54 protein-coding genes (1 of these 54 cut by a window edge) are annotated in these 57671 nt (G+C 64.3%); 26 read left to right on the top strand and 28 right to left on the bottom strand.

Annotation, left to right across the window (positions count from 1 at the left end):
- Positions 1-858: the 3' portion of a mannitol dehydrogenase family protein gene (locus K414_RS0107145; RefSeq protein ID WP_027495333.1), read on the top strand. 618 nt of this gene lie to the left of the window's left edge; 858 of the gene's 1476 nt are visible here — the last part of the coding sequence; the start codon falls outside the window, past its left edge; the stop codon is at positions 856-858.
- Here the strand turns inward: K414_RS0107145 and K414_RS0107140 are convergent.
- The 3 genes from K414_RS0107140 to ugpC all read right to left on the bottom strand — a co-directional run bounded on the left by K414_RS0107140 (position 842) and on the right by ugpC (position 4099).
- Positions 842-1507: a TrkA family potassium uptake protein gene (locus tag K414_RS0107140; RefSeq protein ID WP_027495332.1), complete on the bottom strand. Its 666-nt coding sequence runs from the start codon at positions 1505-1507 to the stop codon at positions 842-844. The genes K414_RS0107145 and K414_RS0107140 overlap by 17 nt on opposite strands.
- Entirely contained in the window at positions 1500-2813 is a 1314-nt protein-coding gene (locus tag K414_RS0107135; protein WP_027495331.1) for a potassium transporter TrkG, read from the bottom strand. Before K414_RS0107135 ends, K414_RS0107140 begins: the two co-directional genes overlap by 8 nt.
- Before the next feature lie 206 nt (positions 2814-3019).
- The gene (gene ugpC, locus K414_RS0107130; RefSeq protein ID WP_027495330.1) at positions 3020-4099 is read right to left on the bottom strand and encodes a sn-glycerol-3-phosphate ABC transporter ATP-binding protein UgpC; all 1080 of its coding nucleotides are present in this window, start codon (positions 4097-4099) and stop codon (positions 3020-3022) included.
- Between the two features lie 148 nt (positions 4100-4247).
- Here ugpC and K414_RS0107125 point away from each other — a divergent pair, with 148 nt between their 5' ends.
- On the top strand, positions 4248-5072 hold the full coding sequence (locus K414_RS0107125) for an NAD(P)-dependent oxidoreductase (protein WP_027495329.1): 825 nt from the start codon (positions 4248-4250) through the stop codon (positions 5070-5072).
- Positions 5073-5153: 81 nt separating this feature from the next.
- On the opposite strand, the gene K414_RS0107120 is transcribed toward K414_RS0107125, so the two are convergent.
- A complete protein-coding gene (locus K414_RS0107120) occupies positions 5154-6323 on the bottom strand; it encodes a hypothetical protein (protein ID WP_230597480.1) in 1170 nt (389 codons plus the stop codon).
- A gap of 53 nt (positions 6324-6376) precedes the next feature.
- Here K414_RS0107120 and K414_RS0107115 point away from each other — a divergent pair, with 53 nt between their 5' ends.
- The 6 genes from K414_RS0107115 (at position 6377) to K414_RS0107090 (ending at position 12800) form a co-directional block, all read left to right on the top strand.
- A complete protein-coding gene (locus tag K414_RS0107115; RefSeq protein WP_027495327.1) occupies positions 6377-7393 on the top strand; it encodes a hypothetical protein in 1017 nt (338 codons plus the stop codon).
- Positions 7394-7578: 185 nt separating this feature from the next.
- Complete coding sequence (locus K414_RS0107110) at positions 7579-8529, top strand: sugar ABC transporter permease (protein ID WP_048317892.1); 951 nt, start codon at positions 7579-7581, stop codon at positions 8527-8529.
- 5 nt (positions 8530-8534) lie between these two features.
- Positions 8535-9416, top strand: a complete 882-nt coding sequence (locus K414_RS0107105) for a carbohydrate ABC transporter permease (RefSeq protein ID WP_027495325.1) — start codon at positions 8535-8537, stop codon at positions 9414-9416.
- 26 nt (positions 9417-9442) lie between these two features.
- The gene (locus K414_RS0107100) at positions 9443-10765 is read left to right on the top strand and encodes a sugar ABC transporter substrate-binding protein (protein ID WP_027495324.1); all 1323 of its coding nucleotides are present in this window, start codon (positions 9443-9445) and stop codon (positions 10763-10765) included.
- Positions 10766-10778: 13 nt separating this feature from the next.
- The gene (locus K414_RS0107095; RefSeq protein ID WP_027495323.1) at positions 10779-11939 is read left to right on the top strand and encodes an enolase C-terminal domain-like protein; all 1161 of its coding nucleotides are present in this window, start codon (positions 10779-10781) and stop codon (positions 11937-11939) included.
- Positions 11940-12002: 63 nt separating this feature from the next.
- Entirely contained in the window at positions 12003-12800 is a 798-nt protein-coding gene (locus K414_RS0107090; protein WP_027495322.1) for an IclR family transcriptional regulator, read from the top strand.
- Between the two features lie 83 nt (positions 12801-12883).
- Here the strand turns inward: K414_RS0107090 and K414_RS0107085 are convergent, their stop codons facing one another.
- From K414_RS0107085 to K414_RS0107075, 3 genes are all read right to left on the bottom strand, one after another.
- Entirely contained in the window at positions 12884-14083 is a 1200-nt protein-coding gene (locus K414_RS0107085) for a mandelate racemase/muconate lactonizing enzyme family protein (RefSeq protein ID WP_032369519.1), read from the bottom strand.
- A gap of 72 nt (positions 14084-14155) precedes the next feature.
- Positions 14156-15109, bottom strand: coding sequence for a 2-hydroxyacid dehydrogenase (locus K414_RS0107080; RefSeq protein ID WP_027495320.1), 954 nt, complete (start codon positions 15107-15109; stop codon positions 14156-14158).
- Positions 15110-15138: 29 nt separating this feature from the next.
- Positions 15139-16485, bottom strand: a complete 1347-nt coding sequence (locus tag K414_RS0107075; RefSeq protein WP_027495319.1) for an enolase C-terminal domain-like protein — start codon at positions 16483-16485, stop codon at positions 15139-15141.
- Between the two features lie 288 nt (positions 16486-16773).
- Between K414_RS0107075 and K414_RS0107070 the strand changes: the two genes are divergently transcribed.
- Genes K414_RS0107070 through K414_RS0107060 form a run of 3 tightly spaced genes read left to right on the top strand, consistent with a single transcriptional unit; the run spans position 16774 to position 20598 of the window.
- Positions 16774-18372: an aldehyde dehydrogenase (NADP(+)) gene (locus K414_RS0107070; protein ID WP_027495318.1), complete on the top strand. Its 1599-nt coding sequence runs from the start codon at positions 16774-16776 to the stop codon at positions 18370-18372.
- Between the two features lie 31 nt (positions 18373-18403).
- Positions 18404-19330 (top strand): 5-dehydro-4-deoxyglucarate dehydratase, encoded by a 927-nt coding sequence (locus K414_RS0107065; protein ID WP_027495317.1) that lies wholly within the window; start codon positions 18404-18406, stop codon positions 19328-19330.
- Positions 19327-20598, top strand: coding sequence for a glucarate dehydratase family protein (locus K414_RS0107060; protein ID WP_027495316.1), 1272 nt, complete (start codon positions 19327-19329; stop codon positions 20596-20598). Before K414_RS0107065 ends, K414_RS0107060 begins: the two co-directional genes overlap by 4 nt.
- Positions 20599-20605: 7 nt before the next feature.
- Here K414_RS0107060 and K414_RS0107055 read toward each other — a convergent pair whose 3' ends face one another.
- Genes K414_RS0107055 through K414_RS26225 form a run of 3 tightly spaced genes read right to left on the bottom strand, consistent with a single transcriptional unit; the run spans position 20606 to position 23630 of the window.
- Positions 20606-21253 (bottom strand): TetR/AcrR family transcriptional regulator, encoded by a 648-nt coding sequence (locus K414_RS0107055; RefSeq protein ID WP_037218974.1) that lies wholly within the window; start codon positions 21251-21253, stop codon positions 20606-20608.
- The gene (locus K414_RS0107050) at positions 21250-22095 is read right to left on the bottom strand and encodes an SDR family NAD(P)-dependent oxidoreductase (protein ID WP_027495314.1); all 846 of its coding nucleotides are present in this window, start codon (positions 22093-22095) and stop codon (positions 21250-21252) included. The genes K414_RS0107055 and K414_RS0107050 overlap by 4 nt, the downstream gene beginning before the upstream one ends.
- The gene (locus K414_RS26225) at positions 22092-23630 is read right to left on the bottom strand and encodes an NAD(P)/FAD-dependent oxidoreductase (protein ID WP_237606148.1); all 1539 of its coding nucleotides are present in this window, start codon (positions 23628-23630) and stop codon (positions 22092-22094) included. Before K414_RS26225 ends, K414_RS0107050 begins: the two co-directional genes overlap by 4 nt.
- 12 nt (positions 23631-23642) lie before the next feature.
- Between K414_RS26225 and aroQ the strand changes: the two genes are divergently transcribed.
- Together aroQ and K414_RS0107035 are read left to right on the top strand one after the other, a co-directional pair.
- Positions 23643-24344 carry a gamma subclass chorismate mutase AroQ gene (aroQ, locus tag K414_RS0107040; RefSeq protein WP_051364978.1) on the top strand — a complete coding sequence of 234 codons (702 nt, stop codon included), beginning with the start codon at positions 23643-23645 and terminating at the stop codon, positions 24342-24344.
- A 161-nt stretch (positions 24345-24505) separates the two neighbouring features.
- Positions 24506-26215, top strand: a complete 1710-nt coding sequence (locus K414_RS0107035) for a ribonuclease J (protein WP_045841016.1) — start codon at positions 24506-24508, stop codon at positions 26213-26215.
- Positions 26216-26240: 25 nt separating this feature from the next.
- On the opposite strand, the gene K414_RS0107030 is transcribed toward K414_RS0107035, so the two are convergent.
- Both K414_RS0107030 and K414_RS0107025 read right to left on the bottom strand, forming a co-directional pair.
- On the bottom strand, positions 26241-26645 hold the full coding sequence (locus K414_RS0107030; RefSeq protein WP_027495311.1) for a MerR family transcriptional regulator: 405 nt from the start codon (positions 26643-26645) through the stop codon (positions 26241-26243).
- Positions 26646-26679: 34 nt separating this feature from the next.
- The gene (locus tag K414_RS0107025; protein WP_027495310.1) at positions 26680-28188 is read right to left on the bottom strand and encodes a SulP family inorganic anion transporter; all 1509 of its coding nucleotides are present in this window, start codon (positions 28186-28188) and stop codon (positions 26680-26682) included.
- 173 nt (positions 28189-28361) lie between these two features.
- Here K414_RS0107025 and K414_RS0107020 point away from each other — a divergent pair, with 173 nt between their 5' ends.
- The gene (locus K414_RS0107020; protein WP_027495309.1) at positions 28362-29255 is read left to right on the top strand and encodes a LysR substrate-binding domain-containing protein; all 894 of its coding nucleotides are present in this window, start codon (positions 28362-28364) and stop codon (positions 29253-29255) included.
- Positions 29256-29258: 3 nt separating this feature from the next.
- Here the strand turns inward: K414_RS0107020 and K414_RS0107015 are convergent, their stop codons facing one another.
- Positions 29259-29654 (bottom strand): universal stress protein, encoded by a 396-nt coding sequence (locus K414_RS0107015; RefSeq protein WP_027495308.1) that lies wholly within the window; start codon positions 29652-29654, stop codon positions 29259-29261.
- Positions 29651-30643 carry a 2-hydroxyacid dehydrogenase gene (locus K414_RS0107010; RefSeq protein ID WP_236253906.1) on the bottom strand — a complete coding sequence of 331 codons (993 nt, stop codon included), beginning with the start codon at positions 30641-30643 and terminating at the stop codon, positions 29651-29653. Before K414_RS0107010 ends, K414_RS0107015 begins: the two co-directional genes overlap by 4 nt.
- Before the next feature lie 343 nt (positions 30644-30986).
- On the opposite strand from K414_RS0107010, the gene K414_RS0107005 reads away from it, so the two are divergent.
- From K414_RS0107005 to K414_RS0106975, 7 genes are read left to right on the top strand one after another with little or no spacing between them, the layout of a single operon-like run.
- On the top strand, positions 30987-32564 hold the full coding sequence (locus tag K414_RS0107005; protein ID WP_037218968.1) for an ABC transporter substrate-binding protein: 1578 nt from the start codon (positions 30987-30989) through the stop codon (positions 32562-32564).
- A 1-nt stretch (position 32565) separates the two neighbouring features.
- Positions 32566-33495, top strand: a complete 930-nt coding sequence (locus K414_RS0107000; protein ID WP_027495305.1) for an ABC transporter permease — start codon at positions 32566-32568, stop codon at positions 33493-33495.
- Positions 33496-33499: 4 nt separating this feature from the next.
- Complete coding sequence (locus tag K414_RS0106995; RefSeq protein WP_027495304.1) at positions 33500-34486, top strand: ABC transporter permease; 987 nt, start codon at positions 33500-33502, stop codon at positions 34484-34486.
- A complete protein-coding gene (locus tag K414_RS0106990; protein ID WP_027495303.1) occupies positions 34483-35508 on the top strand; it encodes an ABC transporter ATP-binding protein in 1026 nt (341 codons plus the stop codon). Before K414_RS0106995 ends, K414_RS0106990 begins: the two co-directional genes overlap by 4 nt.
- Positions 35501-36496 carry an oligopeptide/dipeptide ABC transporter ATP-binding protein gene (locus K414_RS0106985; protein WP_027495302.1) on the top strand — a complete coding sequence of 332 codons (996 nt, stop codon included), beginning with the start codon at positions 35501-35503 and terminating at the stop codon, positions 36494-36496. Before K414_RS0106990 ends, K414_RS0106985 begins: the two co-directional genes overlap by 8 nt.
- Positions 36493-37233: a sulfite exporter TauE/SafE family protein gene (locus K414_RS0106980; protein ID WP_081701549.1), complete on the top strand. Its 741-nt coding sequence runs from the start codon at positions 36493-36495 to the stop codon at positions 37231-37233. Before K414_RS0106985 ends, K414_RS0106980 begins: the two co-directional genes overlap by 4 nt.
- A 46-nt stretch (positions 37234-37279) precedes the next feature.
- Positions 37280-38353 carry an SDR family oxidoreductase gene (locus K414_RS0106975; RefSeq protein WP_027495300.1) on the top strand — a complete coding sequence of 358 codons (1074 nt, stop codon included), beginning with the start codon at positions 37280-37282 and terminating at the stop codon, positions 38351-38353.
- A gap of 37 nt (positions 38354-38390) precedes the next feature.
- Here K414_RS0106975 and K414_RS0106970 read toward each other — a convergent pair whose 3' ends face one another.
- The 3 genes from K414_RS0106970 to K414_RS0106960 form a co-directional block, all read right to left on the bottom strand.
- Positions 38391-39791, bottom strand: coding sequence for an FGGY family carbohydrate kinase (locus tag K414_RS0106970; RefSeq protein ID WP_027495299.1), 1401 nt, complete (start codon positions 39789-39791; stop codon positions 38391-38393).
- A 40-nt stretch (positions 39792-39831) separates the two neighbouring features.
- On the bottom strand, positions 39832-41529 hold the full coding sequence (locus K414_RS0106965; protein ID WP_027495298.1) for a SulP family inorganic anion transporter: 1698 nt from the start codon (positions 41527-41529) through the stop codon (positions 39832-39834).
- Between the two features lie 106 nt (positions 41530-41635).
- Positions 41636-41980 (bottom strand): metalloregulator ArsR/SmtB family transcription factor, encoded by a 345-nt coding sequence (locus tag K414_RS0106960; RefSeq protein ID WP_027495297.1) that lies wholly within the window; start codon positions 41978-41980, stop codon positions 41636-41638.
- 115 nt (positions 41981-42095) lie between these two features.
- Here K414_RS0106960 and K414_RS0106955 point away from each other — a divergent pair, with 115 nt between their 5' ends.
- The 4 genes from K414_RS0106955 to K414_RS0106940 all read left to right on the top strand — a co-directional run bounded on the left by K414_RS0106955 (position 42096) and on the right by K414_RS0106940 (position 46038).
- Positions 42096-42743 carry a TetR family transcriptional regulator gene (locus K414_RS0106955; protein ID WP_027495296.1) on the top strand — a complete coding sequence of 216 codons (648 nt, stop codon included), beginning with the start codon at positions 42096-42098 and terminating at the stop codon, positions 42741-42743.
- 148 nt (positions 42744-42891) lie between these two features.
- Positions 42892-44049, top strand: a complete 1158-nt coding sequence (locus K414_RS0106950; RefSeq protein ID WP_027495295.1) for an acyl-CoA dehydrogenase — start codon at positions 42892-42894, stop codon at positions 44047-44049.
- Positions 44050-44054: 5 nt separating this feature from the next.
- Positions 44055-44903: a 3-hydroxybutyryl-CoA dehydrogenase gene (locus K414_RS0106945; protein WP_027495294.1), complete on the top strand. Its 849-nt coding sequence runs from the start codon at positions 44055-44057 to the stop codon at positions 44901-44903.
- A gap of 211 nt (positions 44904-45114) precedes the next feature.
- The gene (locus tag K414_RS0106940) at positions 45115-46038 is read left to right on the top strand and encodes a glucose 1-dehydrogenase (RefSeq protein WP_080730209.1); all 924 of its coding nucleotides are present in this window, start codon (positions 45115-45117) and stop codon (positions 46036-46038) included.
- 78 nt (positions 46039-46116) lie between these two features.
- Here K414_RS0106940 and K414_RS0106935 read toward each other — a convergent pair whose 3' ends face one another.
- The 5 genes from K414_RS0106935 to K414_RS0106915 all read right to left on the bottom strand — a co-directional run bounded on the left by K414_RS0106935 (position 46117) and on the right by K414_RS0106915 (position 50494).
- Positions 46117-46875, bottom strand: coding sequence for an SDR family oxidoreductase (locus K414_RS0106935; RefSeq protein ID WP_027495292.1), 759 nt, complete (start codon positions 46873-46875; stop codon positions 46117-46119).
- Between the two features lie 68 nt (positions 46876-46943).
- Positions 46944-47681, bottom strand: coding sequence for a 1-acyl-sn-glycerol-3-phosphate acyltransferase (locus K414_RS0106930; protein ID WP_027495291.1), 738 nt, complete (start codon positions 47679-47681; stop codon positions 46944-46946).
- Positions 47682-47696: 15 nt separating this feature from the next.
- On the bottom strand, positions 47697-48452 hold the full coding sequence (locus tag K414_RS0106925) for an ABC transporter permease (protein ID WP_037218963.1): 756 nt from the start codon (positions 48450-48452) through the stop codon (positions 47697-47699).
- Complete coding sequence (locus K414_RS0106920; RefSeq protein WP_027495289.1) at positions 48449-49432, bottom strand: ATP-binding cassette domain-containing protein; 984 nt, start codon at positions 49430-49432, stop codon at positions 48449-48451. Before K414_RS0106920 ends, K414_RS0106925 begins: the two co-directional genes overlap by 4 nt.
- Before the next feature lie 96 nt (positions 49433-49528).
- Entirely contained in the window at positions 49529-50494 is a 966-nt protein-coding gene (locus K414_RS0106915; protein ID WP_052053635.1) for a lysophospholipid acyltransferase family protein, read from the bottom strand.
- A gap of 116 nt (positions 50495-50610) precedes the next feature.
- Here K414_RS0106915 and K414_RS0106910 point away from each other — a divergent pair, with 116 nt between their 5' ends.
- Positions 50611-52014: a GntP family permease gene (locus tag K414_RS0106910; RefSeq protein WP_027495287.1), complete on the top strand. Its 1404-nt coding sequence runs from the start codon at positions 50611-50613 to the stop codon at positions 52012-52014.
- Here K414_RS0106910 and K414_RS0106905 read toward each other — a convergent pair.
- The 6 genes from K414_RS0106905 to K414_RS0106875 form a co-directional block, all read right to left on the bottom strand.
- Positions 52011-52982, bottom strand: a complete 972-nt coding sequence (locus tag K414_RS0106905) for an SMI1/KNR4 family protein (RefSeq protein WP_027495286.1) — start codon at positions 52980-52982, stop codon at positions 52011-52013. The genes K414_RS0106910 and K414_RS0106905 overlap by 4 nt on opposite strands.
- Before the next feature lie 582 nt (positions 52983-53564).
- Positions 53565-54269, bottom strand: coding sequence for a M50 family metallopeptidase (locus tag K414_RS0106895; protein ID WP_027495284.1), 705 nt, complete (start codon positions 54267-54269; stop codon positions 53565-53567).
- 62 nt (positions 54270-54331) lie between these two features.
- Entirely contained in the window at positions 54332-55288 is a 957-nt protein-coding gene (locus K414_RS0106890) for an acyl-ACP desaturase (RefSeq protein ID WP_027495283.1), read from the bottom strand.
- Between the two features lie 130 nt (positions 55289-55418).
- The gene (locus K414_RS0106885) at positions 55419-55895 is read right to left on the bottom strand and encodes a GtrA family protein (protein ID WP_027495282.1); all 477 of its coding nucleotides are present in this window, start codon (positions 55893-55895) and stop codon (positions 55419-55421) included.
- Between the two features lie 95 nt (positions 55896-55990).
- Positions 55991-56158 (bottom strand): hypothetical protein, encoded by a 168-nt coding sequence (locus K414_RS29310; protein ID WP_167326956.1) that lies wholly within the window; start codon positions 56156-56158, stop codon positions 55991-55993.
- Between the two features lie 83 nt (positions 56159-56241).
- The gene (locus K414_RS0106875) at positions 56242-57627 is read right to left on the bottom strand and encodes a hypothetical protein (RefSeq protein ID WP_027495281.1); all 1386 of its coding nucleotides are present in this window, start codon (positions 57625-57627) and stop codon (positions 56242-56244) included.
- Positions 57628-57671 lie beyond the last annotated feature (44 nt).

The raw sequence follows: 57671 nt of genomic DNA, 5'->3' as shown, positions 1-57671 counted from the left end.
GCCCGCCTGAAGGATCCAGCTCTCGCAGAGTGGATCGCCGCAGAAGGGGCGTTCCCCAACTCCATGGTCGACCGCATCACTCCGGTCACGACACCGGAAGTGATCGAGGAACTCTCGGCTCGCTACGCCATCGACGATCAGTGGCCCGTAGCCGGTGAGCCGTTCACACAGTGGGTGCTCGAGGACAACTTCACGCTGGGACGACCCCCTCTCGAGGACGTCGGAGTTCAGGTTGTCGACGACGTCACGCCGTACGAGCTGATGAAGCTACGGCTGCTCAACGCCAGCCATCAGGCGCTCGCGTATTTCGGCTACCTCAGCGGATTTCGACTGGTGCACGAAGTCTGTCAGGACCCGCAGTTCGCCGCGTTCCTGCTCGCCTACATGGACGAGGAAGCAACGCCCACGTTGCAACCCGTTCCCGGCATCGACCTCGCCGAATACAAGCACACGCTCATCGAACGGTTCTCCAACCCGGAAATCCGCGACACCGTCGCACGCCTGTGCGCCGAGTCCTCGGATCGAATTCCCAAGTGGCTCTTGCCCGTCATCCGCAAGAATCTCGAGGGCGGCGGTGAGATCACTCGCTCCACCGCAGTCGTTGCCAGTTGGGCACGCTACGCCGAGGCAGTCGACGAGGCCGGTGAGCCCATCGACATCGTCGATCAACTGAGGGATTCACTCGTTCCGATCGCGCGGAGTCAGCGAGAGAATCCGACGGCCTTCATCGCCAATCGCGCAGTGTTCGGCGATCTGATCGACAACGACCGTTTCGTCGCCGAGTACACGAAACAGCTGACATCACTTCAGAAGAACGGTGCGCGCGCGACCCTGGAGGCGCTCATGTCGACTCGCTGAATTTTTCGGTGTCTCGAACCTGGCCGGAGACGATGACGGTATCGCCTGCGCCGATCACCGTGTCTGCCGTGGCGTAGGTGAACCCTTCACCCGGACGCTTGACTGCAACGACGGTTACTCCGTGCTTGGTGCGAATTCCACTCTCGCCCAGAGTTTTTCCTAGCAGCGAGGCCGGGGGCGACGTCTTCGCCATGGCAAAGCCGTCGTCGAACTCGATGTAGTCCATCATCCGACCACGTACCAGGTGAGCTACTCGCTTACCCATGTCGTGCTCGGGCCTGACAACGTGGTGGACGCCGATCTGGCTGAGAATCTTGGCGTGCGCGTTGCTCAGAGCCTTGGCCCAGATGGTCGACATCGACAGATTCACCAGAGCCGATGCGGTGAGCAGGCTCGCTTCGAGATTGGAACCGATGCCCACGACGGCGCGGTCGTACTCGTGTACCGAAAGTTGTCGCAACGACTCCTCGTCGGTGGTATCGGCCACCACAGCATGCGTCAAACGGTCTGCCACGCGTTGCACTACGGCCTCGTCGCTGTCGACGCCGAGCACCTCGACTCCCTGGCTCATCAGTTCCAGCGCCAGCGACTTACCGAAGCGGCCGAGACCGAGAACGACGACGACGTCGGAGGACGGTTTCCTAGCCAATGAACGGCCTTTCCGTGGGAAGCATGTAGCGCCGACCGCGGTCGCGGGCGGCGAGAGCACTGACCAGAGTGATGGAACCGATGCGGCCCAGATACATCAGGACGATCAGAATCATCTGGCCCCAGCCGGGCAACTGTGCGGTGATTCCGGTGGACAGGCCCACCGTCGCGAATGCCGAGACGACCTCGAAGAGAAGCACGTCGAGGTCGAAGTTCGTACCGGCCAACAGCGCCACCACCGGCAGCATGATGAGGGCCACCCCGATCAACGCGACGGTCAATGCCTGACGTTGCACCCGAGGATCTATTCGACGGTCGAACACCGTCACCTCGCGGTCACCGCGGATTTCGGCCACGATGACGAACAGCAGCAAGGCAAATGTGGTGACCTTGATGCCGCCTGCCGTACCGCCGCTGCCACCACCGATGAACATCAGGACATCGGTGATCAAGAGGGTCGCGTTGTCCACATCCGCGTAATCGACACTGTTGAAGCCTGCGGTGCGGGGCATGACGCCCTGGAACGTCGCGACGAGCATCTTGTCCCAGAACCCGAATCCGCCCAGGGTTCTCGACCACTCGAAAAGCAACACCACCGTCGGGCCGAGAACCAACAGAACAGCGGTGACGGACAACGTCATCCGGGTGTGCAAGGTCCAGCGCTTGCGAGAACGAACGCCGCGGGCACGCGATCGGGCACGACGGGCGATCTCGAACAGAACCGGAAACCCGATGCCGCCCAACACGACCGCGATCAACAACGGCACACAGATCCACGGGTCGGTGGCGAACCCGATCATGTTGTCGCTGAAGAGCGCGAATCCTGCGTTGTTGAACGCCGACACGGAATGGAAGATCCCCAGCCAGAGCGCACGCCCGAGGGGCTCGTCGTATCCGAAGAAGAAGCACGCCGCCAGACAGAGCGCGACAACACCCTCGATGATCAGACTGGTGCGAAACACACCCACGACGACGCTACGAACGTCGCCCAGCCCGGATGTGCGTACCTCGGCTGCCGCATTCAACCTGCCCCGAAGACCGATCCGATCCGCCAGGAGCAACCCGACCAAGGACGCGATCGTCATGATCCCGAACCCGCCGATCTGAATCAGGCCGAGAATGACGCCCTGGCCGAGACCCGACCAGTACACCGGGGTGTCCACCACGATCAGACCCGTCAGGCTCACCGCCGAGGTCGACGTGAACAGCGCCTGCAGAATGCCGGTGTCGTTTCCAGGCACGGTGGCCGCCGGAACCATCAGGATGCCCGCACCGAGGAGTATGGCCACCGCGAAACCCGTTGCCATCACTCTGACCGGCGTCGGCCTGAAGAGCGCGAACCGTCGTGATGCCTGGTGAGCGTCTGTCACCCGGCAGACAGTACCGGTGGGACGAGCCGCTTCGCGGCACGTGCGCGGAACTTCGTAGCAGGGGTCGAGTTTCCGCGCACCTGGGTCATTCCGCAGGCTCCACTCCCGCGCACATGCGCGTCAGCGCTCCACCGCCTACGGCATCAGTCGACCAAGCGCTCCCCGGTCACAGTGGAGAACAGGTGGGTGCGCTCGGCGGCGTAGGAGAGCGTGATCGTCGATCCGCGTTCCGGTGGGATGCGGCCGTCGGCGCGGACGACGATGGGCTGACGCGTGCCGTTGATATCGGCCTGGCCGTAGACGTAGGCGTCGGCTCCGAGTTCTTCGACGACGTCGATGGTCACTTCGAGGCCTGCCCCGGTGGTGATCTGCAGGTCCTCGGGCCGCACACCGAGCGTCACTGTGTTCTCGCCGATTCCGGCGATGGCGGAGCGGGGAACCGGAACCACTTCACCGCCGAAGCGGACGCCGCCGTCGACGAGCGGTAGCTCGAGCAGATTCATTGCAGGCGATCCGATGAAGCCGGCGACGAACACGTTGTTCGGGTGTTCGTACATGCGCCTCGGCGAGTCACACTGCTGCAGCACACCGTCTTTGAGGACGGCCACGCGATCGCCCATCGTCATGGCCTCGACCTGATCGTGGGTGACGTACACGGTCGTCGTGGCGAGCCTGCGTTGCAGTGCAGAGATCTGCGCGCGGGTCTGCACTCGAAGTTTGGCGTCGAGGTTGGACAGCGGCTCATCCATGAGGAACACCTGGGGTTTGCGAACGATGGCGCGGCCCATGGCGACTCGCTGACGCTGGCCGCCGGAGAGCGCTTTGGGTTTGCGGTCGAGGAATTTGGTGAGATCGAGGATCTTGGCAGCGTCCTCGACGCGGCGCTTGATCTCGGCCTTGTCCTCGCCGGCGATGCGAAGTCCGAATCCCATGTTCTCGCCGACCGTCATGTGCGGATACAGGGCGTAGTTCTGGAAGACCATCGCAATGTCTCGATCCTTGGGCTGATGGTCGGTGACGTCCTTGCCGCCGATGGTGATGGCTCCCCTGTCGACTTCTTCGAGACCGGCGAGCATGCGCAGCGACGTCGACTTTCCGCAGCCGGACGGGCCCACGAGGACGAGGAATTCACCGTCCTGGATGTCGAGATCGAGCTGGTCGACTGCAGCTTTGTCGCCGCCGGGAAACAATTTGGTGACGCCCTGAAATGCAACGGTGGCCATGATGGTGGTCCCTTCACCGGCAGGAACGTGCCGGACGATCCGAGTGAGATTCATGTATGTGAATGGATGCCAGAATGCTGACTTCGTTTAGAAGTATGTATTACTGTGATGCCCATTACAAGGTTTCCATCGAAGGAGTTCGAGAAGAATGACCGACACCGTTTCACGAGTGCTCATCACCGGGGCCGCAGGCAACATGGGGGCGATGCTCAGGCCTCTACTGGCGACTCCCGGCCGCACGCTGCGCCTGTTCGATATCACCGAGATCACCGACATCGATTCGGCCACAGAGGAATTCGTACAGGGTTCGGTCACCGATCGCGCTGCCGTGGCCGCCGCGGTGGACGGTGTCGATGCAATCCTGCACCTTGGGGGATTGAGCACCGAGGACTCGTGGGCCAACATTCTGTCGGTGAACGTCGACGGCACTCAGGCAGTCTTCGAAGCCGCTGTGGCGCAGGGGGTTTCTCGGATAGTGGTGGCGTCGAGCAATCACGCAGTCGGATTCTGGACGCACGACGAGGCAGGCGACTCGCCACTTCCGGGCGACGCCGTTCCGCGACCCGACGGATTCTACGGGTGGAGCAAGGCAGCGGTCGAAGCCCTCGGCCGGATGTACCACGACCGCTTCGGTATCGACGTCGTCAATCTGCGTATCGGTTCGAGCTTCGCCGCGCCGCCCAACTACCGCGGCCTGGCCACCTGGATGTCGCCCGCCGACACTGCGCGACTGATCGAGGCCTCACTGTCGGACAGCGCCAAAGGTTTTCACACCGTGTGGGGAATCTCGAAGAACTCGCGCGCATGGTGGTCGGGCAACGAGGGTGCGGAGATCGGATACCTGCCTCGCGACGACGCGGAACAGTTCGCCGAGCAATTCCTGGCCGAACACGAGTGGACGTTCAGCGATCCGATCCTACAGCGAGTCGGCGGCGCGTTCTGTGATCACCCGCTCGGCCAACGGATGCGGTGATGCACCCTCTGCTCCACTCGACCACCCGGACTGCGGGATTCCGCGCCGAGGCCGGTCGAGTGGAGCACCCGTTGTCGACCCCTACGAATACGTTGTGACGATCGACCCCAGCGCATCGAGCTGGGGTCGATTGACGAGACCGAGGTGATAGAGGTGCAGCTCGTTCGCCCCCGCGTCGAGGGTCGCGGCCACATGCGCAGCGACCTCGTCCAGCTTCTTCGGCGGCAGTACCGATACGTAGGCACCGACGTCCACCCCGTCGCCGACGGCCGCGCGGGTTGCCTGCACCACCGACACCGTCTCGGCCGTTCCCGGCCAGGCCGACACGAGCACCGCATCGACATCGGCGGGCGCGGAGGCGGTCAACGCAGGCGAAGGCCCGGTCTTCCATGGATCCGGGTGACCGTGCAGCGTCACGCGTGCCGACGGCGCCTGTTCACGCACGGCGGCAAGCACTTCCGCGCGAAGGTGATCGGCGTCGGCGTGCCGGACGGCGAGCACCGCGTCGATCTCGTCGGCGGCCAACACGTCCGTGATCGCCGCACCGGCAGGCAAGGTTCCGGCCGACAGGGCGTCGACACCGTCGCGCAGCTTGTGCGTCACCTTCCCCGAGTCGACGCCTCGTTCGCTCCAGGCGTCGAGCTCGCGCTGTGTGCAGCTGATCGACATCAGCGTGTCGCCGATGCCAGGGAACGCGCCGTCCGTCTTCTCGTGTGGTCCGACATGAGCGAAGCCCAGCTGCCCGCAGGCCTCGACGGACACCCCGTGTACTTCGACGCCGCGGATCGCTTCGGCCGCGAGCGTGGCGCTGTAACGCACGATGTCGGGATGCCCTGGTGCGAGGGCATAGCGATAGGCATCTCCGAAACAGTTGACGACGGTCGCCTCGGGATGGGCGTGGCCGAGAATTGTGCTGTGTGTCAGCACGATCCACGCGTTCACCAGGAATCCGGCCTCCCGCAGCACACCCGCTGCCTCGCCGAACGCGTCCTCGGCACCGCCCCAGGCGGCCGTCCGCGCAGTGATCGTGTGCCCGGCCCAAGCGTCGGGACGAACCGGTCGATACAGCGCTGCGTGGTGGGCGTCGACCACTTTGTGCTGCGGATGCAGCGGGGTTGCCGCTCTGGTGGAGTGGTACGTCGCGGCAAGCGAGATCTCGTGCACCCCGAGTGTGTTGGCGCGTTCGACGAAATGCGGATCGCCCAGGACGTCCCAGGGGTAGGCGTGCGCGACGATGCGGTCGACGGTCATGAAGATCATCCTTCGATGGCTGATTTGTTCGATAGAGAGAACTGAGTTCACACATGGGAACACAATTCGAGCCCAACTGTCCACGATTCACGCGACGAGCAGAGATCCGGCGAGCCCTGGGGGCATTCGACGATCCTTCGCGTCCGCACGTGACCCGCGGTCGGACCTGGACACGCGATGGCATCTCCGGCGTGGAGCTGAACTGGGATGACACGTCCGCATGGCTGCTGACGCCCCCGGACGCAAAGACTCCACTGCCCGCGATCCTGCTCATGCACGGTCACGACGGGATGAAGTTCTACGGCAAGGAGAAGGTGGCAGAGGGCCCTGACGGCATGGCACCCGACCTCGAGGAGTTGCGCAGGCGCGGATACGGCGGCAGCGCGCCCGCCGCCCGTCTGGTTGCAGCGGGTTTCGCAGTCCTGGTCCACGACGTGTTCCCGTGGGGCAGTCGCCGGGTGCCGTGGGAGGACCTCCCCGAGCGGGCTCGACGTGCCGGTGCCCAACTGGAAGGGCTGCCGAGATACGAGGCCGCCGCACGCGAGCACGAGCACGGACTCGCAAAAATGGCAGCGCTACGGGGCAGTTCATTGGCCGGGCAGGTGCTGAGCGAGGACCTGATCGCGCTGCAGGTAATGACGGAGTGCCCCGAGGTGGACGCACACCGCATCGCCACTGCCGGCTTCTCCGGTGGCGGAGTGCGCGTCGCACATCTACTGGCGTGCAGCGATCGCCTGCGGGCAGGAGTGATTACGGCATCGATGAGCACGTTCGCCGATATCGCGAACGGTCACGCGGACGACACCACCTGGTTGATGATCACCCCGGGCCTGCCTGCGGTGTGCGACTGGCCGGAGATCGCCGGGGCAGCAGCCCCGACCCCATTGTTGGTCCAATTCGCTGAGCTGGACTCCCATTTCGGCATCCCCGGCATGCGCGACGCCGAGGCATCATTGCGCCGCGACTACGGAGAATCGGAAACACTGTTCACACAATGGTTTTCGGAACCGCATCGATTCACCACGACCATGCAGGACGCGGCGGCCGGCTGGTTGAGCCTGCACGTGTGACCGGGAATGCTTGACAGCGCTTGTGACTGCCGTCATAGTTGGTCCAGAAATTCACATAGAAGACGCTCGTTCAGATATGTGAACAGACAAAACTTGCACGACCCGGCTCACTCAGGGTCGGAAGACATCCCGCCAGACCCGCTCGCCGGCTTTCCATCCGGCCCCGAACGCTTCGGAGCGTCCCCATGGTCACCACCACACCACCCCGGTCGGGAGGTACCCGCGCGTCCAGCGCGGCCATCCCTCCCGTTCGACCGAAACGCAAGCGCCGCATCTCGGCCCCGTACATCCTGATCGCGCCCGTCGTCATCCTGCTGGCAGTGTTCATCTTCTACCCGGTCGGCAGCGTCTTCTACTACAGCCTGCAGTTCTACAACCCGACGACGCCGTGGGACAACGGCTTTGCGGGCCTGGAGAACTTCAAGCTGATGTTCGCCGACGACCTGTTCTGGAACAGCCTCGTCGTCACCGCCAAGTGGGTGGGCGTGCAGGTCGTGTTCCAGCTGATCCTCGGCCTCGGACTGGCCCTGCTGGTCAACGAGGTGTTCCGCGGACGCGGCCTGGCCCGTGCCCTGGTGTTCTCTCCCTGGGCCGTCTCCGGGGTGCTCACCACCGGCATCTGGCTGCTCATCTACAACCCGTCGACGGGATTGTTCAAACTGCTGGGCAACATGGGCATCGGCGACGGTACCGCCGCGCCGATCGCCGATCCGGACACCGCGTTCTGGGCCACCAGCGTTGCCGAGCTCTGGCGCGGAGTTCCGTTCTTCGCCATTCTCATCCTGGCCGAACTGCAGAGTGCGCCCAAGGATCTGTACGAGGCCGCGAACGTGGACGGCGCGAACCGCTGGCAACGCTTCCGGTTCGTGACGCTGCCACACCTCAAAGCCGTGATTATTCTGTCCACCCTGCTGCGCGGGGTCTGGGAGTTCAACAACGTCGATCTTCTCTACACCCTCACTGCGGGCGGACCGGCCGACGTGACAACCACGTTGCCGCTCTACGTCTCTCAGCTCGCAACCACCGCGCAGGACTTCGGGTACGGATCGGCTCTGACCACCGTGGCCTTCGTGATCCTGCTCTTCTGCTCGATCCTCTACTTGCGCCTCAGCAAATTCAACAGCGATAAGGCCTGACGCACATGACCACTACCGCAGACCGTCCCGTCGTGACCACTCCGCCGCAGGACCACTCCGAGAAGGTGCGCGTGCATCGCGCAAAGCCCCGCGTGTTCAGCGTCGGCCTTCCGTTGGCCGTCTACCTGCTCTTCACCCTCGTCCCGTTCTACTGGATGATCGTCTTCGCGTTCCGGCCTGCCGGGTCCAATTCGATGCTCCCCTGGCCTATCACGCTCGACCATTTCGACACCGTCTGGAACACCCTCGGCTTCAGCTTCTTCTTCAAGAACAGCCTCATCGTGGCCGGCCTGTCTCTCGTGCTCACCACCTTCGTCGCGCTGGCGACCGGCTATGCGTTGGCACGCTTCAAATTCCGCGCCAAGATTCCCCTCGTGATGGCTCTGCTGTGCAGCCAGTTCGTCCCCGGCGCGATGCTGCTCATTCCGCTGTTCCAGGTTTTCCGCGAAATGGGCCTGGTGAACAACCTCTTCGGTCTCATCGTCGCCGATACCGTCTTCCAACTACCACTTGCAGCAATGCTGATGGCAGGCTTCATCTCTCAGATCCCCGTCGAACTCGAAGAGGCCGCGATGGTCGATGGCTGCTCGCGTCTGAAAGCCTTCCGAATCATCATGCTCCCGCTTCTGCGGCCCGGGTTGATCGCCGTCGGTTCCTTCGCATTCATCGGCAGCTGGAACAACTTCCTGTTCGGTCTGATGTTCATCAGTAGCCAGGACAAGTTCACTCTCCCAGTCGGTTTGAGCTACACGATCGGCTCCTACAACGTCGACTTCGGCGTCCTCGCGGCCGGCGGTCTGATCGCCGCAGTGCCCGTGGTCGCGGTCTTCGCCGTCATCCAGAAGTACCTCGTCCAAGGCCTCAGCGCCGGTGCGGTGAAGGGCTGATCATGACGTACGGAAAGAGAATCGACATGAATCGACGCACCCTGCTGCGCACCACCCTCGTCGGTGCGGTGGCCACGCTCGTGCTGGCATCCTGCAGTTCCGAGACCTCCCTGCCCGACGGTGCCCTCGGCGATCCGAACAGCGGAACCCTCACGTTCTGGGACAACAACGCCGGGCCTGATCGAACCCCGTTGTACGAGGAACTGATTCGACGCTTCGAGAACATCAACCCAGGCATCGACATCGAATACGTCGGTCTACCGTCCGACAGTGCCCAGCAGAAGTATCAGACAGCCCTCGCCGGTGGGTCGGCTCCCGATCTGGGCATCGTATCCACCGCGTACCTCGCACCGCTCGTTGCCCAGAGTGCCGTGATTCCGCTCGACGACTTCATGGCAGCCTCTCCGCAGAAGGACCAGTACGACCCGAAGATCATCGAGTCGGCGATGGAGTCCGGAGGCGGCGAGAACCTGTACGGTCTGCCGTTCACCAGTAACAACGCCACGCTGTGGTACCGAGCCGACTGGTTCGCGGAGGCCGGCATCGAGCCACCGGATACCTGGGACGAATTCTACGAAGCCGCAGACGAACTGACCGACAAGTCCGCGGGTCGTTACGGGTTCACCATCCGAGGCGGTGCCGGCTCGATCTACCCGTTGTTGCAGCACATGTTCGCCACCACCGGCATCGACAACTTCTTCGACGGTAGCGAATCCACCGTCAACCGGCCCGAGATGGTGGACGCCATCGAACGTTTTGCGGCCCTCTACGACGTCGACACACCTACCGCCGACGTCAACAACGGTTTTCCACAGATGGTCGCCAGCTTCGGCGGTGGTTCGGTTGCGATGATGCAGCACAACCTCGGATCACTGAGCAACCACCGCAAGGCACTCGGCGACAAAGTCGGTGCCGTTGCGCTTCCACTCGCGGACAACGGCGTCCGCACGGTGATGACCGATCCGTTCCCCTCCTACACAGTGTTCAAGAGTAGCCAGCACCAGGCAGCGGCCTGGAAGTTCCTCGAGTTCATGACCTCGCCGGATTCGCAGGCCTATTGGAACGAGAACGTCGGCCAAATCCCGGTCAATGCCACCGCCAGATCCGCACCGTCCTTCCAGACGATGCCATCGGTCCAGGCGGCCCAGTCCGCCCTCGACGATCCGAAGACCGTGCTGGTCACCCCGCCGGACTATCTACCCGATTTCGGAAAGATCGTGCAGGTTCAGATGCTCGGGCAGTGGCAGAAGGTGCTCATCGGACAGCTCAGCGCCCAGGATTTCGCCGACGACTTCGCCGAGAAGCTCAACCGTTCCAAGGCCAAATACGATGCCCGACAGGGTAAATAGGGGTTCCACTACTATGTCCAGCGTCATCACCGAGATTGCCGTCCAGGTCTTCAAGACCGAGGCCCGTACCGCCGTCGACTCCTACGGACATCGACACCCCGGACCGTCGATACCCACAACCCAGGCTTTGCTGCGCATCACCGATTCCGACGGAGTCAGCGGGCACGTGCTGGGCAAGACCAACTATCTGCGTGAAGATCAAGTGGAGCAGCACTTTCGGCCGGTGCTGATCGGTACCGACCCGCTGCATCGCGAGGAGATGGATCGCAAGTTCGCGATTCGACAACGCACCAGGGCCGTCGAGCTTCCCGAACACACCTGCAGCTACCTCGATCAGGCCCTGTGGGATCTGGCCGGCAACCGATTCGACACCCCGGTGTGGAAGCTGCTGGGCGGAGCCCGAAGTGAAGTCAAGGCCTACGCGAGCACCATGTGCGGAGACACCATCGAGGGCGGCCTTTCGAGTCCCCAGGAGTACGCGGATTTTGCTGTTGCACTGAAGAATCAGGGCTATCAGGGAATCAAACTGCACACCTGGATGCCACCCCTGGAGGGGGCTCCGAACCTGACTCGGGACATCGAGGCCTGCGCCGCGGTACGAGATGCCGTCGGGCCCGGGTTTTCGTTGATGCTCGACGGCTATCACTGGTACTCCCGCACCGACGCTCTCAAGCTCGGCCGCGAACTCGATGCGCTGAAGTTCGATTGGTTCGAGGAGCCCATGGACGAATTCTCGATGCGCTCCTACAAGTGGCTGGCGGATCAGATCGCCACACCCGTCATCGGTCCCGAAACCACACCAGGTCGGCATCGTTCGCGAGCGGACTGGATTGCGAGCGATGCCTGCGACATCCTGCGCGTCGGTGCGATGAACGGCGGCGGCATCACGCCTGCACTCAAGACGGTGCACATGGCCGACGGCTTCGGACTCGACTGCGAGATCCACGGCAACGGCGCACCCAACCTCGCGCTCGTCGGCGGTGCTCCGAACATCCAGTGGTACGAGCGCGGCCTGCTGCATCCGCTGGTGGACTACGACTGGGTGCCGCCGCATCTGAAGTCCATCGTCGATCCGATCGACGCGAACGGGATGGTCCAGATGCCCACCCGCCCGGGCCTGGGCGAGGACATCGACCTCGAGTACATCTCGAACAATCTGGTCGCCGAGTACTGATGTCCGTCCACAAAATTCGTGTCCGCGTATGAGCCGTCGTTCATCATGGGGGACACTGTCTCCATGGTGAACGATGTCACGGCAACAGCTGCGCCGGAGAGCCAGCCGGTGAAGTCCGCCGAACGCACGATCCACATCCTCGAGACCCTGGCCGCGTCTCCCGCCCGCATGAGTCTCGGCGAGCTCCAGGAGGCCTGCGGGTATCCGCGGTCGAGTCTGCATGCACTGCTCAGGACGCTGAAAGACCTCCGCTGGATCGAGGCCGACGAATCCGGTTCGCGATATGGCATCGGGACTCACGCGCTACTCACGGGCACGTCCTACCTGGACAAGGATTCCGTCGTCGGTCGGGCCGCAGCGGTACTGGAGACGTTGCGCTCGGACGTCCGGCACACCGTCCACTTCGCCCGGCGCGACGAGGATTGCGTCATCTACCTCGCCAGCCGCGGTTCCAAGCTCGAGGTGCGGCGCATGCACCGTGTCGGACGCAAGCTGCCGTGCCACGTCACCGCCCTCGGCCAAGCACTGCTCGCCGAACTCACGACCGACGAGGTGACACAGCTGCTGCCGAAGAAACTCGAGCGGTACACCGAGAACACCATCGTCGACCGTGATGCCCTGATCGCCGAACTCGCGCAGGTTCGCCGCCGCGGCTGGTCACTGGAGCAGGAGCAGGGCACCCCCGGCGTCGTCTGCATCGCGACCGTGGTGCCGTACCGAATTCCGGCCACCGACGCACTCAGCGTCTCCATGCCTGCCGAAGTCGCGTCGTACCCGGGCGAACTCGAACGCATCGCGGGCGTCCTCACCGACCATGCTGCGGCCTGGGCCCGAGAACTGCGAGCCGAGGGAGTGCGGTAAAGCCGCTTCGCGGCACGTGCGCGGAACTTCGTAGCAGGGGTCGAGTTTCCGCGCACGTCAGCGCTCCACGTCTGGGCTCCACGTCAGCGCACCACTGCCTTCGCCACCGTCCAGGCCCGGCCCTGCTCGCTCAATGTGAATCCCAGCCCCGGGCGAGCGGACAGGTGCATCCGGCCGTCCCGCGTCTCGAGGTGCTCGTCGAACAATGGGTCCAACCAGTCGAAGTGCTCCACCCAGGTCTGCAGTGGGTACACCGCTGCGAGGTGCAGATGAATCTCCATCGCAAAGTGCGGGGCGAGCTGCACGTTGTGGTGTTCGGCCAGCCCGGCCAATTTCAGGAACTGGGTGATGCCGCCGATGCGGGGTGCGTCGGGCTGCAGGATGTCGACCGCGCCGGCCTCGAGGAGACGGACATGCTCGCCGACGCTGGCCAGCATCTCCCCCGTCGCAATGGAGGTGTCGAAATTCCTGGCCAGCATCGCATGCCCCTCGGCGTCGTAGGCATCGAGCGGTTCTTCGATCCAGACGAGGTCGAACTGCTCGAGGATGCGGCACATGCGGTTCGCCGTCGGACGATCCCACTGTTGATTCGCGTCGACCATCAGCGGGACGTCGTCACCGAGAAACTCGCGTACCGCGGTGACGCGGGAGATGTCGGTGCGCCAATCAGGTTGGCCCACCTTCAGTTTGATACCGCCGATTCCGTTCGCGAGCGACCCGGCCGCGTTGTCCATGACCTCCTCGATCGGAGTATGCAGAAATCCACCGGAGGTGTTGTACGTCTGCACCGAATCGCGGGACGCGCCGATCAGCTTCGCCAGCGGTAACCCGGCGCGCTTGGCTTTGAGATCCCACAGGGCAATATCGATCGCAGCGATGGCCTGTGTCGCAACGCCACTGCGGCCGACCGACGCTCCGGCCCACACCAACTTGGTCCAGACCTTGCCGATATCGTTCGGGTCCTCACCGATGAGCACCGGCGCGATCTCCTGGGCGTGCGCGAACTGGGCAGGCCCACCCGCCCGCTTCGAATAGCTGAAACCGATTCCCTCATGGCCCTGTTCGGTACGGATCTCGACGAACAGAAACACCACCTCGGTCATCGCCTTCTGTCGACCGGTGAGAACCTTGGCGTCGCTGATCGGATTGCGCAGCGGCAGCACGATCGAGGACAGCGTCACCTCGGAGATGCTGTCGACGGACGCGTCACCGGATGCGAGGGCCCGAATCGCCGCATCGGGCGCGGTGAGTCCGCTCGAGGGCTTGTCGATGTACGTTGTCATCTCACATCTCCTGTGTTTGCGAAGGGCGTTGCCTCACAGCCTAATTCGGGTTCCTTACGCGTCCAACACAATTCAGCGGGCCATCGATACGGCAAGTGCATTGATGTTCGACGCGATGTCGGCGACCCGGCCGACGAACGTGTGATGCGTGACGCCCGACGAGTGCGGCGTCATCAGCACGTTCTCCAGCTCGCGGAACGGCAGGGAACTGGGCTCACCACGCCCGTCCGGCCCCGGGTAGCTGTACCAGACATCGATGGCGGCGGCGGCAATCTCGTTGCGAGACAGAGCGTCGAACAGTGGTTGTTCCTGAATCAGCGGGCCTCGACCGACGTTGACGACTATCCCTCCGCTTCCCAGCCTGCGCAGTTCCTCGGCACCGATCATGCCGCGGGTGTGCTCGTTCAGCGGTGCGGAAACCACGAGTACATCGGCGAACTCGGCAAGCTTTCCCAAATCCTTTGCATCCGAAACCCATTCGAGCCCCTCGTCCGAAGCCCGACCGCTCCCGGTGACGGCAGCACCGGTTGCCCCGTATGCCCGAAAAAGCTGCCAGGTCTGCCGGCCGATATGTCCGAACCCGACGAACCCGATCCGCGCACCGCTCAGCGACAACGGCTGCGGGATGGTCGGGTCGTACACGGACGTGGCAAACAATCCCGAGCGGAGGGCGCGGTCTTGCTCCAGGAACTTTCGTCGCAACATCACCGTTGCCGCGACGACGTATTCGGCAATCGACTGCTCGTGGTGAAAGGTGTTGCACACCTGCACATCGGGCCGCATTCCGGATCGATCCACGTTGTCGGTACCGGCGCCGGCAACGTGAACCATCCGCAGCCTCGGGGCAGCCGCGCCCATGGCCGCACTGAACTTGCCGCCGACATAGACGTCGGCGTCGTGGAGATGGGCGATCACGTCCTGCTCGTCGAAGGGAACGCTCCACACCACCTCGGCGTTCGCCGGTAGACCCGCCTCGAACTGCTCGCGATGCGGCACGACGTTGCGGTCACCGACGACGATCTTCATCGACGCACCAGAACTTTTCGAACCAGAACTCATCGAACGAGGGCCGGGCGCTTGCTGTCGAATGTCCAGCCCTCGATCAGGTACTGCATGCCGATGGCGTCGTCTCGGGCACCCAGTCCTTCCTTCTGGTACAGCTCGTGCGCCGCATCGATCTGCTCGAAGTCGAGTTCGACACCCAGACCCGGCTTGTCGGGCACCGTGAGGTAGCCATCCTCGATCGTGAACGGCTCCTTGGTCACTCGCTGCCCGTCCTGCCAGATCCAGTGGGTGTCGATGGCGGTGATGTTCCCGGGAGCTGCAGCAGCGACGTGCGTGAACATCGCCAGGGAGACGTCGAAGTGGTTGTTGGAGTGCGATCCCCACGTCAAGCCCCACGCGTCGCAGAGCTGCGCGACGCGCACGGACCCGGCCATCGTCCAGAAGTGTGGATCGGCCAGCGGGATGTCCACGGCACCGGACCGGACGGTGTGGCCCATCTCGCGCCAGTCCGTCGCGATCATGTTGGTCGCGGTCTGTAACCCGGTGGCCCGCTTGAACTCCGTCATCACCTCGCGGCCCGAGAAACCACCCTCGGGGCCGACGGGATCCTCGGCGTACGCCAGCACGTCACGCAGCCCTCGGCAGGTCTCGATCGCATCCTTCAGCAACCAGCCGCCGTTGGGATCCAACGTGATTCGCGCCTCGGGAAAGCGCTCGGCCAGAGCACGAACAGCGGCGGCCTCCTCGGCTGCCGGCAGTGCACCACCCTTGAGCTTGAAATCTTGGAAGCCGTAGCGTGCCTGCGCAGCCTCGGCGAGGCGCACGATCGACTCCGGATCCATCGCCTCCTCGTGCCTGATCCGCAGCCAGTCGTCGGCTCCGGCCGCCTCGTCGGCGCTGCTCCGGTATGCGAGATCGGTCTTGTTGCGATCGGCGACGAAGAACAGGTAGCCCAGCGCCTGCACCTTCTCGCGCTGCTGTCCTTCGCCCAGCAACGCCGCGACGCTGACGCCGAGATGCTGACCGAGCAGATCCAACAACGCCGATTCCACTGCCGTTACCGCATGAATGGCGATCCGCAGATCGAACGTCTGCGCGCCGCGGCCACCGGCATCACGATCTGCGAACGCGCGACGCATGGCGGCCAGCACCGCGTTGTACCGGCCGATGTTCTGCCCCTCGACCAGCACGCGCGCGTCTTCGAGCGTCTGCCGAATCGGCTCCCCGCCCGGCACTTCGCCGACGCCGGTGCGCCCGTCCGAGTCGGTGAGCACCACCAGATTGCGGGTGAAATACGGCGCGTGCGCGCCGCTGAGGTTCAGCAACATGTCGTCGTGACCGGCAATGGGAATGACACGCATTTCGGCGACGACGGGGGTGCTGGTGTGGACGACCATGCCCGACCTTTCTCGCATACCTCTGGTGATTCGGCTCACAGACGACAGTAGGGCCAGCTATCGATTCCCGTCCAACACCATCTGCGCATCGACTGATGCAGTCGAGGTATCGAGGATCGGCATCCACGCTCGAGTAGACGGTCAGCCAGGCGATACCGAGACTGCATCAAACACAACATTTTTAGACTTGGACATGTATCGATCCAGCTCCTACCGTGGTGAGTTATGAGCCAGGTCACGGCCTCGGCGTCACTGCACGTACCGCACCACAGCCTTAGGAGTCACCCCATGACAGCGTCGACGACACAGTCCACCGACCTCACCGGTCGGATGATCATCGCCGGCGTTCCGGTTTTCGGTGCCGGGACGCAGATTCACGGAATCGATCCCGGTACCGGAGAGAATCTCGAACCCGCTTACGGCCACGGCGACGACTCGGATGTCGAGCGGGCCTGTGCCGCAGCGGCCGACGCCTTCGCCGACTACCGCGCTACCTCGTCGGACACTCGCGCACGGTTTCTCGAGACCATCGCCGACAACATCGCGGCCCTGGGCGACACGCTCATCGAGCGTACGGTCGCCGAGTCCGGTCTGCCGCTGGCACGCATCACCGGCGAGGTCGGCCGCACCACCGGTCAACTCCGTCTGTTCGCTTCGGTTCTGCGCGAGGGCAGTTGGAACGGAGCCCGCATCGATCCGGCCCAGCCCGAGCGCAGCCCGCTGCCGCGGGCGGACATCCGCCAGCGCAAGATCCCCCTCGGGCCGGTTGCCGTGTTCGGTGCCAGCAACTTCCCCCTCGCCTTCTCCGTCGCAGGCGGCGACACCGCGTCCGCCCTCGCTGCCGGCTGCCCGGTGATCGTCAAGGCACACGACGCCCATCCAGGAACGTCCGAGCTGGTCGCCCGCGCCATCACCGACGCGGTTGTCTCCACCGGAATGCCCTCCGGCACATTCTCGTTGCTCTTCGGCTCCGGTCGCGGACTCGGCACCGCTCTGGTGACCGACCCTCGCATCAAGGCCGTCGGATTCACCGGATCGCGTTCGGGTGGAACAGCTCTCGTCGCCGCGGCGGCGGGTCGCCGTGAGCCCATCCCGGTGTACGCCGAGATGAGTTCCATCAATCCGGTGTTCGTCATGGACGGTGCACTCGCCACCCGTGGAGCCGAATTGGGCCGCGCGTTCGTCGCATCGCTGACGATGGGCTCGGGTCAGTTCTGCACCAACCCCGGTCTTGTCATCGCCGTCGACGGGCCCGGACTGCGGTCCTTCACCGAGGCAGCGACGACAGCGGTACAGGAATCCGCCCCCACCACGATGCTGACCCCGAACATCGCGTCGAGTTACGCGGACGGCGTCGCCACGCTGTCCGACGCGGTCACCGAGATCGCCCGAGGCACCGACACCGACGCCCCGAATGCCTGCCGCGCAGCGCTGTTCGACACCGATGCGGACACGTTCCTCACCTCGGAGGCAGCGCAGGCCGAGGTGTTCGGCGCGTCGAGCCTCGTCGTGCGCTGTGCAGATGCTCAGCAGGTTCGGCGGGTGGCGTCACAGCTCGAAGGTCAGCTCACCGCCACCATTCATGCCGACGAATCCGATCATTCCGAGGCCGGAAAGCTGCTCTCGGTGCTCGAACTCAAGGCCGGCCGGATCCTGTTCGACGGATGGCCCACCGGAGTCGAGGTCGGCCATGCCATGGTGCACGGCGGGCCGTTCCCCGCGACCTCGGACTCCCGCACCACGTCGGTCGGATCGCTCGCGATCGAACGCTTCCTGCGCCCGGTCGCGTACCAGGACGTACCGAAATCGTTGTTGCCCAACGCCATAGCGGACGGAAATCCGGACGGCATCTTCCGCCGCATCGACGGCCAGCTCACCCAAGACTGACACACCCCACCTAGTTCTCGAGGAGACCCCCATGCTCGACGGAGTTCTGTTCTTCCCCGTCACCCCGTTCACCGCATCCGGTGAGGTCGATTACGACCTCCTGGCCGCTCACATCACGAAGGGTGTCGACGCGGGACCCGGTGGAGTGTTCATTGCCTGCGGCACCGGCGAATTCCACGCCCTCGAACTCGAGGAGTTCGGCAAGATCGTCCGTACCGCAGTCGACAGCGTCGCAGGCCGCGTTCCTGTCTACGCCGGTGCAGGCGGATCCGTCGCGCAGGCAAAGGCATTCGCACACGCTGCGAAGGCCAACGGAGCCGACGGCATCCTGTTGCTGCCGCCGTACCTGGTGACGATGCCGCAAGCCGGTCTCGTCAACTACACCAAGGCCGTTGCCGCCGCATCGGATCTGCCGCTGATCGTCTACAACCGCGGCAACGCTCGCTTCACCGAGGAGTCCGCCGTCGAGGTTGCGCAGCTTCCCACCGTCGTCGGATTCAAGGATGGCACCGGCGATCTCGACCAGGTCGGCCGCATCGTCCGCGCGGTACTGGACGCTCTGGAGCCGTCGGGCAAGCCCTTCCAGTTCTTCAACGGACTACCGACCGCCGAGGTCTCCCAGCAGGCGTACCGAGCGATCGGTGTCACGCTGTACTCCTCCGCGACATTCGCGTTCGCACCCGAACTGGCACTGGCGTTCTACCGCTCTCTCGACAGCAGAAACGAAAAGCTCACTGCCGCACTGCTCCGCGAGTTCTTCCACCCGCTCGTGCGCTTGCGCGACAAGGTTCCCGGCTACGCCGTCTCCCTCATCAAGGCCGGCGTGACGATGGAGGGCATCGAAGCAGGGCCGGTTCGCCCACCCCTGGTGGACATCAGCGCACCGCACCTCGAGGAACTCACCGCAATCGTTGCCGCCGGCCGGGCCGTGCTGGCAGACGAGCTCGCGGTGCACTGATGCAAGAACCGGTACTGATCACCGGCGCTCGAATCACACCGATCGCCTTCGTCGATCCTCCGTTGCTCAACACCATCGGCGTGCATCAGCCGTATGCGCTCCGCGCGATCATTCAGCTGGACACCGACGCCGGTGTCGTCGGACTCGGTGAAACGTACGCCGACACTGCTCATTTGGCTCGACTGGAAGCGGCCTCCACCGCCATCTCCGGTCTGGACGTGTTCGCGCTGAACGAGATCCGAGATGCCATCGATGCCGCCCTGGGAACCGTGTCGATCACCGGCGGCGACGGCGTCGCAGGCATGATCACCACGGCCAGCACCACCGATCGGGTGTTCTCCCCGTTCGAGATCGCGTGCCTGGACGTGCAGGGCAAGATCCTGGGTCGACCGGTGTCCGACCTGCTCGGCGGCAAGGTTCGGGACTCCGTTCCGTTCAGTGCGTATCTGTTCTACAAGTGGGCAGCTCATCCCGGCCAGGAGCCCGACGAATGGGGCGAGGCGATCGATCCGGACGGATTGGTTCGTCAGGCCCGAAAGATAATCGACGAGTACGGCTTCGGGGCAATCAAGGTCAAGGGCGGCGTCTTTGCGCCCGACGAGGAGATCGCCGGAATCAAGGCGCTCCGGCAGGCGTTCCCGGAGCTGCCGTTGCGGTTGGATCCCAACGCCGCCTGGACTGTCGACACATCCATCCGGGTAGCCGCCGAACTCGACGGCATCGTCGAATATCTCGAAGATCCCACACCCGGGCTCGACGGGATGGCCGAGGTTGCGCGCGAAGCCAAGATGCCGCTGGCGACGAACATGTGTGTCGTTGCCTTCGATCACCTGAAGCCTGCCGTGGCGAAGGATTCGGTGCAGGTGGTGTTGTCCGACCACCATTACTGGGGCGGACTCCAGCGATCGAGGTTGCTCGCCGGAATCTGCGAGACGTTCGAGATGGGACTGTCGATGCACTCGAACAGCCACCTCGGAATCAGTCTGGCCGCCATGGTTCATCTCGCAGCGGCGACACCGAACTTGACCTATGCCTGCGACACGCATTGGCCCTGGAAGAACGAGGATGTCGTCGTGCCGGGGGTGTTGAACTTCGTCGACGGCGCAGTGGCCGTTCCCACCGGACCCGGTCTGGGCATCGAGATCGACGAGGACGCGCTCGCGGCACTGCATCAGCAGTACCTCGACTGCGGAATTCGTGACCGCGACGACACCGGATACATGCAGAGCATCGATCCGAGCTTCGACAACACCTGCCCGCGCTGGTGATCGAACTCTACGTCTGCAGCGGCGCGACGATATTGGCGAGCATGGTCGCGATCGTGGCGACGACGATGCGTCGTTCTGCGGCGTAGCCGCTCTGGTACCAGGTCATGGCGGTGTGGCTGATGGCGCCGATGGCAGCGGTGGCGAGCAGGTCGACATCCAGATCGAGGCCCGACGGCACATCACCGGCCAACGTGCGGAGGTAGCCGAGCAGCAGGGTGCCGAATTGCTGCATCACCGTCAGATACGTCTGCTCCACGCGAGGGCTGACGCCGAGCACCTCCATCCACACCACGCGGGCCAGGTGCGGGTCCTCGACGACTCGGAAGAACGGTTCGAGCAACTGCTCGGTGACGGCCCTCAGGTCAGCGTCCCGATCCACCTGCACGATCGCGTCGGACACCGAGTTCATCAGGTGTGCAATGCATTCGGCATAGACGGCGAGCAGAAGATCCTCGGTCTTGTCGAAATACTGATAGAAGTGCCGATCGGCGATCTTGGCCTCGCGACACAGTCCACGGACGGTCGCGGCGCGGTACCCGACGCTGCCGAACACCCGCAGTCCCGCGTCCAGCAGCTGCCGCCGCCTGCGATCGTCGCGGTCGGCCGCACTCTCACCGCCGTAGGCGCGGCCGGCCGCTTCGGACACTGTGCTCATGACCACCGGGCATCCAGTTCGGCAGTCAGACGGATCAATTCGGCATCCCGCTCCATCGCGGCGTCCATGATCGGGTTGACGATGCCGCGCAATATCGAGATCGGAATCCAGCGACCGGGCACGGCGATGCGCGCCGCCCGGCGTCCGATACCTCGTACGGCCACGCGGGCCAGCTTGTCCGGTGTGATCGGGCGGAGCAGTGGCGAGGGAAAGGCGCGGGCAGTCATCGCCGTCGCGACGGTGTCACCGCCGAACGCAACGTCGGCGATCGGCGTCGCCACCCACCCCGGATACAGCACTCCCGCTGTCGCTTTCGTGCCCGCGAGTTCCGCACGCAGAGCGCGACCGAGTTGTTCCACCGCCGCCTTCGAAGCCGCGTACGGCGCATTCGCCAGACCGTTGAGATAGGCGTACGTCGAGGAGGTGAGCAGCACGTAGCCCCCGGACTCGACGATGTGCGGCAGCGCCGCTCGCACCGTGTTCCACACACCGACGAGATTGACCCCGATGACTCTCTCGAAAACACCATCGTCGACGGAACGGATCGTCGATGCCTGTGCACCGCTGGAGATTCCGGCGTTGGCCATCACGATGTCGAGCGAGCCGAAGGTGTCGATCGCGGTGGCAACCGCCGCGTCGAGTTGCTCTCGCACGGTGACGTCGGCATAGGCGATTGCCACGCGTTGGTTGCCCAGCTTCGCTGCTACCGACTCGAGATCGGTCGACGCCATGTCGACCAGGACGATCGAGGCACCGCGCCGATGCAGTGCTGCCGCCACAGCAGAGCCGATACCGCCTGCCGCACCGGTGATCAGCGCTACCTGGCCCGAATGATTCTTCATGCCGATACCTCGTCCTTCGTCGTCACGTCGGTGGACGACCGATGGATGTGATGGGCTTCCGGCCGAAAACGCTTGGCCCACCGTCGGAACGTGAAGCTGAAGCCGGGGAACATTGCGACAACATGCCCGGATTTCGACTGGTACCAGCTGTGGCAGCCGCCGTCCTTCCAGACGGTGCCGTCCATCTCGCGGTGAATCGTGTCGGTGTACTCCTGCTCGGCGGCGGCAGTGACCTCGATGGCGGTTGCACCCGCGCGCTGAACTGCGTCGACGGCTCGAACGATGTACTCCATCTGCGCCTCGATGAGGAAGATGGCGGAGGTGTGCCCGATTCCGGTGTTCGGCCCGGTGACCACGAACAGGTTGGGGAAACCGGGAATCGTGGTGCCGAGGTAAGCGCGGGGGTAGGGATCCCAGACCTCGGACAGCGCCCGGCCGTCCCGCCCGATCACCGGATACGAGATGACCCCGTCGGTCGCGTCGTATCCGGTCGACCACACCAGCAGGTCGACGTCGACGTGTTCCCCCGAGGTGGTCACGATCCCGGTTTCGGTGATCTCGGCGATACCGTCGTTCTTGTCGTGCAGGGTCACGTTCGCTTCTCCCAGTGCGGGATACAGCGTGTTGGACAGCAGCACCCGCTTGCACCCGATGGTGTAGTCGGGGGTGACTTTCGCCCGAAGCTGGGAGTCCGGAACCTGAGACTCGATGTGCTTCAGAGCAGTCCGCTGGGCCACGGCTTTCAGCATCCGCCGCGAGTACTTGAATCCGATGATGCGGGTCTCGAGGCTCCAGTAGATGCCGGCTCGCACCAGCCGTCGAATGGGCTCGAATCGCAGCAACTTTCGTTGCAGCGGCGTGAATTCGCGATCGTGACGCGGCATCACCCAGTGCGGCGTGCGTTGGAAGACGTGCAACGCTTCGACGTCGGGCTGGATCGCGGGGATCACCTGTGCGGCGCTGGCACCGCTACCGACGATGGCTACCCGTTTTCCGGCGTGATCGTAGGAGGTGTCCCAGTCGTTGGTGTGGAACTGCTTGCCGCGGAACTTCTCTCGGCCCGAGAACGGAGGGATCACTGGGGTGCTGAGCGGCCCGGACGCATTGACGACGAACTTCGCCGCGTAATCACCGCGCGACGTGGTGATCAGCCAGTGATCGCCGACCCACTGGATCTTCTGAACGTCGGTGTCGGCATGTGTGCGTTGCGGCAGCCCGTTGGACTCGAGCACGTGCTGGGTGTAGCGCTCCAGTTCCTCCCGCTCGGCGAACATGCGCGACCACTCGAACGGCTCGGAGGCAATGGAGTACAGGGGACTCTGCACGTCGACTGCCGCGCCCGGGTAGCGATTCTGCTTCCAGGTTCCACCGAGAAAGGGCCTTCGCTCGAGAATGACGAGGTCGTCGATACCGCGGTCGAGCAGGGCTTTGGCGGCGCATTGACCTCCGAAGCCGCTACCGATGATCACCACCGTGTAAATACGCATATCGACGAACCCCTCCAGCACAAGACGCAATCCGATGTTGCGTGTCATCACATTAAAGTGATGACGTGTGATTCCGCAATGGCGGTTCCCTTGTTGTTCACCGTCGTCGGGCACTATCGGCGTCGAACCGTCGAACGAAAGGTGCGTGAGATGTCTCCTGAGGTGTCCTTACCGGCAAACGCGTTGCGGCTGCGTCGCATCGCCAGAATTGCCGTGATCTCAGCGGTCGTACCGCTGGTCCTGTTACCGACGGCGGCGACGAGCGCGGCCGAGACGCCTGCCGAGAATCTGCAATCTCTGACCGACGTTCTTGCAGACCGTCTGGCCACCGCAGACAGCGTGGCCGCGGTGAAGTGGAAGACAGGCGGCCCCGTCAGCGATCCCGAGCGCGAGGCCCAGGTGATCGATGCGGCGCAGAACGCTGCCATCGGGCTCGGACTTGCACCAGAACGCGCAGGGACTGTGGTTCGCGACCAGATCGAGGTGGGCAAGGCGATCCAATCGCTCCGCCTGGCCCAGTGGCACGCCGATCCGGCCGGCGCTCCCGATGCGCCCGCGGACCTCGCGCCGATCCGGGAACGCATCACCGCACTCACTTCTGCGGTGGTCACCCAGCTTGCCTCGAACGCGCAAGCCCTTCGATCACCGACGTGCTACACGGACCTCGTCCAAGCGGTCGTTGCCACGAACACCGCCCACGACAGCGACATCGTGCACGCTGCAGCCTTGGTTGCTGCATCGCGTTCACTCTGCACCCCCTGACGACACGAGTGTCGGCCGCGAGATCGACGTGGACGACGAGCTGTCCCATGGCTCGAGGACGGCCATGACACGGTCGGCATTCCACCCTCGACGGCGAGCAATGCGTGGATCTTCGGACCGGGGTCGAAGCCAGGTCGGCAGTCCCCCGTAGCGTTGAGGTCATGTCTAGATCACCACGCCAACGCAGATCCCCCGCCGCACCTCGAAAGCGATCCTCCTCAGCGCTGTCGGCAGGGCACCTTCGCGTGATCGCGACGGGCGGTCTCGGCGAGATCGGCCGGAACATGACCGTCTTCGAATTCGACGGAAAGCTGCTCATCGTCGACTGCGGCGTGCTGTTTCCCGAGGAGCATCAGCCCGGCGTCGACGTCATCCTCCCCGACTGGAGTTGCATCCGGGATCGCCTCGACGACGTCGTCGCCATCGTTCTGACGCACGGACACGAGGACCACATCGGCGGCGTCCCGTATCTGCTGCGCGAGCGTGGCGACATTCCCGTCATCTCGTCGCGGCTGACGCTGCATTTCCTGGCTGCCAAGTTCGAGGAGTTCAAGGTCTCGACGACGCTGATCGAGGTCGAGGCGGGGCAAACCCGGCAGGAAGGCCCGTTCGAGCTCGAGTTCATCGCCGTCAACCACTCGATTCCCGACGGTCTGGCCATCGCCATTCGTACCGACGCCGGGCTGGTGCTGCACACCGGTGACTTCAAGATGGACCAGTTCCCGCTGGACGGTCGGATCACCGACCTCCGGAGCTTCGCACGCCTCGGCGAGGAGGGGCTCGATCTACTCCTCGTCGACTCCACCAACGCCGAAGTGCCCGGGTTCATGGTCTCCGAACGCGACCTGGTCCCGGCCATCGAGAAGGTGTTCCGCGAAACTACGGGACGCGTGATCGTGTCGAGCTTCGCCAGTCACGTGCACCGCATTCAACAGGTACTCGACGCCGCACACGCGCAGGGCCGCAAGGTGGCGTTCGTCGGCCGATCGATGGTGCGCAACATGAAGATCGCGACCGACCTGAGCTACCTCGACGTTCCCGACGGCCTCGTCGTGGACCTCCCGAAGCTCAATCGGCTTCCGGCCAACAAGATCACGCTGATCTGCACCGGCTCCCAGGGCGAGCCCCTCGCGGCGCTGTCGCGGATGGCGTCGGGCGAGCATCAGATCAAGGTCGGCGACGGCGACACCGTGCTGATGGCGAGCAGCCTGATCCCCGGCAACGAGAACGCGATCTACCGCGTCATCAACGGCCTCGTCGACAAGGGTGCACGCGTGGTGCACAAGGGAAATGCAAAGGTGCACGTCTCCGGTCACGCCAGCGCCGGCGAGCTCGTCTACTGCTACAACATCCTCGAACCCGCCAATGTGCTTCCCGTACACGGTGAATCGCGGCACCTGCGTGCCAATGCCGATCTCGCAATCAGGACCGGTGTTCCTCGCGATCGCGTGATCATCGCCGAGAACGGAAGCGTCATCGACCTGTACGACGGCGTCGCGCAGATCACCGGCTCCGTCCCCATCGAACTGATCTACGTCGACGGCAGTGCCGTCGGTGGCGTGACGGAGGATTCACTGGCCGAGCGTCGCCTCCTCGCGAACGAGGGCGTGCTGACCGTCATCGCCATCGTCGATCCCGACACCGGGCTGCTGGTCGACGACGTCGACTTCATCGGACGCGGATTCGCCCACGAGGCAAACGCTTTCGACTCGTTGGCCAAGGCGATCGGCAAGACCCTCACACGCGAGAGCGACGTCAAGGTTGCCTCCCGCGAAAACATCGAGAAGCGCATCGTGCAGGAATCGGCCCGCTGGGCCAAGCAGACCCTGGGCCGCCAGCCCCTCATCGTCCCGGTGGTCGTGGACGGCTAGAACTGGGCGGTCAGATTTGGGCCGGTCAGATCTGGGCCGCTGCGCCGCGAGTCGACAGCACCTCGGTCAGCTCCTCGGCGTAGGCGAGCTGCCGCCGCAACGTGCGGCAGCTTTCCTCGGCCTTGGTGTGACACTCACGAACGAAGGCCGCGGCCGACGACCTCGCGTCGTCGGCCGCGTTCTCGTCGCCGAGAATGTCGAGGGATTCGAGTAGCTGTTTCATTTCGGCCAACGTGAAGTCGAGTGGCTTCATCCGGCGAATCACGAGCAGGCGTTCGACGTCGGACTCGGTGTAGAGCCGGAAGCCGCCGACGGTCCGAGCAGAGGGCGTGACCAGACCGACATCGTCGTAGTGACGAACCGTGCGAATCGACAGCTCGGTTCGCTGAGCTACCTGCCCGATCTGCATGTGTACGCCGTCGTCTGTCATGTGCCGCCTCTCTTCGCCCGACCAACCACCCTAGTCAGTGCTCGGCACCCAGGTTTCCACTGAGACGATCGTGCCGCTCGGTCGACGGCGCGTTCAGGCCCACGATCTCCACCGTCTTGCCCTTGGCTGCGTACTTGGTGGTGATGGCGTCCAGGGTCGCAACGGTCGACGCGTCCCAGATGTGCGACTCGGACATGTCGATGACGACGTTCTTCGGATCTCCGACGTAGTCGAACTGGTAGATCAGATCGTTGCTCGACGCGAAGAACAACTCGCCCTTGACGGCGTAGACGCGGGTGTCGTCGTCGGGATGTGCGACGTCGACAACCTCGGTCAGGTGTGCAACCCGCCTGGCGAACAAGACCATAGCGGTGATCACTCCGACCACGACGCCGTACGCGAGGTTGTGGGTGACCACGGTGACAGCGACGGTGGCCACCATGACGAGAGTTTCGCTCTTGGGCATGCGCCGCAACGTCTTCGGGTGAATGCTGTGCCAGTCGAAGGTGCCGACCGACACCATGATCATCACGGCGACCAATGCGGCCATCGGAATGAGCGCGACGATGTCGCCGAGACCGACCACCAGGATCAGCAGGAAGGTGCCGGCGAGGAACGTGGAGATACGGGTGCGGGCACCGGAGACCTTCACGTTGATCATGGTCTGGCCGATCATCGCGCAGCCGCCCATACCGCCGGTGAATCCGGTGACCAGATTCGCCACGCCCTGGCCCCAGCCCTCACGAGTCTTGTTGGAGTGCGAGTCGGTGATGTCGTCGACGAGCTTGGCCGTCATCAGTGATTCGAGCAGACCGACCAGGGCAATGGCCAGAGCGAACGGCGCGATGATCGACAGGGTGTCGAACGTGAACGGCACGTCCGGGATCAGGAACGACGGCAGCGAGGACGGCAGTTCACCCTCGTCGCCCACGTCCGGGACGGCCAGCGCGAAGACGAGCGTGACGGCGGTGAGAATCACGATGGCGATCAGAGGTGCCGGCACGACAGTGGTGAGCTTCGGCAGGAAGAACATGATGAGCAGTCCGACGGCGACCATCGGGTAGACCAACCACGGCACCCCGATCAGGTACGGCACCTGTGAGGTGAAGATCAGGATCGCCAACGCATTGACGAATCCGACCATGACACTGCGCGGGATGAATCGCATCAACTTGGCGACACCGAGGACGCTCAACACGATCTGCAGCACTCCGCCGAGGATAACCGCGGCAATGAGGTAGTCGAGGCCGTACTCGCGAGCCAAGGGGGCGACCACCAGGGCGATCGCTCCGGTGGCCGCGGAGATCATCGCCGGTCGACCCCCGACGATGGAGATGGTGACGGCCATCGTGAACGACGCGAACAGGCCGACGCGCGGATCGACACCGGCGATGATCGAGAACGAAATGGCTTCCGGGATCAACGCCAGCGCCACCACCAGTCCGGCAAGAACCTCGGTCTTCAGTCGCCTCGGTGAGCGCAACGCACCCAGCACCGAGACGTCTTCGACGGCGGTGCCGGGCACCTGGGCAGCTCGAGACACGACGACTCCGTTCGATGGTTACGAGGGACGACAACCGGGATGGGCGTCCACTCCGCGAGCAACTCTACTCTTACCGGAGGGAAGGTTACCAATCATCGAAGCGCGGACGACGTGCGCTAGATTTATACGAAAAGGCACGCCGGAACTCCCAGCGCGATGCAAGGAATGAATCGATGTTCTCGCTCAACAGGCTGTCCTGCTTCATCGCCGTCGCCGAGGAATTGCACTTCGGCCGCGCCGCCGAACGTCTGCACATGACGCAGCCGCCGCTCAGCAGGCAGATCCAACAACTCGAGAGCGAAGTCGGCGTGCAGCTCATCGACCGCACGAGCCGGTCGGTGACCCTGACGGCCGCGGGATTGGCCTTCCTACCCGAGGCCCGACGCATCCTCGACCTCGCCGAGGGCGCACTGCTGACGGTGCGACGCGTTCCTACCGGAGACCTGGGGACTGTGATCGTGGGATTCACCGGGGCATCGGCGCATGCGGTGCTCCCGCAGCTGCTCGACGCCGCGCGCGAGAAGCTACCGGACGTGAAAATCGTTCTACGCGAGATGGTCTCGGCGGTACAGATGGAGTCCTTGGCCATCGGCGATCTGGATCTCGGGTTGGCCAGACCCCCGCTCAAGCGACCGGGCATCGCGTCCCGGCCGGTGCTGCACGAGTCGTTGATAGCGGCGATGCCCGAAGAACACCCACTGGCCGCGAAGGACGAGCTGTCGGTAGAGGACTTCGACGAGCAGCCGATCATCATGTACTCGCCCGTCGACGCGCGGTACTTCCACGAACTGCTGATCAGCACCTTCACCATCGTCGGGGTCTCACCGCGCTACGTGCAGTACGTGACCCAGGTACACACGATGCTGGTGCTCGTTCGCTCGGGAATCGGACTGGCCCTGGTACCCGAGTCGGCGTCGACCATGCGGCCGGAAGGCGTTGTGTTCCGGCCGGTTCGGACCGTAAAGGAACGCCCCGTCGAACTCGACGCTGCATGGCGCGTGGACAACGACAACCCGGCACTGCACCGCTTCATGACCGACGTGCTGCCGACGCGCGAGTGGGCGTGACGACTACCGCGGCGTCCCCACCGGCGGCTTGACGGCCGTCACCGGGCAATGTGCTTCGAGCAGTACGCGCTGAGAGATGCTGCCCATGAACAACTTTCCGACGGGCGATCGACGTCGGATGCCGATGACGACCAGCTGAGCCTGCTCGTCGAACGACAGGTCGATCAGGTTGTCGGCGTGCGAGCGGCCGGCCTCGTTGTCGTGAATTTTCGTCGTGACACCGACCGCCGACGCCTCCTCGCGAGCCGATTCGACGGTGGCAGCGAAGTCGGCGTCTGCCGCGCTGTTGTCCTCGGCGACGATGAGCAGATCCGTTCCGCGCATCTGGGCCTCGCGAAATGCGAAGGGCAACGCGCCTTTTCCTTCGGTGGTCGGCGAGTAGCCGACGACGACGGTCACTTCGTCACCGGCGTGACGAGGGAGCCGTCGGCCAGGAATCGATCGAGGTTCTCCAGTGTCAGTGCTTCCATGGCGGCGCGAGTCTCCACCGTTGCGCTGCCCACGTGCGGCAACAGCACCACGTTGTCCATCGCGAGCAGAGAGTCGGGCACGTTCGGTTCGTGGGCGAACACGTCCAGACCCGCACCGGCGAGCTGCCCCGAGGCGAGCAGTTCGATCAGCGCCTCCTCGTCGACGACGCTTCCGCGCGCCACGTTGATCAGATAGCCCTGCGGCCCCAGCGCTTCGAGCACCGCGCGATCGACCAGATGGGCCGTTCCCGAGCCGCCCGAGGCGGCGACGATCAGTACGTCGACGCTCTCGGCGAGCGCTACAGGATTGGCCGCGTACGCATACGGTGAACCGTCGATCTCGTTGCGGTTGTGGTACGAGATGGGGCATCGGAATGCGGTGAGCCGGTCCGCGATTGCAGATCCGATCCGGCCGAGCCCGATGATCCCGACTCGTTTGCCGGTGACCTGGCGGGTCAGCGGAGTGTTGCCCTCGGCCGGCCAGCGGCCGGCCCGTACGAATCGCTCCGCGGACGAGAGCCCACGCACGGTGTCGATCACCAGGCCGACAGCGAGATCCGCGACGCAGTCGGTGAGCACATCCGGGGTGTTGCTGACCCCGATGCCACGCTCGGTGGCCGCGTCGACGTCGGTGGTGTCGTATCCGACTCCGAAGTTCACGACAGCTCCGAGCTGCGGCAACCGCTCCATCAGCGCTGCGTCGACGCCGGTTCGGCCGGAGGTGACGACGGCGGTGATCGACGGGCCGTGTTCGGCCAGGAACTGCTCACGCTCGTCCCCGTCGGGCAAGGTCAGCGCGTCGTAGTCGGCAACCAGAGTGTCCATCAGGGACGGCTTCAGCGGCCCGACTCGGAGCACGCGGCCCCCCTGACGTGAATCTTGTTGCAACACAGACTTTTCCTGTTGACCGGTGGTCACCGTTGTTCTCCTCGCGATGTGGTGGAGCGTGCGCGTTTCCTGTACGGTATGCCGCTTCCCGGATACCTGTCCAACACGCAAATAACATGGACCGATACCCAAACGGCATGAACATGACCCTCAGCATGCAGGTATACCTAACCCGCTTGGACGTTCGACCTGCTCAGAGGCGCTGAACTGCGAGCAGCTGCACTGATTCAGCACAATTGTGACGTGGATAACGGGCCGAAACGTCGCTTTCGTCCGGTTGACGGTGGAGATCACCCACTCCTACCGTGTGTCTACCGTCACAGATCCGAATGCGGCTCGATGACGCGTATCCCTTTTCCCACTGGAGGCCACCATGAGCCCTGCACTCTCCGTGCAGCAGGGACGGACCCATCGCGTCGCCGCTATTGCTGTTGGCGCACTAGCACTTTCATTGATCGCAAGCGGCTGCACCGTCGCGAACTCGAGCAACGGAGCCGCAGCCCGCGCAGACACCTTGCGCATCGTTCTACCTCAGGAACCGCCCACCCTCGAAGCCTGCGACGTATCGCTGACGTCGGTCGGAGTGGTCACGCGCTCGAACATCACCGAGCCGCTGATGGAGCGCAATCCGAGTACCGGTGATCTCGAACCGAAGTTGGCGGATTCGTGGGAGCAGACCTCGGACACCGAGTGGACGTTCGCCATTCACCCCGGCGTGACGTTCAGCGACGGCAGCCCCTTCGAAGCCGAGGATGCAGCGTTCTCCATCGACCGCACCGTCAACTCCGAACTGGGATGCAACGTCGAGGGATACGTCTTCGGCGACGCCGACCTGGTGGTGAAAGCCGTCGACCCGTTGACGCTGACGGTGCAGTCACCCGAGCCCGATCCCATTCTGCCGCTGCGGCTCTCGTTCGTGGAAATGGTTCCGCGCACTTCGAGCTACACCGAGCGGGTACGCGAACCGATCGGCACCGGCCCGTTCGCGATCGAGCGGTGGGACTACGGCCAGAAGCTCTCCCTGGTACGCAACGAGACCTACTGGGGCCCGAAGCCCGAATACGCCAGGGCCGAATACCAATGGCGCAGTGAAGGCAGTGTCCGCGCGTCGATGGTGACCAACGGCGAGGCCGAGATCGCCACGTCGGTCGGACCGGAGGACGGTGCAGGCGACCTCGGCGTGGCCTATCCCAACAACGAGACCACGGCACTGCGCATGCAGGCCGCGCAACCGCCACTGGACGACATGCGGGTTCGGCAGGCGATCAACTACGCCATCAATCGCGACGGCATCGTCAAGGCGTTGTTCCGCGGACTCGGTTCACCTGCAGCACAGCTCATTTCCGAGGGCGTCGTGGGATACAACGAAGACCTGACTCCCTGGCCCTACGACATGGACGAGGCCAGGACGTTGATCGAGCAGGCCCGTGCCGACGGGGTTCCGGTGGACACCGAGATCCGTCTCATCGGACGCACCGGTCAGTTCCCGAAGATCAACGAAACGGTGGAGGTCATTCAGAACTCGCTGTCCAAGATCGGCATGAATGTCAAGATCGAAATGATGGACGCCGCAGGAACTGCCGAGTACCAGGAGCGGCCGTTCCCGGACGTCGGTCCGTACCTGCTGGTCATCCAGCACGGCAACCAGGCCGGCGACTCCGCCTTCACGGTCGATCAGTACTTCACCAGTGACGGGTTCCAGAGTGCCTACGGCACAGCGGACTTCGACAAGGAGATCGCCGCTGCCGGCGCTCTCACCGGAGAAGACAGGCAGGCCGCGTACGCCCAGGTGTTCGCCGACGAACCGAAGGACATCATGCAGATGGCCTACATCGCGCACATGAACGGGGTGCTCGCCAAGGCCGCCTCCGTGGACTACACCCCGGACTCGGCCACGGTCGACGAAATGCATCTGGCCGCGATGACCCGCGCCGAGACCGAGAGGCCCTGACATGTTCAGATTTCTGCGCCGACGGATCTACACCAGCCTGATCCCGCTGTTCGTCGTTCTGCTGGGCGTCTTCTTCCTCGCCCGGCTCACCGGCGACCCCACCAGCTTGTACCTCCCCGAGTCCGCGACCCAGGCGCAGCGCGAAGCGTTCCGCGCCACCAACGGCTTCGATCAGCCGGTGCTGACTCAGTTGCTTGACTACTTCAAGGGTGTCGTACAACTCGACTTCGGGCAGTCACTGCGCACCGGCGAGGACGCGTCGGCAATGGCCCTGCGCGCCTTCCCCGCAACGCTGCAGCTGGCGTTCGCAACGATGTTCCTCGCCATCCTCGGTGCGGTGATCATCGGCTGCTGGGCCGCATACCGGCCGAACTCGCTCGCCGATCGCATCTCGAGCCTGCTGTCGATGACGGCCGCATCAATCCCCGACTTCTGGTTCGCCATCATGGGCGTCTACGTCTTCGCCATCCTGTTCGGGTGGCTGCCCACCTCCGGCGTGGACAGCGGAATGCTCTCCTGGGTGTTGCCGATCGCCACGCTGCTCATTCGCCCGCTCGGAGTGCTGACGCAGGTGGTCCGCGGCGCGATGGTCTCGGCACTGTCGGCACCGTACGTGCGGCTGGCGAGAAGCAAAGGTGCCGGCGATCTTCGGGTCGTCACCCACCACGCTCTGCGCAACGCCGCGGCACCGGCGTTGACCGTCGCAGGCGACCTGATGGTCGGGCTCGTCAACGGCGCGGTGGTCGTCGAAGCCATCTTCGGCTGGCCCGGCATCGGAAAACTGATGATCGACGCCATCCTCCAACGCGACTTCGCCGTTCTGCAGGCAGCCGTGCTGTTGACGGCGGTGAGCATCTTCGTGCTCAACATCGTCATCGATGCCTGCTATGCACTGCTCGACGCCCGGGTTCGCGACAAGGTGAAGGTCTAAGAACATGTCACTCGACTTCGAAGCACCGAAAACATCCGAGCCCGAGGATGTTCCATCGTCAGCCCCGGTGGAAGCCCGTAAGGCGTCGGCCCCGCTGTGGAAGCTACTCCTGCGAGACAGGGTCGCCACCGTGGCCGCCGCAATTCTGGTACTGGTCTTTCTCACCGCAATCATCGGCCCGATGTTGGTCGGGGACGCCGCAACCGACCAAGATCTCGATCGCTCGAACCTGCCACCGTTCACCCTCGAGACCGGTTGGATGAACATCCTCGGCACCGATCCATTGGGACGCAGCATGCTGGCCCGATTGATCGTGGCCAGCAGAACCACACTGTCGGTAGCCATTCCGGCCGTGATCCTCTCGGCGATCATCGGCTCGTTCATCGGAATGTGGGCCGGCTTCCATCGCGGTTGGCGCGAGACCGCGGCGATGCGCGTCGCCGACGTCATCCTCAGCTTCCCGTCCCTGCTGATGGCCGTCGTCGTGCTCTACGTCTTCTCACCGAGCGCCGCCAATATCGTTCTGGTGCTGACCATCACGCGAATCCCGATCTACCTGCGTACCGCCCGCGCCGAGTCCGCAGAGCTGCAGAGTCGGTTGTTCGTGGACGCCGCACGCACGTTCGGCGCGAAGAGCGGATCGGTGATCAGGCGCCATGTGGCCCCGATTCTGCTGCCGACCCTGCTGACCGTCGCCACCCTCGACTTCTGCTTCGTCATTCTCGCCGAATCGTCATTAAGCTTCCTGGGCATCGGCATTCAGCCGCCCGACGTCTCGTGGGGCCTGATGGTCTCGCAGGGCCGTACCTACCTGCAGACCGCCTGGTGGCTCTCCTTCTTCCCCGGCCTCGCGATCGTGTTGACGACCGTCTCGGCCACCGTTCTCGCCGCCTGGGCCCGCATCGCCACCGATCCCGCGCAGCGGTGGCGACTCAATGTCCCCCGCTCCAAGCGGTCTCGCCTGATCCCCGCACGAAAGGTCGTCTCATGAGCGCACCGGCAACCAGCGCACCGTCGGCGCGACCCGACACCGGTAGTGTCGCCCTGGACGTACGCGGACTGACCGTCGACCTGCGGACGCCGTCAGGCGTCATTCGCGCCGTCGACAACGTCACCTTCACCGCCCGCCGCGGTGAAACCCTGGCTCTGCTCGGCGAATCCGGCTGCGGTAAGTCCATGACGGCACAGGCCATCGTCGGGTTGCTCGAGCCGATCGCGGACATCACCGGTGGCTCGGTCGAAATGGGTGAGGTGGACCTGGTCACCGCCAAGACCAAGGTGCGACGCACCATCGCGGCGACCGAACTGGCCATCGTCTTCCAGGATGCGCTGACGGCACTCAATCCCGTCTACACCGTGGGAACGCAGCTGGCCGAACCGTTTCGGATCCACCGCGGGATGTCGGCCAAACAGGCGCGAGTCGAAGCGATCGCGCTGATGGCCCGAGTGGGTATCCCCGAGCCCGAATCACGCGCCGACTCGTACCCGCACCAGTTCTCCGGCGGCATGCGGCAACGCCTACTGATCGCGATGGCCGTGGCCCTGAGTCCGTCGGTACTGCTGGCCGACGAACCGACCACCGCCCTCGATGTGACCGTGCAGGCGCAGATCATGGCACTGCTCAAGGAATTGCGCACCGAGCACGACATGGCCGTCGTCCTGATCACCCACGACCTCGCTCTGGTGGCCGAAGAGGCCGATCGAGTGGCAATCATGTACGCGGGCAACGTCGTCGAAACCGGGTTGGTGTCGGAGGTGTTCGGATCGCCGCGCCACCCCTACACCAAGGGTCTGCTCGACTCGGTACCCGTGCACGCCGTCCGCGGCGAGGATCTCAAATCCATCGGCGGCACCCCGCCGGATCTGCACTCGATCCCCGACGGATGCGTCTACCAGGCACGTTGCCCTCTCGCCCGTGAGATCTGTATCAGTAGCCGCCCGCCGCTCGAATCCGTCGGCAACGGCCGCCTGTCGGCCTGCCACTTCCCGAACGAGGTATCGCGCAATGTCTGAGCAACTGTTGACCGTTCGTGGCCTGAACAAGACCTTCGACGTCGGCCGCGGGAAGCTACGCGCTCTGGACTCCATCGACCTCGACCTGCGGCGGGGCGAAACCCTCGGCCTGGTCGGCGAATCCGGCTGCGGCAAGTCCACTCTCGCGCGGACGTTGATGATGCTCGAACGCCCGGACTCGGGCACCGTCGCCTTCGACGGCACGGATCCGTTCGCGCTCCGCGGCAAGGAACTCCTCGCCTGGCGCCGCCGCGTACAGATGGTGTTCCAGGATCCGTACGGTTCACTGAACTCACGCATGACGGCCGGGGACATCATCGGTGAACCCTGGCGAACCCACAAGAGCCTGTACAAGACTCGACGTGACCGCTCCGCGCGGGTGCGCGAGCTGCTGCATCTGGTGGGCTTGCGACCGAGCGACGAGAACCGGTTCCCGCAGGAGTTCTCCGGCGGGCAACGCCAACGCCTCGGCATCGCGCGGGCCCTGGCACTGAACCCCGACGTGATCATCTGCGACGAGCCCGTCTCGGCCCTCGATCTCTCGGTGCAGGCGCAGGTACTCAACCTGCTCAACGACCTGCAGAAGCAACTCGGCATCTCCTACGTCTTCATCTCGCACGATCTCTCGGTGGTCCGGCACGTCGCCGACCGAGTCGCGGTGATGTATCTCGGCCGCATCGTCGAATCCGGAGCCACCGAGGCAGTGTTCGATCGGCCCGCGCACCCCTACACCGCAGCGTTGATGTCGGCTGCACCCACACTCGACGCGTCGAGCCGCGGGGACAAGATTCTGCTGAAAGGCGAGGTGCCGTCGCCACTTAATCCGCCGTCGGGATGCCGTTTCCGTACTCGCTGCTGGAAGGCGACCGACCTGTGCGCGAGCGACGCACCACCCGTCGCACACGACGCCGACGAGGCCGATCATGTTGCCGAATGCCATTATCCGCTCGTGGCAGGGAATCTCGGTCTCGTCGCCGCCGGAACATGACACTCACGCACCTGAGTGTCACCGGCTTCGTCGTCGTCGCCCTCGCGATCTTCTTCGCATCCGCGATGCAGGCGTCGATCGGCTTCGGCATGGGCATGCTGGCCGCCCCCATCGTGGCCATCGTCGACCCCGGACTCGTACCGGGAACGCTGATCATGCTCGCGGTCGTGGTCAGCGTGCTCGTACTGGTACGCGACCGGACGGCTCTCGATCTCTCGGGAGCCGGATGGGCACTCGCCGGACGACTCCCCGGCTCGGTGGTGGGTGCGCTGCTACTGGTCCTGTTGCCCGAACGCGGGCTGGCGATACTGTTGGCACTCGTGGTCCTGGGCGGCGTCGCGCTGACGTCGTTCGGCTGGGTTCCGTTGCCGCACAAACGCAATCTCGTCGTCGCCGGGGCCGCGTCGGGAGTTCTGGGAACCGCCACCTCCATCGGTGGGCCACCGATGGCTCTGGTATGGCAAGGCAACTCCGGAGCCGAACTCCGCAGCACGATGAGTTGCTTCTTCCTCGTCGGCTCGATCATCTCCATCGCGGTGTTGACGGTGGCCGGAGCGGTGAACAGCCACACCGCCACGCTGTTCGCTTTCCTGGCCCCGGCGACAGTTCTGGGGTTCCTGCTCTCTCGGGTGATCAACCGAGTTCTCGATCGGCGACGCCTACGTATCACGGCAATCGCCGTCTCGGCCGTGGGCGCGATCGTGCTGGTGGTCCAGCAAGTACTGGCCCTGACGTGAGTGAAGCGTCACGTGTTGCATCGGCTCCAGTGGGTAACCGGATCCGATGACCACGAACACCACGCGCGCGTTGATCGTCGGTGCCACCGGCATTTCCGGGCAGGCGCTGTGCCGCGCAGCACTCGATGCAGGCTGGACCACCTACGGACTGAGTCGGAGCGGCAGTACCCCCGTCGACGGCGTCGTGCCGGTCGCGGCGGATCTGCTCGACCCGCAGTCCCTCGACGAAGCGCTGAAGGACGTCCGCCCCGAGGTCGTGTTCTTCACCGCGTGGATGAAGAAGGACTCCGAGCAGGAGAACATCGAGGTCAACTCGGCGACCCTACGCAATGTGCTCGATGTTCTCGGCCCCCTCGATTCGGTGAAGCACGTCGCGCTGATGACCGGACTCAAGCACTACCTCGGCCCGTTCGATGCATACGGTGAGGCCGTGATGGCCGAGACGCCGTTCCACGAAACCGAGGACCGCCTCGACACGCCGAACTTCTACTACGCGCAGGAAGACGAACTGTTCGCCGGCGCAGACAAATACGGGTTCGGATGGAGCGTGCACCGCGCACACACCGTCTCCGGTTTTGCCGTGGGCAACGCGATGAACATGATGCTGACGCTGTCCGTCTACGCGTCGATCTGCAAGGAACTGGGCGAGAAGTTCGTCTTCCCCGGCTCCGAAACCCAGTGGAACGGCTTGACCGACCTCACCGACGCCGACCTGCTCGCCGAGCAGATGATTTGGGCGGCAACCGACGACAACGCGCGCAACGAGGCGTTCAACATCGCCAACGGTGACGTCTTTCGCTGGCGGTGGCTGTGGCCGCAGTTCGCCGAGCACTTCGGTGTCGAACCCGAAGGCTTCGACACCGAACCGCGTCCCCTCGAACCCCGCATGTCCGACGCGGCCGCCGCGTGGAAGCGCATCGCCGAGAAGCACGATCTGGTGGAGAGCGACGTCTCACGGCTGGCGTCGTGGTGGCACACCGACGGTGACCTCGGCCGCGACATGGAATGCCTGACGGACATGAACAAGTCCAAGAAGGCCGGCTTCTTGGGCTTCCGATCCACGCCCGATGCCATCGCCTCGGTGATTCAGCGTTACCGAGATGCACGTCTGATTCCCTGAGCGGCTGCGCCGCATGTGCGTGGAAACTCGACCCCTGCTACGAGTTTCCACTCACATGCGCGTAGCGCTCTCGCACCGCCGGCGTGGGGTCTGCCTCGTATGTCTTCGAGGTGGCCTGCGCCCAGGTCGGCGGTTCACTGGTCCCGGCCAAAGTCCATGCTGCCTGGCGCGCTGCCCCGTCGGCGACGTATTCACCGGGCTCGGGTACGGCCACCGGCACCCCGAGAATTGCCGGGGCCAAGGCTCGGAGCGCCGCGGACTTGGCACCGCCGCCGATGAGCAGTACTCGCTGCACGTCCACTCCCTGTGCACGCAGGTAGTCGATACCGTCGGCCAGTCCGCACAGCAGTCCTTCGACGGCAGCGCGAGCCAGGTGGCCCGGAGTCGAATTGTTCAGTCGTAGTCCATGAATCGCACCGGACGCATCGGGGAGATTGGGCGTCCGCTCGCCCTCGAAGTACGGCACCATCACCACACCGTCGCTCGTCGTCGACAGAGCCAACCGCGACAACTCGTCGTGATCGACGCCCAGCATTCGCGCCGTCGCATCGAGGACACGCGCCGCGTTGAGCGTGCACACCAACGGCAGCTGACGCCCGGTGGCGTCGGCGAATCCGGCGACCAGGCCCGAACCGTCGGCCGCGGCTGCGGTGGTCACCGCCGAGACGACGCCGGACGTGCCTATCGAGACCACCACATCACCGGGCTGTGCGTCGAGGGCAAGCGCCGCCGCGGCATTGTCTCCGGTACCCGGGCCGATCAGCGCCCCGGCGGCAGTGTGGCCTATCGCCTCATTCGGCGCAGCCACGCGGGGCAGCAGTGGGTTGCGGCCACGAAAGCCCAACTGCAACAGATCCGTTCGATACTCGTTCGTGGCCGCCGAGAAGTATCCGGTGCCGCTCGCATCGCCGCGATCGGTGGCCAAGGCGTCGAGCCCCGACGCGCCACCGAGCTGCCAGCCGATCCAATCGTGCGGAAGGCACACCGCCGCAGTGCGATCGGCGTTGTCGGGCTCGTTGTCGGCGAGCCACCGCAGCTTGGCGACGGTGATCGAGGCCAACGGAACCACGCCGACCGCGTCGGCCCAGGCCTGACCGCCGTCGCCACCGGTCTTCTCGCCGAGCTCCGCGATCAGATCCTCTGCCGCCTGGGCCGATCGAGTGTCGTTCCACAGCAATGCTTTACGGACCACGGATCCGTTGTCGTCGAGGCAGACCATGCCGTGTTGTTGCGCGCCGACCGACACCGCAGCGACATCGTCCAGCCCGCCGGCGGCGTCGACGGCCTCGTCGAGTGCTTCCTTCCACCGCTGCGGGTCGATCTCGGTGCCGTCGGGATGACCGGCACGGCCGTGACGCACCAACTCCCCGGTGTCGGCATCGCGAACGAAAACCTTGCACGATTGGGTGGAAGAGTCGATTCCGGCAACGAGAGCCACGATGAGCTGGTCCTTTCGTACGCAAGTGTGACCTACGACCCTACCCGCGGGGCGTGGTCGCCTCGGTCACCAGCGTGCGTGCACAGGCGATGGCCTGCGGGGTGGTGTCGAAGACGTGTCGAGCGTCGTCGTCCTTGGTGGTGAACACCCCCAGGGCTGCGAGGGGACGCAGGTGCTCCGGCTTGGCACCGGAGATCAGGACGGTGATGTGTCGGTGTTCGAGTTCGGTGATGGTGTCCTTGAGAACGATGGCGCCGGTGGCGTCGATCGTGGTGACTCGGGACATACGGAGGATCACCACCTTCACGTCCGAGACGTCGGCGAGTTCGAGCAGGAAGCTGTGCGCGGCACCGAAAAACAGCGCACCGTCGATGCGGTACGCGACGATGTGTCCCCGCAGCAGGTCTCCTTCTTCCTTCGAGACCGCATCGAGTGTGTTCAACGGGACCTGCTCGACCGTGGCCGATCGCGCAACGGCCCGGAGAGCCAGGACGGCAGCGAACCCGACGCCGACCGCCACCGCCGTCACGAGATCGAAGACCACCGTGACGAGGAAGGTCGCCGCCATCACCACGGTGTCCCCGCGGCCGGCGCGGGTGATCGCCCGGATGGACGCGGTCTCGACCATCCGCACCGTGGTTGCGAGCAGCACTCCAGCCAGGGCTGCAAGCGGGATATCGGCGACCAACCCGGCCGCGGAGTGCATGATGGCGGCGAGGATCACCGCGTGGGTAAGGGCCGCGAGCCTGGTGCGGGCACCGGATCGAACGTTGACCGCAGTCCGGGCGATGGCACCTGTGGCGGGGATGCCCCCGAACAGGGGTGCGGCGATGTTCGCAAGGCCCTGTCCGAACAACTCCCGGTCGGGGTTGTGGCGAGCGCCGACGCCCATCGAGTCCGCGGCCGTGGCGGACAACAGCGATTCCAGGGCAGCCAGAGCGGCGACGGCACACGCCGGGGCCAGCAACGCCGTCACGTCACCCAGGTGGAAAAAGCCCAGGCTCGGGGCGGACAACGACGACGGAATGGTGCCGATGCGGGCGATGTCCAGATCGAACAGCTGGGTGGCCCCGGTAGCGGCAGCAACCGCGACCAGTGAGAACGGGATCTTCGGTGCCAGGCGGCCGCCGACGAGCATGACGATCGCGACGGTGATCGCCACAGCGGGGGTGAGGATGCTTGCATGCGCGACGAACGAACGGACAGCATCGAACGCGGACTGCCAGACCTTGTCACCTTCCGCGTCCGTGATACCCAGCGCCGACGGAACCTGTTGCAGTGCAATGACAACGGCGATGCCCGCGGTGAATCCCTCGATGACGGGCGCGGGCATGTACCGCACGGCTCGGCCGATACCTCCTACCGCGAGCACCAACAGAATGATCCCGGCCAGCAGCCCGACCGCGAGGACTCCCGTCGGCCCGTATTCGGCAACGATCGGGACCAGCACCACCGTCATCGCACCGGTCGGACCCGATACCTGAAACCGTGAGCCACCGAATACCGCGGCCACGACTCCCGCGATGATGGCGGTGGTCAGTCCCGCCGCTGCACCCAGCCCGGTGCTGACTCCGAATCCGAGCGCGAGGGGCAGCGCCACCAGCGCCACGATGAGGCCGGCGAGAAGATCCGAACCGGGTGCGCGCAGCGCGGGCTTCCACTCGCTCCATCTGGGTAGAAGGGCGGAAACCGCCCTCAGGGCGTCGTTCGTGCGGGTGCGTTTCGTCGGTTCGGACATGCGACGCTTCCTGAAAGTTCATCGTTCTTGATCCAGTTGATTGCTAAGTTTAGCAAGTAATGAATCAGATGCGGCGAGATGCTGCACACCTCCCTCGAACATCGGCTCAGGTGCGCGATCCGGACTCGCCGTCCAGCAGTTCCACCTGGTTGGCCACCACTCCGGTCAATATCTCCCGGGCCACCACGAGGAGGTCCGCCACTTTCGGCGACGTCAGCGTGTACGACACCGACAATCCCTCCCGAGTGCCCTCGATGAGACCCGCGCGACGCAGAATCGACAGCTGCTGCGACAGATTCGCCGGCTCGATGCCCACCTCGGGCAGCATCTCGGACACTGCGTGTTCGCGTTCGCTCAACAGTTCCAGCACTCGAATGCGCGCGGGATGAGCCAACGTCTTGAAGAAGTCGGCCTTCATTCTGTACAGCGGTCGACTCGAATCCGTGGCCATGACGTCCTTCCGCTTCGCCGAGCACTGCGCAGCAGGCTACTTGCGAACACTAGCAATCAGCCACCGAGAAGGACGACCTCAGTGCCCCTGCCGAAACTCCGCTACCTTCACTGGCATGCGCGGCGAACCCGAGGAATCCACCGACTTCAGGCTGACCGTGGCCACCGCGGCCCTGGATCTGTTCTCGGTCAAGGGCTACGACTCGACGACGGTCGACGACATCGCGGTGGCGGCCGGAATCTCGCGTCGAACGTTCTTCCGGCAGTTCCGCGCCAAGGAAGACGTCGTCTTCGCCGATCACGAGATCCTGCTCGAGCAGGTCGGCGCTCTGCTCGCGTCCAACACCGGCGACCCATGGCAGGCCGTCTGCGATGCCGCCCAGTTGGTGTACGAGCGATTCTCGGACTGGAAAGAGATGTCGCGGCTGCGATATCAGGTGGTGCATCGAATTCCCGCCCTGCGCGATCGCGAGATCGTCACCGTGTTCCGCTACGACCGTCTCTTCGTCGAATACCTGCAGCGGGCGCTTCCCGACCACCCTCATCTGGAGATCCTGCAGTTCTCCGCCTCGGTGACCGCGACCCACAACTACTTTCTACGACGGATGATTCGCGACGGCCTGCCGACGTCCGTCACCGACTTGCGCGCAGCGTTGGCGCAGGTCCGCGCCCAGTCCTCGGGAGACGTCGTGGTCGCGACATTCCCGCGGGGCACGTCCGTGAACACCGTCGCCGACGCGTTGGCCCGCCACCTCCCCGAGTGACACCCACCCGAGATGGCACTCAGTGCCGTCTCGGCGAGCCCCACCCTTGAATCGAGGCCGGTCCGGTCGTACACTGGGATGAAGCTTGGCACTGAGTGCCCTTTCTGGGCAGTGCTGTACCCCCGACATCGCGAGGAGCGTGGCCGACATGGCCGGAAATCCCGACTTCGATCTCTACCAGTCACCCGAGGAGCACGAGGAGCTGCGCGCAGCGATCCGGGCCCTGTCGGAGAAGGAGATCGCCCCGTACGCCAAGGAGGTCGACGAGGACTCGCGCTTCCCGCAGGAGGCGCTCGATGCCCTCAACGCCTCCGGCTTCAACGCCGTGCACGTTCCCGAGGAGTACGACGGTCAGGGTGCCGACTCGGTTGCCGCCTGCATCGTCATCGAAGAGGTCGCCCGCGTCTGCGGCTCGTCCTCACTGATTCCCGCCGTCAACAAGCTCGGCACGATGGGCCTCATCCTCAAGGGCTCCGAGGAGCTCAAGAAGCAGGTCCTGCCCTCGCTCGCAGGCGGCGCGATGGCGTCGTACGCACTGTCCGAGCGTGAGGCCGGCTCCGACGCCGCCAGCATGCGCACCCGCGCGAAGGCCGACGGAGACGACTGGATCCTCAACGGCTCCAAGTGCTGGATCACCAACGGCGGCAAGTCCGACTGGTACACCGTCATGGCCGTCACCGATCCCGACAAGGGCGCCAACGGCATCAGCTCGTTCATCGTGCACAAGGACGACGAAGGATTCGTCGTCGGCCCCAAGGAGAAGAAGCTCGGCATCAAGGGTTCGCCCACCGCCGAGCTGTACTTCGAGAACTGCAAGATCCCCGGAGACCGCATCATCGGTGAGCCCGGCACCGGATTCAAGACCGCACTCGAAACCCTCGACCACACCCGGCCCACCATCGGCGCACAGGCCGTCGGCCTCGCTCAGGGCGCTCTCGACGCAGCCATCGCATACACCAAGGACCGCAAGCAGTTCGGCACGTCGATCTCGAGCTTCCAGGCCGTGCAGTTCATGCTCGCCGACATGGCAATGAAGGTCGAAGCTGCCCGCCTGATGGTCTACAGCTCCGCGGCACGCGCCGAGCGCGGCGAGAAGAACCTCGGATTCATCTCTGCCGCAGCGAAGTGCTTCGCCTCCGATGTCGCGATGGAGGTCACCACCGACGCCGTCCAGCTCTTCGGCGGTGCCGGCTACACCACCGACTTCCCCGTCGAGCGCATGATGCGCGACGCCAAGATCACGCAGATCTACGAGGGCACCAACCAGATTCAGCGTGTCGTCATGTCGCGGGCGCTGCTCAAATGAGCAACATCGAACTCGTAGGCGTCATCGGCGGCGGCACCATGGGTGCCGGTATCGCCGAAATGTGCGCCCGCTCCGGTAGCTCGGTGCTGATCCTGGAAACCAGCCAGGGCACCGCCGACGCCGCCGAAGCACGCCTGGACAAATCGTTCGCACGGGCCGTCAAGTCCGGCCGCATCGACGCCGACGCGGCCGAGAAAGCCCGCGCCGCAATCTCGTTGACGCTCGACATCAACGATTTCGCCGATCGCGACCTCGTGATCGAGGCGGCACCGGAGATCGAATCACTGAAGCTGGATCTGTTCGGCAAGCTCGATTCCATCGTCAAACCCGAAGGAATCCTGGCGACGAACACCTCGTCGATCCCCGTCATCAAGATGGCCAACGCGACGAAGCGACCCGACCAGGTCGTCGGAGTGCACTTCTTCAACCCGGTGCCGGTACTGCCGTTGGTCGAAATCGTCGTCAGCCTCCTCACCAGCGAAGAAACCGTCGACGCCGTCACCGATTACGCGGCGAACACACTGGGCAAGAAGACGATTCGTGCGGGCGACCGTGCGGGATTCATCGTCAACGCATTGCTCATCCCCTACATGGTCTCGGCCATCCGCATGCTCGAATCCGGCTTCGCCAGCGCCGAGGACATCGACGACGGCATGGTCAACGGTTGCGCCCACCCCATGGGACCGTTGCGTCTGACCGACACCGTCGGCCTCGACGTCACCCTCGCGGTCGCAGAATCGCTGTACGCCGAATTCCGCGAGCCGCATTACGCTCCGCCCCCACTGCTGCAGCGCATGGTGGACGCGGGAATGCTGGGTCGCAAGAGCGGCAAGGGTTTCTACACGTACTCCTAGCCCACAGCCTTGCTTGTCCGGCACGCCCCCCTTCCGGATCAATGCGGCATTCAGCTACTCCAAGTAGCTGAATGCCGCATTCATCCGTTGGTGGGGATGGTGTGGAACTTGGGGGATGGCGTGAGCCAGGGAGAGACCCGACTCAGTTTGTTTGCGGGCGACTCTGGGCATTCGGCGTGGAGACGGAATCGAGCAGCAGGTTCCCCACGCAATGAATACCAGGTTCGGAGACGACCCCATCGTGAGTGATCAGTACACCTTCACCAATCCCGTCACGCAGTACCGCCAGGACGGATTCCCTGAGCAGCACCAGGATCCGCCCGGTCTCGCTGCCGATCTACAACCCCTGGCCGACCACGGCGAGCAGACGTACCGCGGGTCCGGACGGCTGACCGGCCGTAAGGCCCTGATCACCGGTGCCGACTCCGGCATCGGGCGTGCGGCCGCCATCGCCATCGCCCGCGAGGGTGCCGACGTAGTCCTGAACTATCTGCCGTCGGAGGAGAAGGACGCTCAGGACGTCGCCCAGCTCGTTCGCGACGCCGGTCGCACCGCCGTCCTGGCACCGGCAGACCTCACCGATGAGAAAGCTGCCCGCGCCCTCGTGCACACCGCCGTCGACGAGCTCGGCGGCCTGGACCTGTTGGTCAACGTGGCAGGCAAGCAACAGTTCGTCGAGGATCTGGCGGATCTCACGTCGGAGCAGTTCGACCAGACCTTCAAAACCAATGTGTACGCACTGTTCTGGATCATTCAGGAAGCAGTGCCGCACATGCCTGCCGGCTCGACGATCGTGAACACCAGCTCCATCCAGGCGTACACACCTTCGCCCGGACTGGTGGATTACGCGACGACGAAGATGGCCATCAACACCATCAGCAAGGCTCTCGCCCAGCAGTTGGCACCCAAGGGAATTCGCGTCAATGTCGTTGCGCCGGGACCGTTCTGGACACCGCTGCAGGCAGCCGGCGGGCAGCCGACCTCGGCACTGCCGGAATTCGGCAAGGAAACCCCGCTCGGACGCGCCGGGCAGCCTGCCGAGATCGCCGGTGCGTACGTCTATCTGTCGTCGGCCGAATCGGGATACGTCACCGGAGACACCCTCAACGTCAACGGCGGAATGCCAACGCCGTAGTCGCTGTGCGCTCTGCGTGAATGGACCATTCACACCCGTCCGGGCTCGTGAATGGTCCATTCACGCGTTCGGGAGACGTCAGTCCTTCGGGCCACCGGCTGCGTAGACGACCTGACCCGAGATGAAGCCGGCACCCTCACTGACGAAGAACGACGCCAGGTGGGCGATGTCGTCGGGATGTCCGACGCGGTTGACCGGAATCTGCGACGCCGCAGCAGCTTTGAAGTCGTCGAACGACATTCCGACTCGCTCGGCGGTGGCTGCCGTCATCTCGGTTTCGATGAATCCGGGGGCGATGGCGTTGGCGGTGACGCCGAACTTGCCGAGCTCGATGGCGAGAGTCTTGGTGAATCCCTGCATGCCGGCCTTGGCCGCGGAGTAGTTTGCCTGGCCGCGATTGCCCAGGGCCGAGGTGCTCGACAGGTTGACGATGCGGCCCCACTTGGCGTCGATCATGTGCTTCTGCACTGCACGCGTCATCAGGAACGAGCCGCGCAGGTGCACGCCGAGCACGGAATCCCAGTCCTGCACCGTCATCTTGAACAGCAGGTTGTCGCGGGTGATGCCAGCGTTGTTGATCAGTACGGTCGGTGCACCGAACTCGCTCGCGATGCGGTCGACTGCAGTCTGCACCGACTCCTCGTCGGCCACGTTTGCGCCGATGGCCACGGCCTGCCCACCTGCGGACTCGATCGCGCCGACGGTGTCGCTGCACGCGGCCTCGTCGAGGTCCACCACCGCGACGCCGAAACCGTCCTTGGCAAGCCGCTTCGCGACTGCAGCGCCGATCCCACGCGCACTACCGGTGACGATGGCCGTCTTGATCTGATCACTCACGAATATCTCCTGACACAACGCCGAATCGAATTACCTGTCATCTGTTTCTACCAACCCCGGCGGCGCAGTCAGTACGCAGCCACCGCTCCGTCGAGTGCTTTCTGCATTCCCTCTGCCACCACCCGGGTGATGTCGATCGGTTTCTGGGGCAGATCAGTGATGGGAGTATCGAAGTAGACGCTCGCCTGCTTCACTTTTGCCGAGCCGGGGCCGTAACTCAGTCCGATGCAGATCAACGTCGGTTCGACGCCGAGTTTGCGGGCCCGCATCGCGATGTGGCCGATTCCGCTGCCGACGTGTTGCACCGTCGTCGGGTCCTCGAGGTTGCAGGTGCCTTCCGGGAACACCGCGAGGTCGTCGCCGCGCTTCATTCTTTCGGCACTGATGTCCATCATGCGGTTGCCTGCCGCACTGACTGCCCGCATCCCGTGATTCTTGCCGCGAAAGACGGGAATGCCACCCATCATGTCGATTCGCTTGCGCTGCTTGGGGTCCTGGAACAATTCGTCCTTCGCGAGCACTCTTGTGCGCCCGATCACCGGACGCAGCGGCGACGCCCAGGCCGCCGCTGCGAGGGTGTACGGATCACTCTCGGTGAGGTGATTGACCGCGATGAGCAGACGCGTGTTGTCGTACACCAGACGCCGCAGCTCCTCCCGGGCACCGTCGGAATACGACACCCGCGGGCGGAAGCGCCGGGCGAGGGCGGCATACGCCAGCCTCGCAACCTGACGATTCTGCTGATGACGCAGATAGAAGTCGTACACCGTCTCGTCGTTCTCGAGAATTACCGCAGGCCGATCCATGACGCGAGCTTAGCCTCACTCGCACGAGGAACCCATAGCCCGGATACCGACGATCAACCCGACCGCCGCAGTGGCCGCGGCTGCGACGACACCTGCCATCACCGTCGAACTCGCGAAGTCTCCGGCGAACAGTGCACGTTCGGCGTCGACGAGATATCCGAGCGGGTTGATGTTCACCAGGAACTGCATCCACCCCGGTGCGGCCGTCAGCGGCAACATCGTGCCCGAGAGGATGAGCAGCGGGAACATCAACGTCTGCTGGATGGACCAGAACACCCAATCCTGTCCGCGCACAGCCAAAGCCAACGCGTAGGACAGCGCGCCGAGCCCGACGCCGAACACCCCGAGCAGCACGATTCCCACAGCGGCACCGATCGGATTCACGGACAACCCCAGCGGCAATGCCACCAGAACGATCAACACGGCCTGCGCAGCGAGCGGCACCATTTCCTTGAACGCCCGCCCGACGAGCAGCGCCGATCGCGGCAACGGGGTCACCAACATTCGCTCGTGAGAACCCTGCTGCAATTCGGCCAGCAGATTCGAGCCCGTCATGGAAGTGCCGAAGATGGTGATCATCGCGAGAACACCCGGCACGAACCAGTCCCAGACACTTCCGTCGCCGAGACCGGGGACATCGGTGAGCAGTGGGCCGAACAGAGCGAGCAGGATCAGCGGTTGGACGAGACTGAAGATGACGGTGAACGGATCGCGCACCATCGGCCGCAATTCCCGACCCATCACCAGAGTGCTTCCGGAGAGAACGTTCATCGGAGTTCTCCTGCCACGCTCGAGTTGTCGAGCGCTGCGGCACTTTCTCGAAGACTACGGCCGGTCAGTCCGAGGAACACGTCGTCGAGAGTCGGTCGGGTCATGTCCGCAGTATGTACGTGAATACCGTGTAACTCGCTCCGCCGCAACACTTCCGGAAGAACGACTTCGGCGCGTCCGACACGCAGGTTCAGCCGCGAACCCGATCTCGTGACGTCTCTGATGCCGTCGATGCCGTCGAGAAGCGGAAGAAGCGCCGACGCGTCGGACACGGTGAGAACGATCAGATCGCCTGCCAGTTCCGATTTCAGCGACGCGGCGGTGTCGTCGGCGATGACGGTTCCGTGGTCGACGACGATGACCCGCTCGGCCATCGAATCGGCCTCGTCGAGGTAGTGGGTGGTCAGAACGATGGTCGTGCCCATCTCGCGTCGCAGCCGGAGGATGTGATCCCACAGGTTGGCCCGACTCTGCGGGTCCATTCCGGTGGTCGGCTCGTCGAGGAACAGCAGCGCCGGTCGGTGCACCAGCCCCAAGGCGATATCGAGTCGGCGACGCTGTCCGCCGGAGAGCGTCGAGACGGTGCGCGAGCGCAGTTCGCCGAGCTCGAGTGCGTCGATCAATTCGTCTGCGCGAGTTCGTGATCGCTGACGAGTCATGCCGTAGCACAGGCCCTGCACGACGAGTTCGTCTCGCACGCGCTGGTTGTGTCCCGCGCCGTTTCCCTGCCCCACGTAGCCGAGACTGCGCCGGACACTGTCCCGGTCCCTGCCCACGTCGAACCCCGCGATCCTGGCCGAACCCGACGTCGGTGCCAGCAGTGTGGTCAGCATTCGCAGCGTGGTCGACTTGCCCGCACCGTTGGGGCCGAGGAGAGCGACCAGTTCTCCCTCACCGATCGTCAGATCGATGCCGCGCACCGCCTCCACGGTCTTCTTGCCCTGCCGAAAAGTCTTGGTCAATCCCGATGTTTCGATCATCTCGTGCGCCCCTCGTCGTATCGGTGAATCCGTACGAGAGGAGACGCTAGAAACGATCGCGGTCAGCTACGGTCCGCGATGCCCGGCGCGAGCGAACTAGCCGAACACCGGGAACTTGCGCTTGCTGGCGAGCTCGTCCATGCCGGCCTGAATACTGGCCCGGACCTCGTCGTATTTCGCGTCGACGTAGGCCTCGTCGTCACAGCGCGACGGATCGTGGTCCAGCTCGACCGGAGGCATGAACCGGGTTCGGATCTTGGCGGGCAACGGAATCTGCGGCAGCGCGGCAGGCGCGATGATCCACGGCAGCGAGATGGCGATGGGAAAGACCTTCAGGCGCGCAAACCTGTCCAGTCCGAGCACTTTTGCGAGCTTGTCGCCTCGAATGAGCACCGGCATGGCGTCGGCCCCGCCCACGGTCGCCACCGGCACGATGGGCACACCCATCCGGATCGCAAGCTTGACGAAACCGGTACGACCACCCAGTGTCGCCTCGTCACGCTTGCTCCACGGCCGCAGCGAATCGACCTCACCACCGGGCCACACGATCACGTCTCGGCCCTCGGCCAACGCGGTCGACATCGAGTCCGGAGCCGCCGGTAACACACCCATGGATCGAAAGACCTTGCCGATCAATGGAAATGCCATCAGCGCGTCGTGCGCAGTGCCGTGCAGGATTCGCTTGTCGCCGAAATGCCGCCACCACTGCGCACCCACCGTCCACGCGTCCCACACGAACGGCGCACCCGAATGCACTCCGACGACGAGAACCGGCGACTCGGGAATCGTCTCCCACCCATCGATCTCCATCCGGAAGTAGCGATCCATGACCCCGTTCCAGAGCTTCTGCTGACGGTCCATCGCCACGGTGTTCTGATCGTCGAGATCCCAATCTCCTGCGCGGTCGGCGACCACGGACCCGAGGCCACCCGACGCCTTCGCGCGTCGCTCCTTCATCTTCAGCCGGGCCGCTGCGGCATAGCGCTGCGCTTGCTCGCGTAGAGCGTCCTTCGAAGGCTTGTCGGAGCTGTCCCCACCCACTACGTGATCCCCATCACTCATACCCGCACGGTACTCCACCACGAACTCCAGGTCCGACGACCGTGCTCGGTATCCCCGCGCGGACATCGAGCTGTCCGTTATGGTCGAATCTCCAGCCGAGCGAACGAGGTACACAGATGGATCCGATCGAACCGGCGTACGGGACGACTCCCCTACTCCTGATCGCCGCAGCAGCCGTCGCAGTTCTGCTGTTCCTGATCATGAAGGTGAAACTGCACGCCTTCGTCTCGCTGGTTCTGGTCAGCGCCGTCACCGCCGTCGCAGCGGGGATCCCACTGGCAGACGTACCGTCGGCATTGCTCTCGGGCTTCAGTTCCACCCTCGGTTCTGTCGCTCTACTCGTCGCCCTGGGTGTGATGGTCGGCAGACTGCTCGAAATCACCGGTGGCGCTCAAGTATTGGCCGATACCCTGATCAACCGATTCGGAGCCAAGCGCGCACCGCTCGCCCTCGGTGTCGCCGCGCTGATCTTCGGCTTCCCCATCTTCTTCGACGCCGGACTCGTCGTCTTCCTACCGATCATCTTCACAGTCGCCAAGCGCTTCGGCGGGTCGGTGCTGCTGTACGCACTGCCGACCGCAGGCGCGTTCGCCGCGATGCACGCCATCGTTCCCCCGCACCCCGGTCCCGTCGCCGCCACGGAACTCCTCGGCGGAGATATCGGTTCGGTGCTTCTCGTCGGCGTCCCCGTCGCAGTCGTCTCCTGGTTCGTCGGCTCCTACCTGGTCGGTACCCAGCTCGGCAAACGATTCGTCACCGCGCCTGCCGACCTCTTCGCCGACGGCGCAGCCAACTCCGAAGAACACGACAAAGAGATGGCCGGCCTCCGCGACCCGGCACCGAAGTTCGGTGCGGTGCTGTTCATTCTGTTGACACCGCTCGTACTGATCTCGCTCAACACCGTGGTCAACACTCTGACCACTTCGGGTGTGCTGACCGGAGACGAGACCTGGGCAGCGGCCCTGACTCTCATCGGTCAGACGCCCATCGCGCTGCTCATCACCTTGCTGTTGGCCCTGTTCATCCTCGCGCCCGGACGATTCCCCGTCGCCGACGGTGCCAAGTACATGGACCAGGCCCTCGGTCCGATCTGCTCGATCATCCTGATCACCGGTGCCGGCGGCATGTTCGGCGGAGTACTTCGGGCCAGTGGAATCGGCCAGTCTCTGACCGCCTCGTTGTCCGATCTCGGACTGCCGATCCTGTTGCAGGCCTTCCTGATCGCCACCGCGCTACGCGTCGCGCAGGGTTCGGCCACCGTCGCCTTGACCACCACCGCCGGGCTGATCTCGGTCCAGGTCGCCGAGCTCGATCTGAGCAATTTCAAGATCGCGCTGTTGGTGTTCGCACTGGCTGCCGGAGCCACCGTGCTCTCCCACGTCAACGACTCCGGCTTCTGGCTCGTCAGCCGCTTCTTCGGCATGGACGAGAAGACCACCCTCAAGACCTGGACGGTCATGGAAACGACACTGGGACTTGCCATTTTCGCCGTCGCATCACTGCTGTGGGTGGTGTTCTAGCGGGGTTCTCCTTGGTCGCCCTCGAGCACGCATCCCCCGGACGGAAGCTCCAGAACGAGGACGTCGTGTCCCTCTCCGGTGACAACTGCGGTGAAGACTGTCTCCGCTCCATTGATCGACACCCACCAATTCATGTTTGCTCCGCGCACACGCGGCACCTGCCGATACACCGCTCGTGCGTGCTCCACCACGGAGTAAGGGTGCAGCCTCCGAGCGGTCTCGATGACGGTACGACGGACATGGTCGAGATCGATCAGGTCGTCGTCCGACAATTGCGACGGACGAAAGTCGATGAGTGCGAAAGGTATTCGGATGACCGGGAGCGTCGCCGCATGTGCCATCGATCCGTCGGAAAACTCGGGGTCACGCCACTCGAGCACACCGTCCACAAACGTGGGTACTACGTCGTCGTATATCGGAGATCCGGACTCGACGCTGCGGTACAGAGCTGCGATGTACTCGGTCAGGGAGTCGAACCACGGCGCACCCTGGTCGGCGGAATCGTACGAAAAGTTGCGGATACATCCTCGACGCAAACCCGGACGAGTATCCACGTAGGTAGTTCCACCGGCGCCATCCTCGGCAAACGGGACATAAGCAGGGACGAACATCTCCGCCGTCTCACCTGCTTGCTGGGCGCGAACGAGATCAGGCCAGTCATCGCCCAGATCATCGATCGGATGTGGATTTTCGAGGCTGAACGTGTGCCGGGCCAGAACTTCGTCCAACGACAATAGATTCGAATCCGGCAACACCGAGCCAACCGGGACGTGGTCTGTACCCGAGGGAACGTGCTGCCCGTCGTGCAGCCCGTAGAACTCGCGCAACTCATCCGGCCACGGGGTCGTCGCACGTTCGGCGGCTTCACGCTCACCCAGGGCCCGCGGAGCCCGAATCGACGCAGCGGTGACCGGCGCGCGCTCCTGGAGGGCCGCCATGTATGCCGTCCACACTTCAGTGAGAGTCACGACGCCAACCTAGTCGCGGGTGAGAGCTCCCGCCGAAGAGACCGTCACTTGATTATGCTGCCGCTGTGAGCGATGCGAGGCAATCGTGAGTGACCGCATTCGGTTCGACGGAGCGCTCGAGCCGTTGACGTGGGGCAAGAACACGTACACGATCATTCGTGTACCGCCTCGATTGGTCGAGGCCGCGGAGCTGTGGCCGACTCGTCGAATCGACGGTTCGATCGACGGACTGAGTCTCAATCTCGGTCTCAACAAAGCAGATTCGACTGTGCTGTCCGGGTCGTTCGTCTACATCGGTGCAGGTCTCCAGCGTCGGTTGGGCGTCGCTGCCGGTGATCTGGTGTCGTGCGAATTCGAACCGGCCGACCCCGATCTCGTTCCGGTGCCAGAGGATCTGGCGTGTGCGATGGAAGACGCGAGCTGCACGACCATATGGGAGCGGAAGAGAGCGAGCGACCGGCGTCGGTTGTTGGTGCCGATCGACAATGCTGCGCGACCGCAGACCCGAGCAGAGCGCATCACGCGACTGGTGAGTTCGTTGACGGAAGTGAACAGACGGAGGGCTGACACCAAGGCCGGTCGTCACTGCACCGGAACGAGGATTCTCCACGCCCCCAGTGCGAGTGCGCCGACGGTGACGACGAGAAACAGTCCGACCCAGACGATGCCGGGCAGGAAAGTGAGCCGAGCCAGTTGATCGGCGTCGGAGTCCCGCGCCCGTCCGGCGCTTCGGGATTTCTGCAGTTCGAGAACGGGGCGCGGACCGGCGATCAGCAAGAAGAACGTGATGAAGTACGCCGCAGCGACCTGCTGTTCCCCGGTACCCCACCAGGATACGACGAACAGCAGCCCACCGACGGTGACGAGAGACAGCAGTCCGTAGATATTACGAATCATCAACAGCATCAACGCAATCGAGATGATGCCGATCCACAACACCGCCGACGCTCGCTGTGTACCCAGTACCAGAGCGGCTCCGAGTCCGAGAAGCGACGGCCCGACGTAGCCCGCGAAAGTCATGGCGATGACCCCGAGCCCGGTGGGTTTGCCCTTGGAGATCGCGACGCCGGACGTATCCGAATGCAGCCGAAGACCCATCAACTGACGCCCGGTGATCAACGCGACGAACAGATGCGCACCCTCGTGCGCGATGGTCACCACGTTGCGTGCAATCCGCCAGGTCTGCGGCAACACGACGATGACGAGCGCCGCCAGGGCAACCACTTGGACGATCCACACGGGTGGATCAGGACTCACCGCGGAAATGCGGTCCCAGAATTCGTTCACACCACACCCTATGTGAGCGGAACTTCGTAGCAGACTACGAAGTTCCGCTCACATGGGTCACCTCAGGACGCGCGCGCCTCGGCCTTGGCGCGTTCGCGGGCCAGCGAGCGATCTCGCATCTCCTCGAACTTGGTGGCCTGACGTTCGAGGTCTTCGAGGAACGCGGCGAGTTCCTCGCGCTTGTTCTCACCGCGGGCGGTGAAGTCGTTGCGCTCGAACACTTGCCACTTGCGCAGCACGGGCCAGACGACGTCTTCGAGGTGCTGACGCAGGTCGTAGATGCCGTGCTTGGCCATCAACACACCGTTGCGGCGGAAGTTCGGCATGCCGGCACCGGGCATGACGAAGTTCGTCACGATGTCCGAGACGGCCTGCAACGTCTGATCCGGCGAGATGTCCATCGCTGCGCCGGTGATGTTGCGGTAGAAGATCATGTGCAGGTTCTCGTCGGCGGCGATTCGCTGGAGCATGCGGTCGGCGATCGGGTCGTCACAGACCTTGCCGGTGTTGCGGTGCGAGACGCGGGTCGCCAGTTCCTGGAACGTCACGTACGCGACCGAGTGCAACAGACCGACCCCTGCGCCGGCGGGCGACGCGTACCCGTTGGTCATGTGGATCATGCGGGCTTCTTCGAGGGCGACGGGATCGACGCCGCGGGTGACGACGAGGTAGTCGCGCATGACGATGCCGTGACGGTTCTCTTCGGCGGTCCACCGGCCGACCCAGGTTCCCCAGGCACCGTCCTGGGAGAAGTTCTCGGCGATCTCACGGTGGTAGGACGGCAGATTGTCCTCGGTGAGCAGGTTGGTGATCATCGCGGCCTGCGCGACGTCGGAGAGCTTGGACTGCTCCGGGTCGTAGTCCGTACCGCCGAGCGCGGCGAAGTTACGGCCTTCGTCCCACGGCACGTAGTCGTGGGGATGCCATTCGCGCGCCATCGAAATGTGACGGTTCACGTTGTCCTCGGCAGTGGGCACCAGCTCCTGCAGAAGCTCGAGCTGTGTCAGATCCCTGGCCATTCGACATGCCTCCTCGCATTGACGTCAGCTCACGAGCCTAGGTCGATACGGGCGACTATCACGAAGCCTCGCCGAAACTCTGTTACAGGTAGCAACCGTTCTTCGAGACCGGTCGTGCTCTGTCACAGCATCACGAATGAGCCGCTTCCATCCCGGGGAGGCTCGGCGAACGGAATACCCATCCGCGAAGGGCGAGGAATCGAGCGGCACCGACCAGACCGCTGACGGCGATCACAGCCAGAACTTGCACGTACGTGGCGGCGGCGGGAACAAGGAGGTGGACTGCGGCCAGCGCGGCGGTACTCAGACCCAGCCCGATCAGGGCGAGTCCTCCCGCTTCCCACTGGGTCTGGAACCAGCCGACGCGGTCGGCGGCGTGGAAGGTGTGGCGACGGTGCAACTCATTGGCGAGAACGGTGCTCGCCGACGCTCCCGCCAGATTGGCGGGGAATGGCCCGAACGACGCGAGAGCGACGAACAGCAGTGCATAGACGCCGTTGCTCGATACCCCGACGATCACGAAACGAGCGAACTGGGCCGGCACAGTCTCACCGAACAGGCGCGCCCTGCAGTCGGGCTCCGTAGGCGCTGACAGTGCTGTGCTCACGAGGTCTCCAGTTGTAGAACCGGAAGCGTCGACCGACGCTTCGAATCGATACAACTCCGCGTCTGCGCGAATCGGTGCCAGAGGTGACCGAGGTCTCAGACCTTCGAGGAACTTTCTTCCCGTTCACGCTTCTTGCGACCGAGGTCGATGTTCAGCTTGTCGGGCTTGATCGACGCGACGAACAACACCGCGACGAGCACGACCACCACGACGATGGTGATGACTACCACCGCGATGCCGAAAATTGCCAAAATACCGTTCATGTCCTGCCTCCCGTGTCAGGCAATACGGTACTTGTCGTAGACGGGCCGGTCCACGCCCGCCCCTACAGCCCGTTTCCCGGCAGTCAGCTGACCAACCGTTCGACCGCGCGCATCGGCAGAGACAGCCAGGTCGGTCGATTGCGCGCTTCGTACAGAACCTCGTAGACCGCTTTGTCCAGTTCGTACGCGCGCAGCAGATCGGCTTCGTCGCGTGGATCGTGGCCGGCCACCGACGCGTACCCGTCGAAGAAGGCCGTGATGCTCCGCGCAGCCCACTGCTCGGCGCGTTCCCGTAGAGCCGGGTCCTCCGGCAGGTCGACGAGCAGGTGGTTGGCGGCATAGTCGAACGACCGCAGCATTCCCGCGACGTCGCGCAAAGCACTGTCCATTTGTCTGCGCTCGTCCAGCGACTTGGCCGGCTCTCCCTCGAAATCGATGAGCAGCCACCGTTCGGGGGTCCCCAACACCTGCCCCAGATGCAGATCGCCGTGAATGCGTTGGACGGTGGTACTGCTCGACGCCTCTGCCCGTGAGATCAGGGCCGTCGCGGCGGGGATGTACTGGGCGATCTCCGGAACCACTCGCGCTACTCCGGAGATGCGCTCGAGGATCTCTTCGACGGCTGTCGATTCCACGGAACGTTCGGCGGTACCCAAGACCGAAGCGAGGTCGTGGTGTACCTGCGCGACGGCAGCGCCGAGTCGATACGCGTGGGGAGCGAAATCGGCGGACAAATTCTCGATCGGTGTGTCGGGGGAATCGAACACCTCGCGCACGCTGGCCAGCGCAGTGGTCCATCCCTCGGCAGAATTCGCGGCGAAGTCCTGGATCATCCCCAGTGTGGTCGTCTCACCGCCGACCTGCGCTTCGAGCCACCCTCGCAGCGGTGCCACGTTGACGCTGCCGGCCTCGGCCAACGCGCGGTGCAACTCGACGTCCGGACTGATTCCGGGCGGCACCTGACGAAACAGCTTGAGCAGCAGCAGATCACCGAGGATCACCGACGTGTTGGACTGCTCTGCACCCAGAACCCGACCGCGCATGCCCTGCGGCACGCTCGAACCGTCGACGACCTTGAATTCGGTACTGCCCGTGGGGTTCTCATCGGAGAACGCGTCACCGTACAGGGCGATGATCTCTGGATCACGTAACCCGTCGAACACTGCCATCTCACCGGGCACCGGCAACAGCCACGGGCGTAGTTCCTCGGGCACCTCGGTGCGGAAACCGAGGGGCACCTGATAGGTCTGGGTCACCGACGTGCCGTCCTGGACGAGGTCCACCTCGACGAGCAGGTGCTCGGCGGCGAAATGCGGCTCGTCGTGCAGTACGTCCCGAGCGACGATCCGCACGGCACCCACCGTCGAACCCTTTGCGCCGAACCATCGTTGACCTGGCAACCACGACACCAGTGCGTCCTCGAGCAGGTGTCGAACAGCGTGTGCCGCGCTCGAGCTGGAACCGACCATGAGTATCTCTCGCCGCCTTCGGGGAGTTGCAGAGCGTGTGACCG

This window comes from Rhodococcus sp. JG-3, from assembly GCF_000482405.1.
Classification (GTDB): domain Bacteria; phylum Actinomycetota; class Actinomycetes; order Mycobacteriales; family Mycobacteriaceae; genus Rhodococcoides; species Rhodococcoides fascians.
This window is presented reverse-complemented; position numbering and strand designations above follow the sequence as displayed.

Excerpts from the sequence above, each read along its gene's own strand:
- K414_RS0107135 (WP_027495331.1), bottom strand. The coding sequence starts at position 2,813 with ATGGCAACGGGTTTCGCGGTGGCCATACTCCTCGGTGCGGGCATCCTG.
- ugpC (WP_027495330.1), bottom strand. The coding sequence starts at position 4,099 with ATGGCCACCGTTGCATTTCAGGGCGTCACCAAATTGTTTCCCGGCGGC.
- K414_RS0107125 (WP_027495329.1), top strand. The coding sequence starts at position 4,248 with ATGACCGACACCGTTTCACGAGTGCTCATCACCGGGGCCGCAGGCAAC.
- K414_RS0107120 (WP_230597480.1), bottom strand. The coding sequence starts at position 6,323 with ATGACCGTCGACCGCATCGTCGCGCACGCCTACCCCTGGGACGTCCTG.
- K414_RS0107115 (WP_027495327.1), top strand. The coding sequence starts at position 6,377 with ATGGGAACACAATTCGAGCCCAACTGTCCACGATTCACGCGACGAGCA.
- K414_RS0107110 (WP_048317892.1), top strand. The coding sequence starts at position 7,579 with ATGGTCACCACCACACCACCCCGGTCGGGAGGTACCCGCGCGTCCAGC.
- K414_RS0107105 (WP_027495325.1), top strand. The coding sequence starts at position 8,535 with ATGACCACTACCGCAGACCGTCCCGTCGTGACCACTCCGCCGCAGGAC.
- K414_RS0107100 (WP_027495324.1), top strand. The coding sequence starts at position 9,443 with ATGAATCGACGCACCCTGCTGCGCACCACCCTCGTCGGTGCGGTGGCC.
- K414_RS0107095 (WP_027495323.1), top strand. The coding sequence starts at position 10,779 with ATGTCCAGCGTCATCACCGAGATTGCCGTCCAGGTCTTCAAGACCGAG.
- K414_RS0107090 (WP_027495322.1), top strand. The coding sequence starts at position 12,003 with ATGGTGAACGATGTCACGGCAACAGCTGCGCCGGAGAGCCAGCCGGTG.
- K414_RS0107085 (WP_032369519.1), bottom strand. The coding sequence starts at position 14,083 with ATGACAACGTACATCGACAAGCCCTCGAGCGGACTCACCGCGCCCGAT.
- K414_RS0107080 (WP_027495320.1), bottom strand. The coding sequence starts at position 15,109 with ATGAAGATCGTCGTCGGTGACCGCAACGTCGTGCCGCATCGCGAGCAG.
- K414_RS0107075 (WP_027495319.1), bottom strand. The coding sequence starts at position 16,485 with ATGGTCGTCCACACCAGCACCCCCGTCGTCGCCGAAATGCGTGTCATT.
- K414_RS0107070 (WP_027495318.1), top strand. The coding sequence starts at position 16,774 with ATGACAGCGTCGACGACACAGTCCACCGACCTCACCGGTCGGATGATC.
- K414_RS0107065 (WP_027495317.1), top strand. The coding sequence starts at position 18,404 with ATGCTCGACGGAGTTCTGTTCTTCCCCGTCACCCCGTTCACCGCATCC.
- K414_RS0107055 (WP_037218974.1), bottom strand. The coding sequence starts at position 21,253 with ATGAGCACAGTGTCCGAAGCGGCCGGCCGCGCCTACGGCGGTGAGAGT.
- K414_RS0107050 (WP_027495314.1), bottom strand. The coding sequence starts at position 22,095 with ATGAAGAATCATTCGGGCCAGGTAGCGCTGATCACCGGTGCGGCAGGC.
- K414_RS26225 (WP_237606148.1), bottom strand. The coding sequence starts at position 23,630 with ATGACACGCAACATCGGATTGCGTCTTGTGCTGGAGGGGTTCGTCGAT.
- aroQ (WP_051364978.1), top strand. The coding sequence starts at position 23,643 with ATGACGTGTGATTCCGCAATGGCGGTTCCCTTGTTGTTCACCGTCGTC.
- K414_RS0107035 (WP_045841016.1), top strand. The coding sequence starts at position 24,506 with ATGTCTAGATCACCACGCCAACGCAGATCCCCCGCCGCACCTCGAAAG.
- K414_RS0107030 (WP_027495311.1), bottom strand. The coding sequence starts at position 26,645 with ATGACAGACGACGGCGTACACATGCAGATCGGGCAGGTAGCTCAGCGA.
- K414_RS0107020 (WP_027495309.1), top strand. The coding sequence starts at position 28,362 with ATGTTCTCGCTCAACAGGCTGTCCTGCTTCATCGCCGTCGCCGAGGAA.
- K414_RS0107005 (WP_037218968.1), top strand. The coding sequence starts at position 30,987 with ATGAGCCCTGCACTCTCCGTGCAGCAGGGACGGACCCATCGCGTCGCC.
- K414_RS0107000 (WP_027495305.1), top strand. The coding sequence starts at position 32,566 with ATGTTCAGATTTCTGCGCCGACGGATCTACACCAGCCTGATCCCGCTG.
- K414_RS0106995 (WP_027495304.1), top strand. The coding sequence starts at position 33,500 with ATGTCACTCGACTTCGAAGCACCGAAAACATCCGAGCCCGAGGATGTT.
- K414_RS0106990 (WP_027495303.1), top strand. The coding sequence starts at position 34,483 with ATGAGCGCACCGGCAACCAGCGCACCGTCGGCGCGACCCGACACCGGT.
- K414_RS0106985 (WP_027495302.1), top strand. The coding sequence starts at position 35,501 with ATGTCTGAGCAACTGTTGACCGTTCGTGGCCTGAACAAGACCTTCGAC.
- K414_RS0106980 (WP_081701549.1), top strand. The coding sequence starts at position 36,493 with ATGACACTCACGCACCTGAGTGTCACCGGCTTCGTCGTCGTCGCCCTC.
- K414_RS0106975 (WP_027495300.1), top strand. The coding sequence starts at position 37,280 with ATGACCACGAACACCACGCGCGCGTTGATCGTCGGTGCCACCGGCATT.
- K414_RS0106965 (WP_027495298.1), bottom strand. The coding sequence starts at position 41,529 with ATGTCCGAACCGACGAAACGCACCCGCACGAACGACGCCCTGAGGGCG.
- K414_RS0106960 (WP_027495297.1), bottom strand. The coding sequence starts at position 41,980 with ATGGCCACGGATTCGAGTCGACCGCTGTACAGAATGAAGGCCGACTTC.
- K414_RS0106955 (WP_027495296.1), top strand. The coding sequence starts at position 42,096 with ATGCGCGGCGAACCCGAGGAATCCACCGACTTCAGGCTGACCGTGGCC.
- K414_RS0106950 (WP_027495295.1), top strand. The coding sequence starts at position 42,892 with ATGGCCGGAAATCCCGACTTCGATCTCTACCAGTCACCCGAGGAGCAC.
- K414_RS0106940 (WP_080730209.1), top strand. The coding sequence starts at position 45,115 with ATGAATACCAGGTTCGGAGACGACCCCATCGTGAGTGATCAGTACACC.
- K414_RS0106930 (WP_027495291.1), bottom strand. The coding sequence starts at position 47,681 with ATGGATCGGCCTGCGGTAATTCTCGAGAACGACGAGACGGTGTACGAC.
- K414_RS0106925 (WP_037218963.1), bottom strand. The coding sequence starts at position 48,452 with ATGAACGTTCTCTCCGGAAGCACTCTGGTGATGGGTCGGGAATTGCGG.
- K414_RS0106920 (WP_027495289.1), bottom strand. The coding sequence starts at position 49,432 with ATGATCGAAACATCGGGATTGACCAAGACTTTTCGGCAGGGCAAGAAG.
- K414_RS0106915 (WP_052053635.1), bottom strand. The coding sequence starts at position 50,494 with ATGAGTGATGGGGATCACGTAGTGGGTGGGGACAGCTCCGACAAGCCT.
- K414_RS0106910 (WP_027495287.1), top strand. The coding sequence starts at position 50,611 with ATGGATCCGATCGAACCGGCGTACGGGACGACTCCCCTACTCCTGATC.
- K414_RS0106890 (WP_027495283.1), bottom strand. The coding sequence starts at position 55,288 with ATGGCCAGGGATCTGACACAGCTCGAGCTTCTGCAGGAGCTGGTGCCC.
- K414_RS29310 (WP_167326956.1), bottom strand. The coding sequence starts at position 56,158 with ATGAACGGTATTTTGGCAATTTTCGGCATCGCGGTGGTAGTCATCACC.
- K414_RS0106875 (WP_027495281.1), bottom strand. The coding sequence starts at position 57,627 with ATGGTCGGTTCCAGCTCGAGCGCGGCACACGCTGTTCGACACCTGCTC.